Source organism: Mycoplasma sp. AC1221 (genome assembly GCF_054353815.1).
This window is the reverse complement of record NZ_JBTHHH010000002.1, coordinates 57672-103784: the sequence shown is the minus strand read 5'-3', so window position 1 is coordinate 103784 and position 46113 is coordinate 57672. Positions and strand designations below refer to the sequence as shown.

The 46113-nt window shown below is 28.0% G+C and carries 27 protein-coding genes (1 of these 27 cut by a window edge); 17 read left to right on the top strand and 10 right to left on the bottom strand.

What is annotated here, in order from left to right:
- Positions 1 to 58: 58 nt before the first annotated feature.
- On the bottom strand, positions 59 to 196 hold the full coding sequence (locus tag ACXYRK_RS00705) for a hypothetical protein (protein ID WP_458617540.1): 138 nt from the start codon (positions 194 to 196) through the stop codon (positions 59 to 61).
- A 31-nt stretch (positions 197 to 227) separates the two neighbouring features.
- Here ACXYRK_RS00705 and ACXYRK_RS00700 point away from each other — a divergent pair, with 31 nt between their 5' ends.
- The 4 genes from ACXYRK_RS00700 (at position 228) to ACXYRK_RS00685 (ending at position 3763) form a co-directional block, all read left to right on the top strand.
- Positions 228 to 1343, top strand: coding sequence for an HAD family acid phosphatase (locus tag ACXYRK_RS00700; protein WP_458617538.1), 1116 nt, complete (start codon positions 228 to 230; stop codon positions 1341 to 1343).
- Positions 1344 to 1564: 221 nt separating this feature from the next.
- Positions 1565 to 2068: a 50S ribosomal protein L10 gene (gene rplJ / locus ACXYRK_RS00695; protein ID WP_458617536.1), complete on the top strand. Its 504-nt coding sequence runs from the start codon at positions 1565 to 1567 to the stop codon at positions 2066 to 2068.
- A 35-nt stretch (positions 2069 to 2103) separates the two neighbouring features.
- Entirely contained in the window at positions 2104 to 2475 is a 372-nt protein-coding gene (rplL, locus tag ACXYRK_RS00690) for a 50S ribosomal protein L7/L12 (protein ID WP_458617534.1), read from the top strand.
- 220 nt (positions 2476 to 2695) lie between these two features.
- On the top strand, positions 2696 to 3763 hold the full coding sequence (locus ACXYRK_RS00685) for a DNA-methyltransferase (protein ID WP_458617532.1): 1068 nt from the start codon (positions 2696 to 2698) through the stop codon (positions 3761 to 3763).
- Here the strand turns inward: ACXYRK_RS00685 and ACXYRK_RS00680 are convergent.
- The 8 genes from ACXYRK_RS00680 to metK all read right to left on the bottom strand — a co-directional run bounded on the left by ACXYRK_RS00680 (position 3760) and on the right by metK (position 27494).
- A complete protein-coding gene (locus tag ACXYRK_RS00680) occupies positions 3760 to 4467 on the bottom strand; it encodes a hypothetical protein (protein WP_458617530.1) in 708 nt (235 codons plus the stop codon). The two genes, ACXYRK_RS00685 and ACXYRK_RS00680, sit on opposite strands and share 4 nt — an antisense overlap.
- 180 nt (positions 4468 to 4647) lie before the next feature.
- Positions 4648 to 6393: a methyltransferase domain-containing protein gene (locus ACXYRK_RS00675; RefSeq protein ID WP_458617528.1), complete on the bottom strand. Its 1746-nt coding sequence runs from the start codon at positions 6391 to 6393 to the stop codon at positions 4648 to 4650.
- Between the two features lie 54 nt (positions 6394 to 6447).
- Positions 6448 to 8562, bottom strand: coding sequence for a DNA cytosine methyltransferase (locus ACXYRK_RS00670; protein ID WP_458617526.1), 2115 nt, complete (start codon positions 8560 to 8562; stop codon positions 6448 to 6450).
- Positions 8563 to 8656: 94 nt separating this feature from the next.
- Positions 8657 to 20959 carry a hypothetical protein gene (locus ACXYRK_RS00665; protein ID WP_458617524.1) on the bottom strand — a complete coding sequence of 4101 codons (12303 nt, stop codon included), beginning with the start codon at positions 20957 to 20959 and terminating at the stop codon, positions 8657 to 8659.
- 363 nt (positions 20960 to 21322) lie between these two features.
- Complete coding sequence (locus tag ACXYRK_RS00660) at positions 21323 to 23248, bottom strand: ABC transporter ATP-binding protein (protein WP_458617522.1); 1926 nt, start codon at positions 23246 to 23248, stop codon at positions 21323 to 21325.
- An 8-nt stretch (positions 23249 to 23256) separates the two neighbouring features.
- The gene (locus tag ACXYRK_RS00655) at positions 23257 to 25038 is read right to left on the bottom strand and encodes an ABC transporter ATP-binding protein (RefSeq protein WP_458617520.1); all 1782 of its coding nucleotides are present in this window, start codon (positions 25036 to 25038) and stop codon (positions 23257 to 23259) included.
- A gap of 17 nt (positions 25039 to 25055) precedes the next feature.
- A complete protein-coding gene (gene obgE / locus ACXYRK_RS00650; protein WP_458617519.1) occupies positions 25056 to 26321 on the bottom strand; it encodes a GTPase ObgE in 1266 nt (421 codons plus the stop codon).
- 48 nt (positions 26322 to 26369) lie between these two features.
- A complete protein-coding gene (gene metK, locus ACXYRK_RS00645) occupies positions 26370 to 27494 on the bottom strand; it encodes a methionine adenosyltransferase (protein WP_458617517.1) in 1125 nt (374 codons plus the stop codon).
- A 383-nt stretch (positions 27495 to 27877) separates the two neighbouring features.
- Here metK and mnmG point away from each other — a divergent pair, with 383 nt between their 5' ends.
- The 12 genes from mnmG (at position 27878) to ACXYRK_RS00585 (ending at position 43478) form a co-directional block, all read left to right on the top strand.
- The gene (mnmG, locus tag ACXYRK_RS00640; RefSeq protein WP_458617515.1) at positions 27878 to 29698 is read left to right on the top strand and encodes a tRNA uridine-5-carboxymethylaminomethyl(34) synthesis enzyme MnmG; all 1821 of its coding nucleotides are present in this window, start codon (positions 27878 to 27880) and stop codon (positions 29696 to 29698) included.
- Positions 29698 to 30132, top strand: a complete 435-nt coding sequence (locus tag ACXYRK_RS00635; protein WP_458607265.1) for a 23S rRNA (pseudouridine(1915)-N(3))-methyltransferase RlmH — start codon at positions 29698 to 29700, stop codon at positions 30130 to 30132. Before mnmG ends, ACXYRK_RS00635 begins: the two co-directional genes overlap by 1 nt.
- A 144-nt stretch (positions 30133 to 30276) precedes the next feature.
- Entirely contained in the window at positions 30277 to 30708 is a 432-nt protein-coding gene (locus tag ACXYRK_RS00630; RefSeq protein WP_435128526.1) for an LSm family protein, read from the top strand.
- A 7-nt stretch (positions 30709 to 30715) separates the two neighbouring features.
- Positions 30716 to 32476 carry a NusA N-terminal domain-containing protein gene (locus ACXYRK_RS00625; RefSeq protein WP_458617513.1) on the top strand — a complete coding sequence of 587 codons (1761 nt, stop codon included), beginning with the start codon at positions 30716 to 30718 and terminating at the stop codon, positions 32474 to 32476.
- A complete protein-coding gene (locus ACXYRK_RS00620) occupies positions 32457 to 32759 on the top strand; it encodes a YlxR family protein (RefSeq protein ID WP_435128521.1) in 303 nt (100 codons plus the stop codon). The genes ACXYRK_RS00625 and ACXYRK_RS00620 overlap by 20 nt, the downstream gene beginning before the upstream one ends.
- The gene (infB, locus tag ACXYRK_RS00615) at positions 32734 to 34539 is read left to right on the top strand and encodes a translation initiation factor IF-2 (protein ID WP_458617511.1); all 1806 of its coding nucleotides are present in this window, start codon (positions 32734 to 32736) and stop codon (positions 34537 to 34539) included. The genes ACXYRK_RS00620 and infB overlap by 26 nt, the downstream gene beginning before the upstream one ends.
- Positions 34540 to 34702: 163 nt before the next feature.
- Positions 34703 to 35677, top strand: a complete 975-nt coding sequence (locus ACXYRK_RS00610; RefSeq protein WP_458607262.1) for a hypothetical protein — start codon at positions 34703 to 34705, stop codon at positions 35675 to 35677.
- 425 nt (positions 35678 to 36102) lie between these two features.
- Positions 36103 to 36372, top strand: coding sequence for a hypothetical protein (locus ACXYRK_RS00605; RefSeq protein ID WP_458614512.1), 270 nt, complete (start codon positions 36103 to 36105; stop codon positions 36370 to 36372).
- A gap of 103 nt (positions 36373 to 36475) precedes the next feature.
- On the top strand, positions 36476 to 38464 hold the full coding sequence (locus ACXYRK_RS00600; RefSeq protein ID WP_458614513.1) for a S8 family serine peptidase: 1989 nt from the start codon (positions 36476 to 36478) through the stop codon (positions 38462 to 38464).
- Positions 38448 to 39758, top strand: a complete 1311-nt coding sequence (locus tag ACXYRK_RS00595) for a hypothetical protein (RefSeq protein WP_458607259.1) — start codon at positions 38448 to 38450, stop codon at positions 39756 to 39758. The genes ACXYRK_RS00600 and ACXYRK_RS00595 overlap by 17 nt, the downstream gene beginning before the upstream one ends.
- Positions 39759 to 40216: 458 nt before the next feature.
- On the top strand, positions 40217 to 42205 hold the full coding sequence (locus ACXYRK_RS00590) for a S8 family serine peptidase (protein ID WP_458597489.1): 1989 nt from the start codon (positions 40217 to 40219) through the stop codon (positions 42203 to 42205).
- The gene (locus tag ACXYRK_RS00585; protein ID WP_458597488.1) at positions 42189 to 43478 is read left to right on the top strand and encodes a hypothetical protein; all 1290 of its coding nucleotides are present in this window, start codon (positions 42189 to 42191) and stop codon (positions 43476 to 43478) included. Before ACXYRK_RS00590 ends, ACXYRK_RS00585 begins: the two co-directional genes overlap by 17 nt.
- Positions 43479 to 43634: 156 nt before the next feature.
- Here the strand turns inward: ACXYRK_RS00585 and ACXYRK_RS00580 are convergent, their stop codons facing one another.
- Complete coding sequence (locus tag ACXYRK_RS00580) at positions 43635 to 45512, bottom strand: ribonuclease J (protein ID WP_458597487.1); 1878 nt, start codon at positions 45510 to 45512, stop codon at positions 43635 to 43637.
- A gap of 189 nt (positions 45513 to 45701) precedes the next feature.
- On the opposite strand from ACXYRK_RS00580, the gene ACXYRK_RS00575 reads away from it, so the two are divergent.
- Positions 45702 to 46113, top strand: the 5' portion of a protein-coding gene (locus ACXYRK_RS00575; protein ID WP_458614514.1) for a hypothetical protein. The gene runs 290 nt beyond the window's last position; only the first 412 of its 702 coding nucleotides appear in the window; it begins with the start codon at positions 45702 to 45704; the stop codon falls past the right edge of the window.

The following is a 46113-nucleotide window of genomic DNA, read 5'->3' as shown; positions in this document are numbered from 1 at the left end:
GTTTTAGATTGAAAATCACCTCAGCAATATGCCGAGATGATACAATGTTAATTTTATGTTAATTTTTATGTCCTTGTTTAAGTTTAGGAGCAGTTTCAGCAACGGTTGCATCAGTAACTGTTGCTGTTGCTTGTCATCCAGAAACTCACGAAAATGCTAAAATTGATTTTAAAAGCATCAGAGTAAATTCAAACATTTGAAATAGCATTTCGGCTGAAAAAGATGCAATGACATTAGGACAATACCGTTCGGCACAAAAACAATTTGATGCTATGGTGCAAGGACAAAAAACATTATTTGATACTGATAAAGTAAAGGTAACAGATAAATCAGTAACTGTTACTAATCCAGAAACAGGTAAAGCAATTCCGGTTGTATTTATGGATATCGATGAAACCATTTTAAATAATTTTGGATATCAAAATTATTTAACTGCTAATGGACTTTCATTTAGTCCTAAAACATGACATCAATTTGTTACTGATGAAGTATCAACAGCAATTGCTGGCGCAATTGATTTTATTAAATATGTATGAAATCACGGTGGAGTTGTAATGTATAATTCTAATCGTGACCAAGCAACTGAATTAGATGCAACTATTTCAAATCTTGAAAAAGCAGGATTAGATGCTAAATACCTACCTAAATGAGCATTCTGAATGCAAGGGGTAGACTTATCTAATGCTAAACCTTGAACAGCAATTGACAAAACTAAAGTTAAAGATTCAAAAGGTAATGTTGTAAAAGAAAAAGTAACTGTTACTGAAAAACAAGCAGTCGGAAGTGAAAAAACAGTTGAAAAAGAAGTTGATAAAGAAAAAGTTGTTAACTCTAATAAAGAAGCAAGAATGAACCTTGTAAATAGTAAAGGATGAGATTTATCAGGTGAAAACTCTGATAATGGTAGTTTCGGAAATAATGTTGCTTTAAAAACTGTAATGCGTATTGGGGATAACTTTGATGATTTTAACGATATTGCTAGTCATGGACTTTTAAACATCAATCAAAATAAAGAAAATGATAAAAAACAAGATCGTAAAGGTGTTTTAGAACAAACAGGTAAATTATTTGGTAACTTTGATGCAAATGTTAAAGGTGTTATGTTTACCAAAGACGACAATGGAAATCCGGTAGCATCAAATGAAGCATGATCAGAGTCATATGTTTTAATCGGTGGTAATTCATCATATGGAGGTTTTGAAAGTGGTATAATGAAAGATTACTATAAAACTGTTGCAACAAAACCAAATGATGCTCAAAAAGCTATTTATGAAGCTTTAAAACCATTTACTTGAGAACCTAATAAGAAAGCAAATGAAACAACTCAAAATAAAGCAAAATAAGTCAATTTTAAAAATCATCAATTGGGTGATTTTTAAAATATTAATTTTTTTATACTATATATAAGCAAAAAAAGAAAATAAAAAAATTTACATAATTTTACTATTTTAATATAATTATTTTGCAATACATCAAGACAGTAACGGCAAAATTGCTTAATTATGTTACCGAGTGTATCCTTAAGATTGCTCTTGTATTGCTTAATTATGCGAAAGGGGGCATTATGTCAGAATCAAAATTTAAGTTAGCTAAAAGAGAAGTTGTTTTAGAAATCTCACAAAAGATTCAAGAATCACAAGCACTATCTTTTGCTGAATACCGTGGTTTATCAGTTTCTGAATTAGAAAATTTAAGAAATGAAGCTACTAAATTAGATGTTGAAGTTAAAGTATATAAAAATCGCTTATTTAAACTTGCAGCAAAAGCAGCCGGTTTAGGTGATTTAGAACAATTTCTAGTAGGTCCAAACATCTTTGTTTTTTCAAAAAACGATGAAATGTCAGCAGCGAAATTACTTACAGCATTTGCTAAAAAACATAAATTAATGGTAATTAAAGCCGGAACCTTCGATGGTAAAGTTGTTGATGCTAAAGGTGTTAAAGATGTAGCGACATTACCTACATACGATGAAGCACTTGCTATTCTTGCAAGATCATTGATGTCACCATTACAACAACTAGGTATGGCACTTAAAATGTATGCAGAAAATTTACCTGCTACAGAATAATAAATAAAATATCAAATAAACGAAAGGAATATATTATGGCAAAATTAACTAAAGAAACATTTGTAGAATCATTAAAAGAAATGTCTATTAAAGAAGTAATGGAACTTGTAGAAGCAATGAAAGAAGCATTTGGAATTGATCCGATGGCCTCTATGGCAGTAGCTGCTGCCCCAGCAGAAGCTGCAGTTGAAGAAAAAACAAGTTTCAAAGTTGTATTAAAATCAGATGGTGGAAAGAAAGTTCAAGTTATTAAAGCTGTTCAATCAGTTTTAGGTGTTGGACTTATGGATGCTAAAAAAGTTGTTGATGCACTTCCTGCTGTAGTTAAAGAAAATGTTAACTCAGATGAAGCTGAATCAATTAAAGCAACATTAGTTGCTGCTGGTGCAGAAGTTTCAGTAGAATAATGAAATAACATTAATACCGTTTTAAAGTAGGAATAAAAGATTAACAACTAATTATGTTAATCTTTTTTTCTGCTTTATAATTTCTTATCACTATATTTTTATCATAACAATATCAAATCAAAAACAAGAAAATAATAATTTTTCATATAAATTTTTAATTTTTTCATACATTTAATAAGTTAATTATTTATTCATTATTTATAGTTTATAATATATAAATATGAATTCATTAGAAAAAATTATAAATAAAATTCATCTAGGAAATAACCTTGACTTGTTTAAACAAATACCAGATAAAAGTATTGACTTAATCTTTGCTGATCCTCCTTATAATATGAATTTGCAAAAACAATTATATCGATATGATGGAAGTGTTTTTGATGGAGTTAATGATGCTTGAGATAAATATGAGTCATTAGAACATTATGATACTGAAACTAAAAAATGACTAATAGAAAGTTTAAGAGTTTTAAAAGATAGTGGTTCTCTATGAGTTATTGGTTCATATCAAAATATTCATCGTTTAGGATACTTATTACAAGATTTAGGGGCATGAATAATTAATGAAATTGTTTGAGAAAAAAGTAATCCTGTACCAAACTTTTCTGGAACAAGATTTGTTAATGCACAAGAAACTTTATTATGAGTTACTAAAACTAAAAATGCTAAGTATACCTTTAATTATAAAACAATGAAACATCTAAATGGTAATTTACAGATGAAATCCATATGACGTTTTCCAATATGTAATGGTAATGAACGCTTAAAAGATGTAAATGGTAAAAAAATTCATTCGACTCAAAAACCACTTGTGTTATTAGAACGAATTATTTTAGCCACTTCTAATGTGGGTGATGTTATTTTAGATCCTTTTTCGGGAACCGGGACCACAGCACATGCTGCCAAAAAACTTGGTAGAAATTATATTGCTTTTGAGCAAGATCCAAAATATTATCAAGCAAGTGTCGATAGACTTGCATCTGTAACAGAAGATAATGATCACAATGATTTAAAATTTGCAATATATGATCATAAACCTAACAAAGTTACTTTTAAAGAGTTAATTTCAAATGGTTATCTTGATATAAAAATTCCGATAAGAATTTATAATTTCCAACAGGATTTATATTTTAATAACCAAGGACAAATTTTATATAATAATGTTTGATATACCCCAAATGCGCTTTGTAAAAAGTTGTTTAATAAACCAACAAATGCATGAGAGAATATAAGTTATCAAGGAGAAAAATTATCTTCGCTTCGCGAAAAATATAGACAAGAAAATTAATCTTGTCTATATTTTAAAATTTTTAAAATTCTTTGATCGATTTTTTTAACTAAATCACCTGTATTGATAATGTGTTCAAAGATAAGAGTGTTTATATAGTTATTGCTCACTATTTCATGATTAAATTCAACAATTTGTTGCTTTAAAGTATTTCAATGTTTTGATAAGTTTAAATATTCAAATAATTGATCACCGTATAAAACCTTTGCATCTTTAAGATTTAAATGATCTTGGAGTTTATTTAGTTCATTTTTATAAAAATTATAATTTTTGTTTTGACTTGGATCTATAAAATAAAGCAAAACAACAATGTTTGAATAAGAACTTGAATAATTAGTTACTTTTGACATTAAATTTTGAATTTGTCCATGTTTTTTGGTGCTATCATGATTATCTCTGATTTTGATTTCACCGATATAAATAGTATTATTCATCTCAAAGACTAAATCAATATTTGATGTTTGATCATTTTTGTTTAAAGTTGCTCCATTTTCAAATAAGAAAAAATTGATAACATCTTCAAGAAAATACCCATATCTGATGTTTTTAGTATTACTTATACATCCATAAACATATTCATAAATATCATTTGGACAATGATAAATATCTTGTTTTATCTGATTAGTAGTTATTTTTGATGTAAAATAACTACCAATTGATTTAAAATGCTTATCAAATAAGGATTGGATTTGTTGTTTGTTCATAAGATAATGAGCAGATATAGAATGTACAATTTGTTGATATATTTAAAACCCATCTCGGTTCCAATGTATCATCTCTGTTAAATAATTCGTTAATTATAAATCCATTTTGATTCATTAAGGTTTTAATATCATCGGGAGTATAAAAACGATTTTTAATTTTAGTGTCATAATGAATGTTAGTTAATATTTTCTCTTTTGAAAATAAGGGTAATTTATATATATGTTTTCTCATTCAAAATTGTGTATATTCTTTTGTAGAAAACATATTATGTAGAGTGAAGATGAATTTTGAATTATGATGCATCATTGATTTGATATTTTAATGGTATTCAACACTTTTCTTCTGTATATAATGTTAGAAAAACCGTTGAAAGAAAAGAGAATTAAGTCAAACTTTTGTGCTTTTAAAAAACTAGTTCGGTTTATGGGCTTACTAATATCAGTAAAAAATCACTTAATATTATTATAAGTTTTCAACATTGAGATGAATTTCTTATTTATATCAATACCGTAAATTTTTGCATTTGGATATCTTTTAGATAATTCAAATGTAGTTCTACCTAATCCACACCCGATGTCTAAAATTCTTAAATTAGCAGAAGTTTTTGGAAAATATTTATATAAAACCATTTGTTCTGATATTCATAAACCTTGTTGAGCAGTTATTGAGTAAACACGAAGCGATTCGTCGGTATTATAATAATTTACCAGATTATATTTATAAATTTTGATATTTGTTAGCAATATAAAAAGCGATAATCCTAAAACAAAAATTGAATAAATTAAGTATGCATAAAAATAATTTGTAGATTTAAGAGTTAATGTAATAAAAATAGTTATGATAGATGGGATTAATAATCTTGCTAACATTGAATAACTATTTTGTTTTTGATAATATTTCTTTGAAAACAGTTTGTATGTTTCATCATAATAATTCGGAAGCATAATACTAAAAAGAAATTGTTGAACTACATTTATGATAATATAGTAAATAGTAGATGTAAATTTCGAAGATAATAAATCTACAAAAAATCAACTTAGATTAATTAAAGTCATTATAATAATTAGCCAACCGGTATTGATATTTATTTTGACATTTTTATTATGAAGAATTATTAGAATTAATCCTGTTACAAAAGCAATTCCAGACATTAGTATTGTTAAATAAAACATCCATTGTGAATAATCAAAATTAGTATACTTAAAGAAAGGGATTAAGCCTGAATTCTTTGGATATAAAAATATTCCAATAAAAATTGATATTGATATGATATAAGTCCATTTATATCATATCGGTTTTGAATTTACATCGGTGCTTGTTTTTACAAATTCATAAGCTTTTTCGCTAGGTTTACTTGAAAGATAAAGAAATCCAGAAATTAAATAAGTAGATATGTTGATTATGATTAATAGATAAAATTTCAGATGCACAAAAAATAAAGAAAGTATTGGTGATATGAAGATTCCAAGTGAAATAGCTACCGAAAATCCAGCATTAATGTTTCTCAACTCTTTTTGTGAACTCGCATAATGATATACAATATTTTTTAGATGAATAAATCGATATGAGTGAATTAAGGAAATTAATATATTAATAGAAAGTAATAAGTAAGAAAATCACGGTGTATGTGCATTTTTGAATATAAAAAAGAAAGCAACAAGTGGAATGATAAGTGTTATAACACTTAATATATCTGCCAAAAATAAAGCATTTTTATCTTTTAAAAATTTTATAATTTTATTAGCAAATAAATAAGTAATTAAGGTAGGAAGTTGCATTAGAATATAAAGCAGAGACACAACCCAAAAATCACCAGTAAATTTAAAGATATATAATGAACTACTAAGTTTAAATGCTTCAGAACCGATAGAAGAAAGAGAGATAGCTAATATATATTTTAATAAGTTTGACTTAAAATATTTCATATCATCCTTTCTCGAAGTATTATAATATTATACTCCTTTTGTTGTTAAACATATTTATGTATTTTTAAAATCATTAATTATATGATTTCAAGCAATTTTATGCTCAGAATTTATCTCGTTGTTTTCTTTCATATTGTTAATATAATTTTCGATGAAATTTTCAGTATTATGCAAAAGTCTTAGATAATACTTTATCGATTCTAATACACCATTTACAACTACTTGACAGCCGTGTTCAAGTTTGATTTTATTGATAAGTTGATTAATTCTTTCTGTTTCATCTTGCTTTACCGTAGAAAGCAAATAAAATCTTTGGATACTAGTGTTTTTAAACTTTATGTATGAATCGGCAAGTAATATATCATTAGCTTTTATATTAAATTTAACTTCAATTGCTTCAAATAGTGAACCATCCTTATTTTTGATGATTATATCAGCAACATTCTTGGAACTTTTATCACTACTGTAGTGCGAACTAAGTGGATTTAAAATTTTGTCTTTATATCTATGATTTTCTTTTAGGATACATTGATAGATGCTATATAAAGCAATAACAGGCAGAATTGATGCACCACGTGATTTATAATTGTAATAAAAATGTTGATTTAAAAGATTAATAATATCATCAATTGTTATTTGTGTCTTATTAGTAAAGGGATTTAAAATATTCACAGATTTTATCTCTTTTTGTTTAATACTTAATGCAAACAGAGATTTTAAATATAACCGTGGATCAATATTTAATTCTTGCACATCATATAAAATACTTAAAAATGCATTCTTGATATCTATGTTACTTATTTTACCTGGATAATCTAAATTATAAGCGAAATTTTGTTCTAAGGTTCTAGTTGTTCATCCTGATTCCTTCATTGCACCTAAAAACTGTTTTTGTTTTAAAAAAGGTGTAATATATTTTGCATCAAAACTTCTTCCACTATATCCATTTTTCATATTTGCTTGATGTAATCTAATGTGTTGGTGTGGATGTAGAATTTTATAGACTAAGGAAGTAACTAAAACTGTAAAAACCCCTTTATAACCTTCTTCGTGATCAACAATTATTTGAATATTATGTTTTTGTTTATTATTTAAATTTGTTTTGTCAACTGATGTTAAAGTCAAAGACTCTTTATAAATATTTTCTAAAAATGTTGTTATATCCATATTCTCCCTATTATTTCAAAACTGATGTATCATTTCATTAGCAATTTGCCTTATCATCGGTACACAAACACTATTGCCGATTCTTTCATATAATTTTGAAGTTGACCCGATTTTCTTAAAGTAATCAGGAAAACCCATCAGCTTATAACACTCATTTAATGTTAATTTTCTGACTTTATTGTTATTATGAATAAAGTATCTTCCACTTTTTTCTTGCGATGTGATTGTTGGAACTAGTCCTCTTGAAGAATAAATCCGATTCACTTGTTTATGCACTCTTGATAGATGCAAGGTTTCTTTATCGATACCTTTATTACGAATCTTTTTATTTCGATACCCGATAAAAATTAATCCAGATTTTTGTATTTTTATTTGTGATTGATCTAATAATGTGTATTCATTTTGATTTAGATATTCGTTAGCATCTTTATCCAAAAATTCTTTCATTGAACTAACTGGATTGATTTTGATTTTATCAAAATCAAACACTTTCCCTTGGTTGTTTCCTACAATTACGATTCTTGCTCGATTTTGAGCGACACCAAAATCTTTTGCATTTAGAACTTTGTATGAAACAGTATATCCTAATTCAGTTAATGTTTTTTGCATAATAAAGAAGGTATTTCCCTTATCGTGTTTTAATAAATTAGCAACATTTTCTAAGATGAATGCTTTTGGTTTCTTTTCCCTTAAGATTCTAATGATATCAAAAAATAAGGTTCCACGAATTGCATCGTTGAATCCTTTTTGCTTTCCTGATATCGAAAATGCTTGACAAGGAAACCCAGCACATAGGATATCAAAATCTGGAATATTCTTAGCATCCAGATTGCTAATATCGCAACTAGGATCATCACCAAAATTTGCTTGATACATTGTTGCTGCATGTGCATCAATTTCGCAAGCAAAAACACACTTGGTTATATTACTTTCTAAACCAAGTCGAAATCCACCTATACCAGCAAATAAATCAATAAATTTTATTTCTTGCTTTTTATCCATTATTTTTATTATATCATACCAAAACAAACAAAACAAAAATTTTTCTAAATCAGATTTAAATAAAACTAACGCAAATTGCATTAGTTTTATAATCCTAGTTAATTTTATCAAAGTTCATATATACTCCACCATAACTTGTGTCAATACTATAAAGTTGTGGTCAAGCTGGATCAAGTCTTGAACCAGGGATATTGTTTCTAATTCAGTCGGTATCATCATATTTTCAATAATGTGAAGCAGAATAGTTTGGCGAAATTGATGTTGGTAAGGTTGGATCATCTGCATTTACTTTTTTCAATACTGTTAAGATGTCATTTCTAGAAACGGATTTAGCCAATAAGTCTAAATATTTAACTTTTTGATTAAAGGTAAGTCGTTTTGATTCTACAATAACATTACGAGCAAACTTCTTAGCACGTGGGTTCATAACTTCTCCAATCATGAAGTTTGCTTGTTCTTTGGTAAATAAAGTAACTTGTGGTTGATTTGTAGTTTCCTTACCAGGTTGCGGGCTAGTTACATAGCGATATCATTTTAAAGCAAGTTCTTTGTAGTAACTTCCGATATGTGAATCACCTGTTTCTAAACCAGATATTTGGGTAGGTGCTCACTCTTTGATTTTTTTACTTACATCAAAAGTAATATCTGCAGTAAGTGGTTGTGGATTTACCTTAAAGAAGTTGTTTAATAGATATTCCTTAAAGACTTGGAATGAACGGTAGTCAAATAAAGAATTTAAGAATTTCTTTTGTGCATCAATTTTTGCACTACCAGTTGAGTTTGCGATTGCATTTGAAAGTAGTTCTTGTACATTATCTGGTAATCTAAATTGTTGTCATCCGAATAACGGATTTGATTTGGTATCAAAGAAATTACCATTAGCAACATTAGCGTCGTGATCACCTTGTTCACCGACATATGCATCAGTTTGTGAATTTGGTGAATATTTATCAATTTCATCCATAATTGCTTTAAATGCTTTATAAGTATTAGTAGAACTGTTATTGATACGGTTGTTTCAATCAGCACGTTTATTATTATTATTATTATTATTAGCTGCTGTAGCATCACCGAGTTTTGCAATAACTACAGCAAGAGCTTCTTGTCGTAATTTTTCAAGTCTGTCTTTAACTATGTTTTGGAATTTATTTACTAATGAATTATCTGTAGTAGAATCTGCTTGTGTAAGTAGTTGTGAATACATTGCATCACCATCTAAAGGAGCAATGATGTTTTTAAGTTGATTTCTTAGATTTTGAATTTGTTGTTTTTGATCATTAAATTGTGATTCATTGTATTTATTGATGATCGCTTGATATCTAAATGTTGAATAATCGATATCGCGAATACTATTAAAATTATCGATATATTCTTTGTAGATACTATAAAATGATGGATCTTTTGTTTTAATTACCTCTAAGTCGTGAGATAAACGATCTTTTATACCCATGAATATAGCATTAGCTTGTTTTTCAATGTCTGTTAATTTAGTGATTTTTTCATCTTGCGATAAAGTATTATCTTTTATTATTGATTCTCGCTTTATATTTAAATTTTTGGCAAGATTTTTTAGTTCATCTGTATAAATATTAGAATATCCACTATTAGAACCTAATAATCCATGATCATTAAATGCTTTTTGTGATTTGCTTACAGCATCATTATATCTTTTTTGTTCTTCTGCTTTGGCTTTATCAGCGATTTCTTTTTTCTTAGCATCAATTTCTTTTTTTATCTCTGCTAACTTAGCACTATCTCCATCAGATATTGCTTTTTCAATTTCTTTTTTCTTAGCATCATCAATTTGTAGGATATTTTTATATGTTTGATCTTTAGTTTCACCACTACCTTGTTGATTAATCTCAGATATTCCCAAAGCATCTTTAATATCATTAATGGTATTAGTATATGATGCTTGTGCTTTATCAATGATATCTTGCTTTTCTGTATCAGTTTTAGCTTTTGATAATTCATCTGCTAATTTGCTTTTACTTTGCTCATCGATTCCATCGAGACGTTTAATAATCGTATTAGCAATATTTTCCTTATTTTTTTGTTGAGCTATTGCTAAAGCCTTTTTATTTTCGATTGTTTGTTGTGTTACATTAGTAGCATCTAATCCATCCATTAAATTATTTGATTGAATAATTTCTTTTGGTAGTTTATTAATTTCTTTTAAAGCATCATCTTTAAGTTTATTAATTTCTGAATTTACATCAGCAACTACTTTTTGGTATTGGCTTTCGGTGGTATTATCTGAATTAACTAAATTCTTCAATGAATCATAGTTAGATACTTTGGTAGCACCAGTTGAACTAAGACGGTTAAGTTGATTTTGTGCTTCAGTTTTCTTTTGATTTAAATAATTTGAAACTTCTGCTTTTAAATTATTTAAAGTAGATGTATCACTATTATAAGTTGATTCATTAGCATAATCGTGATTATTTACTGCATTGTTTTTATTGGTAAAATCATTTTTCTTACTTTGATCACTTAGGCGATTTATCAATCCAGATATTTGATCTTTAAGTTCTTTTATTTCTTCACCACGTTTATACTTTTTAGCTTCATTAACAGCAGAATCTATACTATTTTTATCAGTTGCATTATATAATGAATTGTTAATTAAGTCATTTTTCTTAGATGCATATTTGCTGTCGTTTAAAATAGTATCAATTTGTGATTTAGCAGCATCAACTTGTTGTTTTAAAGTAATTGCATCATTTTTAATTTTTGTTGCAGTTGATGAATCCTTAGCATTTGATAATTTAGTTTTTAAATCAGTTTGGTTACCAGATTGTAATTTATTAATTTCACTTTGAGCTGCATCAATATCTTTTTTAAGTTGTACTGCTTTATTTTTGATTGTATTATATGAATCAATGCTTTGGGTTCTATTATTTGTCAATTCACTCTGTAAGGTTGATTTTTGATTATTATCTAATTTATTAATTTCACTTTGTGCATCATTTTTAGCCTTAGCAACTAAGATTTTGTTTTTTAAAGTATCTAATGTACTTTCATCATGTGCATTACCTAGTTCAGTAGTAAATTGTGATACTTCATTATGTGGCAATCCAGCTGAATTTAATGTATTTTGTACATCAGTAACCTTAGCAGCAACCTTAGTAATTTTTGCTTTTAATGAATCTAGTTTTGTTTCGTTATCTCCGTTTGTTGAATTTACTTGACCTTTAAAGTAAGTTTTTTGAGCATTATTATTTGCAAATTGTGAATCGATATAAGAGCTAACTTCATCTGATTTGGTTTTAATTCGTTTTGCTTCTTCTTTTAGATCTAATAATTTTTGTCCGTCGTTGTTTTCTTGATTCTTTTTGCTTTCTAAATAAGATTTTTGTGAACTACCAAGTTTATTAATTTCAGTTTGTACATCATTACGAATAGTATTTAAAGCAGACTCTGCTTGTGTTTTTTTAGCATTAACATCATCTATTTTTGTAAGCGTATCAACTTGATAATTAGTTCTTTGTGAGACAGGAAGTTTATTTATTTCTACTTTTGCAGCATCCTTAGCAGCTTTTAAAGAATTTTTAATTTCATTAAATTTATTATCAACTTCTTGCTTTATTTGCTCAAGATTTGCGTTTGGTTGCTTTGCTCGATTAATAAAGTTATTTTTATCAGTATCAGGGATAATACTTTGGTTATTAACCCCATCAGAATTTAATTTTTTATTATTAATATATGCAATAGTATCATCAACTTGTTTTTGTCTTTTGGCTTTATTTTCAATATCTACTAAGGTATCTTTAGTTAAATCATTTTGTTTAAGTTGATTTTCTAAATTGGTTTTTTCTTGCGATTGTGTTAGTGCATCAACTTGGGTTTTTACAGCTGATTTTTTATTATTAAGTTTTTGATTTACTTGATTAATGATGTTATTTAAAGCACTTTCGGTTGCTTGATCATTAATTTGATTATTGGTAATATATTTATTAAGTGCTTCTTTTAATTGATTATAATCGTTATTTTCAGAAGAATCATTTGTTGCGCTTGTATTAACTTTTAACTTCTCAACAGCAGCAGATGCGTTATCCTTAATTTTTGCTAATTCGTTTTTTAAAGCAGTAGTTGCATCAGTAATTGCTTTTTCATTGTCAGCAGGATGTTGGTTTGCTACAAACACTGAATCTGTTGAATTAGCATCAAAACGGTTTTTAGTTTTGGTGAATTCATTATTTAGATTATTTAAAATATTTTGTGCTTCTTGACCTTTTGCTTGTGCAACGGTAGGATCAGTTGCTGCATTTATCGCATTTTTTAATTCATTCTTTTTGTTATTTGTATCTGCTAATTTATTAACAATTTGTAATGCATTATTTTTGGCACTAGCAAGTGCTTGGTCATGATTTTGTTGAGCAACAGCTTGCTTTTTGATTTCATTAGCTTGTTCAACTGATGCAACTTTATTAAGTTGTGATTCTAACTTAGTTTTTTCTGAATTATTTGCAGCAATTTTATCTACTTCAGTTTTTGCTTGTTTTTTAGCTTCTTCAATAACTTGCTTCTTTAAATTATTTAAATCATTAATGGTGTCTTTACCAGTTGTAGAAAGACTTGAAGGATTTGAACTAAGTTGATTGATTTCATTTTGCACTTCGTTTTTCTTATTTGCAAGAGTTGTTGCAATAGTGTTTTCAACTGCTTTAATTTGATCTTCGGTGGTAGCATTTTGTAAGTTTTGTTGCGCTTGCACATGTGCTACGTCACCAGTAATTTTATTTAAATCATTAGTTGCTTTATCTTTAATAGTTTTTAAAGCATTTGTTGCAGCAGTTTTTTGATTATTTACATCAGCAGATGTAGTAGCATTATTTATAGCATTAATAATAGTTTGTTTTTGAACATTAGAATCTGAAAGTTTATTTGCTTCGTTTAGTGCAGATTCTTTGTCTTTTTGCAGTTGTATCTGAGTTTTGATTTCTTCGATTTTTGCTTTAGTAGGTGCTGAATCAATTTGTTGTTGTAATTTTGCTTTTTCAGAAGTATTAGTGATACCATCCAAAGAAGCTTTGGTTTGGTTCTTAAGGTTGTTAAATTCTTGGTTTATTTTGTTAGTAAAATCTGTATATGCTTTTTCGGTATCGGTTGTTTTAGCAGTATTAAATTCTGAATCTTTTTCATTACCAAAGATTTTGTTTGCAACTTCAGCTTTTGCTTTAATATCGTTAAATTTAGCTTCAATTTTTTCTTTTAAAGCATTATATTCAGATTCTTTGTGAGCACCTTTTAAATCATTTTCAAATTGTTTACGGTTGTTTCCGTTTTCATTCACTGGAATAAATTTATTCAGTAAATTATTAATTTCTTGTTGCTTAGAATTTAAATATTCAGTAACTTTATTTTCGGTAGTTTTAATAGTTTGTGGATCACTGCTTCCTGCTTGGTTTTTAAATTCATTCTTTTTATCAGTCGATACATCAATTTTATCTACTTGTTGGTTAAATGCTTGTAAAGCAGACTGGATTGCAACGGTTTGTTCACGCTTTTTTGTAGTTACATCAGCAGATAATTGATTAAGTTCATTAAGTTTCTGATTCATATCTGCTTCAGATGTAGGATGAGTAGAAGTGATGTTATTTAATCGAGTAGTATATGGACTTCGGTCTCTTGATAAAATGCTTGAAATACTTGTTTTAATTGGATCGGCTTTTTCTTGAACCTTAGCAGTATATTCAAGTGATTTAATTTTTGCATATGTATCTGTTTTAGATTCATCCTTTAATTCTTTAATTAATTTTGCTTTATTAGATGCAGATGTAGCATTAATAGCATTTTCAGCATCAGTGCGAGCTTGTGATATTTTTTGTTCAACATTAGTTTTAAGTTGATTTAAAGCACTTTCTGTTTTAGATGTATCGTTGATAAGTTGATTATAGGTATTATAATCTGGAGAACCTTGTAGTTTATTTAGTTCAGCTAATGCAGCATTCTTAGCGGTTTCAACATCTTTAATCGCTTTATCTTTAACAGTTTTAACAGCATCTAAGGTAGTAGCATTTTGTAGGTTGTTATTATATTGATTTGCTTTGCTTGCTTTATCAATATATTGTTTAGCCTCGGTTTTAGCTTGAGCTAATTGAGTATCTTGATTGCGTTTAGCGGCTTGAACTTGCGATTCGATGTTGTTTAATTTATCTAAGGTAACATCGGTGGCGTTAACTTGATTTTGGTAATTATCTTTGTTTCATAATTGATTAATTTCTTTAGTAATTTGTTCTTGTTTGTATTTGATTTGTGCTTTGTTTTTGATGTTAGATAATTCAGTATATGTTTGTTTGCTGGTATCATTTGCTTCACTTGTTAATCTGGTTTTAGTAGAATTATCTTCAACTTGATTAATCGCAGCAGTAACTTCATTTTTATAGTCATTTAAAACTTTGTTTGCTTCAGCTTGGATGGTATTGATGTTATTTAAATCATTACTTTGGTCAAGTCTTTGTTTTAAATTATCGTATCTGTTATTACCTTTTAATTTTTCAATTACAGCAGTTGCTGTAGTTTTAGCATCGGTAATTTCTTTTTCTACTTTTGTTTTAACATCATTTGCTTTAGTAGATGTATCTGCAGATTTTAATTCATTTTCTAATTCAGTCTTTTTAGCAGATTTAGCAGAATCATTAAGTGATGCATTAATTTGGTTAGTAATTTGTGCTTTCAGATTTTTTAAGTTAGTTTCTTCAAGTTGTCTTTGTGTTTGAATCTTGTCATAAACTTCTTTAATCTTTTCAAGTTTATTAACAAATACTGAACCGGTATTAGTTTGATTATATGCATCATTTAATTCTTTGGTAAATTCTGCTTTTTTGCTAGCATCTTCAACTTTATTGTTAAGGGTTTCTGCATTTTGTTTTAATTTATCTTGAGCTTGTTTTAGAACATCATCAATTTGGTTGACAGTAGATAAATCTTTGGTAGCAGGGGTAGTTGAACTGGTAGACCCACTTCCAGGTATTGTTGAACCACCTTGTGAACCCCCAGAACCTTGAGTTGCTGCAGTAGGAACAAATTTTTCAGCTGTTTGCAGTTTTGTATCAAATTCTTTTGCATCGGTTGCATCTAAACTGCTATCGATTTTACTTTTATATTGTGCAACAACTGATTTAAGGTAATCTGGGATAATAGTATTTTTAATTCTTAATAAATCTTCATCAGTTCGAGCGTTTTTAACTTGTTCTTGAAGTTCGTTATACTTATTAAGATGACCAGGATTTTCGTTATTTCGATTAGTAGGTTGAATCTTTTGGGTAATTTCTTTTTGTACTTCATCGCGTATGCGTTTTAGTTCAGTATCAATTTTTTGTGAATCCTCTTTTAGTTTAGAGATTTGAGTTTGGTTATCAATAGTACTTTCAATTTTGCTTCTTACACTATTAGAACTATTTAAAACATTTAATTTTTCTTTAACTTGCGCTTTTAAAGCAGTAACTTGATTACTTTGATCTGTAAGTTTACTATTAACTTCAGTTTCGACTTTTTGTAAACTTTCTGCATTTTGAGCTTGATTTAAATCATTTTGCAGTTTTGCTTTATCAGTACTTTCTTGAATTGTATTAATTAATTTTTGAATACCTTCACGAGTCTTTTGATTATTGATTTTAATGCGTTCTGCATCTAACTCTCCCATATTAGCAGCATTATCAATTGCTTTTAATGCAGCATCTTTAAAACTTCGATCACTTACCCCTGTTACACTTTGAACTTTTTGATTATTATCAGTATATGTATATCCATTTAATAGTTTTTTTAAATCAGCTTGTTCATCTGAGAAGATTTTAGCAGCTGCATCTTTAATTTGTTTATATCCACTTTCACTTTGGGTGCTATCAAGATTACCTTGCTCGGTTTCTCTAGATTGTCTACCAGTAAGTTTATCAACTTGAGTTTTTGCTTCAGCCTTTTTAGCATCTAAGAATGCTTTGATTTTAGCCATAACAGCAGCAACATCCTCGTTGCTTCGAGCATCATTGATTAATTGTGCATATTCATCTTTGGTTGCTTTTGATTCATCCAAGTCGATATTATTATTAGCAGCAGTTGCAGCATTAATTTTTGGTTGTAAAGCACGGTTATATGCATCCTTGGCTTCCAAGTTCTTGATTACTTGATTCAATGCATCTTCGCTTTGTGCTCCATTGATAGATACATTAAATGAAGTCTTTTGTTCAGGGAAAAGTTTTTTAGAATCTAAGGTTGCTAAAACTGCTTCTTTATGAATTTGTAATTGGATTGCAACTTTAGCATCGTTTAAATCTTGAATGGTTGCTGCAGTATTAACCATTTGATTCAAGACACTTTTTTGTTCGTTGTTTGTAACGGAAGAAAGTAATCCTAAATCATTTTGTTTTTGTCCTTCAAAAGCAGCATTCATTTCAGAAATATAGTCAAGAATTTGTTGTTCTTTAACTTTTGATGTATCCATAGCAGTTTTAATATCGGCATATTTTTTATGCATTGTATTATCACCGACTAATTTAGCGAGGGTAGCATCATATTCTGAAAGTCTAGAATTTATTTTATCTGAAACACGATCACGTTGTTGTTTTGAAATGGATTGGGTAGTTCAGTGTCCGGAAGTTATGATGTGATCAGCATCGGGGTTGTTCAAACGGGCTACATCGGCTTTAGTATCGGCATTATAAGCAGCTAACTTAGCATCAATGTCATTATTTACTTGATTAATTTGTGTTTGATTATCAGCAGCAACTAATGCGTCTTTTAATGCTTTATTATCGGCAGCAACAACATTAATTACTTCATCGATTCGATTCGATACTTGTGCCTTAGCATCGTTTAAACGAGTAATTGCGGTTTGTTTAGCTGCAGCAATAGCTGCTTGTGTTATTGCAGCATCAATATCACGGATAAGACCTTCGTTGTCGTTAAGTTTTAATGCTTGTGCTTTTGCATCATCTTTTAAAGATTGTAAATATGCATCAACTTCTTTAATAACACCATCAACAGCTACTTGAGATTGTGCAGCTTGGATTTTTTCTTTAAATTCATCAAGTTTTGGGCCTGCTAATAAACGAGCTTGTGTATCTTTACGAGCTTGTGTTTTTTTGTTAGCTAATTCATCTTGTTCTAGAGCAATGGTATTTTTGATGGTTTTAAGCATATCACGAGCATCTAATAAACCTAAGTCAGGTTTATTTGCACGTTTATTGAATAAGTCGATATTTTCTGGTTTATATAATTTCTTGATTTGTTCTTTAGTTTGTGCTACTAAATTAGCAATTTCATTGTGTTCAGATTCTATTTGTTGGTTAATTTTATCTAAAATTGCATTTGCACCCGGAGTATCTTCGTTGGCTTTGGTTGCTTCTAGTCCCTTGGTTAATTCAGCCGATTTTTGTGGATCTTGCACATTTTGTAGTTGTGCATCAGCAGCATCATGAGCGTGCTCATATGCAATAGATTTATTAATTTTATCTAAAACATTATTTAAGTCTTTAATGGTATTTGAATTAATGATATCTTGTGCATATTTAGCTTTTTTGTCAGTATCTTTAAGACCAGGATTTGCTGTGCTTCCATCTCCATCTAATGTATCAATAACTTTATCATGAACATCTGAGAATGCTTTGTTAGCTTGATCGATAACATTTTGGATAGCGGCTTCAACTTGTGATGCACCAAAAGAAGATTCTAAATTTTGCTTTAAATCTCCGTTATATTCAGTTAATCCACCTTCGGTGCGAGCAATAGCCTTTTTAGCTTGATCTTTAAGTTCGTTAATATATGAATCAACTTGATCAGAAATAGTTTTAATTTCTTGTGGTGTTTTAGCATTAGAAAGTTGGTTATATAAATCTAGTTTTTTTGGATTAGCATTCGATAATAAACCTAATTTATCTTTAGCAGCAGTTTTGGCAGTCGCTAATGCTGCATCTTGTTCTGCTAAGGATTTATTAATTTGCTCTGCTAAAGCAGCACCAGCAGCAGCATCAGGTAGTGAATTTATTTTGTTTAAAAACTCTTGTTTTGTTTTTGGATCAATGATATTATCAGCTAGGTTGCTTAAATGTGATTGTTCGTTTTGTAATTTAATTTGATTATCAATCGAACCTAATAAATCGTTTGCAGCATTTGGATCGTTAACATCAACTAATTTATCACGAAAAGCAAGTTTTTTAGCAGGATCGCTAATTCGGTCGATTAAAGCACCAATTTGTTCTTTTTGTGAATCAAGTTGGTTTTGTGCATCAATACTATTAGTAATTTCATTACGGATTTTAGAAAGATTATCAAAAATGGTATTTTGATTATCAATTGTCTTTCCGTTTGAATCACTTGTAGCATTTTTAAGGTTATTTAATAATTCTGCTTTCTTCTTAGGATCTTTGATGTATTTATTAATAATATATTCAAGTTGTCCGTTGGTAAGTTTATTATCTGATTCAAGTTTGTGGTAGTTTTTAATATCTGAAATTAATCCTGCTAATTCAGCATTGTTAGTTACTTTTAATAAACGATCTTTAAATTCTGCTTTTTTAGTAGCATTTTCAATTTTATCGATTCCGTCTTGTGCTATTTTTTTGTTTTCTTGGAAGTTATAAATATCTTCGATTTTTTCCTTAGCATCTAAAACTGCTTTAAAGGCTTGATTAGTGGTTTTATCATTAGGATCAAAAAGTTTTTCAGGATCGAATTGTGCTGAATTTATAGTGTTATATTCTTTAGTAATTTTGGCTTTGTTTTCATCATCTAATTTATTGTAGTATTCATTAGCACGCTTTTTAGCTTCTTCATAGTTATCAACGGTGTTTGCTTTTTTAGATAAGTCTAAATAGTCTTTTGCTATAGCGTTTGGATTATTATTTAAATCAGTAAGTTTGCTTTGTAGTTCTTTTTTAAATTGACTAAATTCACCATTAGGATCGATTTTATTAATATCATCTTGGGTATTATCTTTAATTTTTTGGAAAATACGTTCTGCTTCTAATTCTAAATCAACTACATCTTTTTGGGTTTTAGCATCAACAAGTGCAACATCTAAACGGTTTTTATTATCATAATCACCATCTAGTAAACGAATTTTGGTTCTGGCTTCTTTTTTAGCAACATTTAACAAATCAAGTGCTTTTTGTCCTACCTTATTAATATCTTCTAAGGTATTAGCATTATTAAGTTCGTTTAAAAGTTCATTTCTAGGTGGATTATTCAGTGCTTCAATTTGAGCACGTGCAGCATTTCTAGCATCTTCAATTGCTAAAACACCTTTTAATTCAGTTTCGATGTTATCTAAATCTGATAAAAGGTTAGCATTATCAATATCATCGAGATATCTTTGTTTAATAATTTCAGGTAAATTTGATTTGTTAACTCTGTCTTTTAAAATTTTCTTTTTAGAATTTAACAATCCTTCAACCCCAGAAATTGCTCTAAGTTTATCTTCAATTTGTTTTTGAATCTCAACAAGTTCAGGGATGTTTCCAGCTTTATCAATTTTATCTGAAAAATCTTTTTTAGCAGCTTCATCATCAAGAGCATTATTTAACTCATGTACTTGCTTTCTTAAGTCTTCTAAATCGCGATTTTCTTCTGAATTTAAGATTTCATCTACTTTTTTGTTAATGGTATCAAGTTGTCCACCAGGTAGTTCATCACCTGGAGCTAATGTAGTCATATCTTGATATACATCATCTCTTTGATAGATATTTTGAATTTCTTTTGCTTTATCAGCAACTAACTGAGTTTTATCTAATAAAGTAGATAACTCACGTAATTTTTCTTTATCATCCCCTGCTCTAGCACGTAAATCTAAAAAGTTATCTTGAATTACTGCTGGAAGTTTAGCAATCTTAGCATCAACACTTTCTTTTAGTTTTGCTAACTCTTTTGCTTGTTTATCAATTAATTCTTTAAGACGATCAATTAAAGGTTGTACTTGCTCTGGTTTGGTTGCTTGTGCAGCCTGAGCAATAAGTTCATCCTTTTCCTTAGAATCATTAAGTTTTGGAAGTAATTTATCAAATTCAAGTAATTTATCAAGAGCATCGTTGAAAGTAATCAAATCATCAAGATTGGTAAAAGTAGTAACCTTAGAATCAAAATTCACAAGTTCATTTAACTTGTTATTTACTGAATTAACTGCTGCATCGGTGATTTTCTTATTTATTTCTGCAAGATATTCAAATTGTCTTGGGGTCTTATATGTAGTTGGTAATTTAGATAAATCTGCAAAAAGCAGTCTCTTAGTTTCATCAGAGATGTTTACCCTTTTTATATCATTTAAAGTTTTATTATATAAGGTTTTATATTGATCACTTGCTTGTTTGCGATCATATAAAATTCCTATTGTTAGTCCTGTGACAGTTGTAGCAGCAACTGCAGCAGATGAAACAAAAATTATTCCTTTTCTTTTGTTAGTCATAATTTCTTCCTTTATATTTTACTTATTTAATTTTGTAGTTTTTGTTATTTTTATATATATTGACTGTATAAAAATTGTATAACAAAAAAACACACAATAAATTCATAGAATAAAATTATACTCTCTTATATATATATATATATATATATGGTAAAAAAATTTTTAGTGCTATAAATTCAAGTAAAAAGTTAATTTTTCAAGAATGTCAAAATCTAAAAATGCTTATATTGTGTATTTTAAAAACAAGCAAAGATATTGATTTTACTTGTTAATAAAGTTGTTAATAAACAAAAATTAACTCAGATAAATGATATCAAATTTTAGTATAAACAAACATTATTAAAAACACAACCATAGGTTGTATTAGTTACTAAATTGTGACCGATATAGATTATTATAAAAGCCTTTTGCATTTAGAAGTTCTTCATGTGTTCCACTTTCGATAATCTCTCCGTCATTTACTACTAATATCAAATCAGCATGTTTAATGGTGCTAAGTCGATGAGCAATAATAAATGAAGTTTTATATTGCATCAGATGCAGCATTGCTTTTTGAACAATCTGCTCAGTACTTGAATCAATATTCGAAGTAGCTTCATCCAAAATTAAAATATTACGATTTGATAAAATTGCTCGCGACAAAGAAAGCAGTTGTCTTTGACCTTGTGAAATATTCATTCCATTATGTTCAATTTGTGTTTGATATCCTTTTTCCATATTTTGGATAAAGTGGTGTGCTTGTGTCATTTGGGTTGCTTGTTCAATTTGTTCCATACTTGCATTTGGATTGGTCATTTTAAGATTTGCTAAAATAGTTTCATTGAATAAAAATGAATCTTGTAGCACAATAGTTAAGATGTCTTTCAAGTCTTTTGAATTGATTTCCTTTAGTTCATTTCCATCGATTTTAATGCTTCCTTGTTGGTAATCATAGTATTTTGAAATTAAGTTAATAATTGTGGTTTTACCAGCACCAGTTGGTCCTACAATCGCAATCACTTTTCCTTGCTCAGCCTTAAAGGAAGCTCCTTTAAGTTGGTAATTAGAAGAATTTGGATTATATTTAAAGAAAACATTATCAAAAACAACTTCTCCTTTCACTGATGCATAACTAATGGTATTGTTTTGATTATATTTATATGCTGCAAAGGCATATGGATCATTTGTGTTAGTTTCAATGAATTTTTGCTCATTTTGATCAAATCTGATTTTAACAATGCGGATTTTTTCATTTTGATGTGATTCAATTGGTGCATCTAAAATCCGGATAACTCTGGTAGTTGCTGCAATTCCGACTTGTGCTTGAAATACAGTTCCTAATACCGCTTGAAAAGGTCCCATAAAGTTTCAATTCAATGATGTATAAGTAAAAATTAATGCAGCAGTTGCTTTTCCATCCACCCCTGCACCTAACCCAGGTACACCTAAAACAGGGACTGAAAATAAATAAAATACTGCTGAAATGGCTGTAATAATTAAGATAATTAAGTTTGAAATCACATAATAAATAGTTTCAAGACTCTTGGTAATTAAATCACCTCGAAAAGCAATTTGACGAATTTTTTTGGTTATCTTTTTTAACTCACTATTAATTAATTCTTGACGGTTAAATGCATTTGTAACCTTAGTATTTGCTAACATTTCTTCGACAAAAGAGTTAAGTTCTCCAAATGCTTCTTGAACTTTGATAAAGTATGGTTGTGAACGTCTAATTACAATTGCAACCGATGCAAACATCAAAAGTGAAAACGGAACAACAATTAATGTTAAATAAACAGATACCATTGACATAACAATTATAGCAATCGAGATGTTAAATATTGCATTAATAACTTGGGTTAGCCCTTGATAAAGCGATAAAGCGATGTTATTGCAATCAACAATTAAGCTTGAAATAAGGTCCCCAGTTTTATTATTATCATAATAACCAATGGGCATTTCTAACAGCGAATGCATTAATTTGTTTCTCACCCTTGCCGCTGCATAAAAGGCAACCTTAGCATAAATGCTATTTTCTAAATAACGAAAAATGGCATATATTAAATAACATCCACCTAATCCAGCAAGAGTCAAAGCAAACTGTGTGATAGAAATACTTTCAAAAGTGATATTACCTTTTGCTAGAGGTTCAAAAAAGTGGTTAATAACAAATCCTATTAAAAAACTTCCACCAATATAAGCTAATGCATTTAAAACAGAAAACAATAATGCTCAATAAATAATGGTTTTATCTTCTTTAATAAAAGAAACTCAAACCTTAAAAGCATGTCAATTTGAATGTTTAGTCATTATGCTCCTTATTGTTGTAATTGGTTAAAGTTAACATCAGCATATCATTGGCATGTTTGTAGGAGTTCATCGTGACTGCCTTGTCCAATGATTCTACCTTTGTCTAAAACGATAATTTTATCAGCATGCTTGATAGAATTAATTTTTTGTGAAATGATAATATTGGTGGTTTGATAATTTGTTGACAAATTATGAATAAGGTTTTTAGTAGTAATGTTATCTAATGCACTGGTAGAATCATCTAAAATTAATATTTTTGGTTCAATTAATAAGGTTCGAGCAATCGAAAGACGTTGTTTTTGTCCACCGGATAAGTTTTTGCCACGTTGTCCTACAACATGATCAAGTTTATCTGCAAACGAATTAACAAATTCGTTTGCACATGAAGAATCGAGTGCTTTTTGAATTTGTAGTTCATTAGCATCTTCTTTAGCAAAAAGTAGATTAGATTTAATGCTGCCTGAATAAAGTAAAGCATCTTGGTATACAATCCCGACATCTTTACGGATTTGGTTGGTATCAAGGTTATTAACTTCTTGGTTATCAATTAAAATATTTCCGTCAGTATATTGCATATTTTTAATCAATAAGCTTGCTAAGGTAGATTTTCCAGCACCAGTTGGTCCGATGATTCCTAAGGTTTGACCTGCATCAATTTTAAAATTAATATCTTTTAATACATAATCTTCAGATGTTTGAAAATATTTAAAATTCAAGTTTTTAAATTCAATGCTGTAGCTGTTTTTATCGTTATTTGTATTAAGATGTGTTGGAAATACTTTATCCGAACTTTTAAAGTTAAAGACATATGAAATTCTTTTAGCAGAAACACGAGCGCGGAAAAAAGTTCCTAAAAATTGACTAAAACTACTGATACCAAGTGCGATAATAAATTCATATTCAATAAATGTATTAATCTTAGCAATTAATTGTGGGATATTAGTATTTGAATTTTTTTGAATTGTCACAAATGCAACAGCATAAATAATAATAATTATTAAGTTAGTAATAAAGAAAAAAGCTGGCATTGCTAATGAAAAGAGTGAAAAAATTCCGCGTTCATTAACTTTTCATTTATTGGTTGCTCTTTGATATTTGCTATATTGTTGCTCTTGCAGGTTATATGCTTTAATAAATCTGATTCCTAGGATGTTTTCATCAGATTCTTTGGTAATTGCATCCAAGTTTTTACGGTTTTGCGCAATTAATGGTCGAACAAATTTAAAGATAAAATACATTACAAAAACTAGCAAAGGAATTACGGCAATAATCGCTCATGTTAAAGGAACATCAGTTAAAAATGCAAAAACTAAACCAGCAATGATATAAAAAGGAGCTTTAACTAAGGTAGTGCTTGCTCCAACTAAAAACTCTCAAAAGACTGCAACATCGTCGTTGATTCGAGTGATAAGACTTTCTGGTGTAATTTGTGCAATTTCTTTTAATGATAACTTTTGGTATTTAGCAAACAGTTTATCGCGATAAAAATTTGATGCTCTTTCTCCTGATCAGACAATGATTAAAAGACCCATCATTGATACAAAAGAAGAAAAAGCGATTAATCCTAAGGTAACACCTAAAAGTAGACCTAATGTATTAGAAAAATTTGTAGATTGATAAATTATATGATTGAAAAGTACTATGTGATATGTTCCACTTTTATTAATCAACAGAGGTAAAAATTGAGCAATAAAAATTGGAATAAACATTGTTATAATTACATTTAATAAGATTAAAGATATTCCAAATCAAATCCGATTCTTCAGATTTTTCGGGAGAATCTTAAACATAGATATCATATTACCCCCTATTCTTGGTCATCTCATTCGAACTCAAAACCATAAATTGCAACGATATCACCTTTTTGGATGTTGCGACGAATTAGTTCATCTCATACACCGATTTTTTTAAGGATGTTATTAAAGCGAACTAAGTTATCATAAGTGTTAATAGGAATTTTATAATAAAGTTCTTCAACTTTCTTTCCACTAACATCAAAGTATCCTTTATAAGGATTTTTTACAATAAAATCTGGTTCATAAGTTATAACCTTTACTGAATCATTTTCTTCAGTAATTGTCTGAAATTGAGTAGTTGAAATAAGTTCTCATAAAGCAGCTTTAACAACTTCTAAGTTCTGATGAAAAATTGCAGATATCGAAATAACTTTAACATCAGGATATTTATCCTTAAAAGATTTTAAATGCACATTAAAAGCATCTAAATCAGATTTATTTGCTATAACTAATTGTGGTTTTGATTCAAGTTTTAAATTATATGATTTTAGTTCGTTATTAATAGTTTCATAGTCTAAAATCGGGTTTTTATCTTCTGAACCAAAATCAATAATATGTGCGATGACTTTACATCTTTCGATGTGTTTTAAAAATTGAATTCCAAGTCCTTTACCTAATGCGGCACCTTGAATTAAACCAGGTAAATCAGCAACGGTAAAAGAGTTTTGATGAAATTGCACCATTCCTAATTGTGGTACTAAGGTTGTAAATTCATATTCTGCAACTTTTGCATGTGCATTTGAAATAGAATTTAAAAATGTCGATTTTCCTGCTGAAGGCTTACCTACCACACCGACATCAGAAAGAATTTTTAAGACTATATGTGCTTGGTATTTTTCTCCAGGCATACCGTTTTCAGCAATTCTAGGTGCTGTGTTTTTAGCGGTTTTAAACTTGTTATTACCACGACCACCTTTTCCACCTTTTGCTACCAAATATGCTTGATCAGCTTTGATAACATCAGCAATTAATTTCGTCCCATTATATACCAAGGTTCCTATTGGAACTTTGACATAAGTATCTTTAGCATTAGCACCGTAAAGATTTTTTGGGCCACCCTTGACACCATCTTCTGCTGTAATATGCTTGTTTTTGTAAAAACTAAGCAAGGTGTTTTTACCTAAATCACCAACAAAATAGATGTTTCCTCCACGACCTCCATCGCCTCCATCTGGGCCACCTTTATCAACATGCGCCTCGCGACGAAAAGAGATCATCCCATCTCCACCTTTACCAGCTTGCAATAATATGCTAACTTCATCGATAAACTTTGCCATAAAATCCTTTCTTAATATTATAGTCTTTTAAAGTGTCAACTTAGGTAATTATTTTAAATATTGTTTTAATTCTTCAACTTTATTAAGTCGCTCTCATGGTAGATCGATATCATTTCTACCAAAGTGTCCAAAATATGCTGTTTTTGCATAAATTGGTTTTCTTAATCCAAGCGCTTCGATAATTGCTTTTGGTGTGAGATTAAAGGTATTAATAATTGCATTTTCAATTTTTTCTTTAGCGATTTTTTCGCTCCCGAATGTCTCAACCATAACCGAAATAGGTTTTGCTATTCCAATAGAATAAGCAATTTGGATTTCAACTTTATCTGCTAAACCTGCTGCAACAACATTTTTTGCCACTCATCGAGCAGCATATGCAGCAGATCTGTCAACTTTGGTAGCATCCTTACCACTAAAAGCTCCACCGCCATGTCGCGATGCTCCACCGTAGGTATCAACAATGATTTTACGTCCTGTTAAGCCAGTATCCCCAATAGGTCCACCGATAATAAATTGTCCGGTTGGGTTAATTAGGATGTGTTTTGGAGCATCTAAATTAAATTTTTGTAATGTTGGCAAAATGATTTTTTGCACTATATAATCTTTAAATTCGGATTCAACATACTTACTTGAATGTTGAATGCTTAATAAAACTGTATCAACACTTGTATGTTTGGGATCGCTGTAATCTAAGGTAACTTGCGATTTCATATCAGCTTTTGCTCATACAAAATCTCCACTAACTCTAAGTTTTTCAGCCACCCTGACAAGTTCATGTGCAACTGTAATCGCAAGTGGCATATAAACATCGGTTTCGTTAGTTGCATAACCAAACATTATCCCTTGATCACCTGCTCCGATTTCATCACCTAATTCAACTCCTTGAGCGATGTCGGGACTTTGATGTCGGATGTCTGTGATAAAACTTGTTTCGTTAGTGTAATATCCTAAGGATTTTAAGATATTTTTAGCAATTTCAATAACATCAATATCAGCAGTTGTTTTAACTTCCCCTGCTATAAAGATGTTGTGTCCACTCGCCATTGTTTCGACTGCAACTTTAGCATATGGATCTAAGGTTAAATAAGCATCCAAAATCGCATCTGAAATTTGATCACAGACTTTATCTGGATGTCCTCTTCCAACTGATTCGCTGGTAAATAATTTTCTCATATAAAAAAAAACTCCTTATTAGTTAAATAGGAGCATAAAGATGGTCATTTGCATGTTGGGATACATCCCCTGACTCTCCACCGTGTATTAAACCGGTTGGCAATGGTTTTCGTTGTCAACTACCATACTCTTTATGCTAACCATATAAAAATATATGGGTTATGCTATTATAGCAGAATTTTTAAATATTAAAATAATTTAACGATTTTTGTTTTGGAGCTATATAAAAGAAATTTATTTTCTTTTTTATGTTATATATAGCAAAAAAAAATAAAGGGATTTATACACAAAGATATTAAGATTTAATTCACAAGCAAAACAAATTAAAAATTTTGCTAAAAAAATATAACATTTTTAATATAATAAAAATTAAAGAGGTAAATATGAAAAAAAGTTATCAAGCAATCGTTATTGGTGGTGGTCATGCAGGTGTGGAGGCTGCTTTTGCTCTAGGAAATAAAGGTCATCAAACTGCATTAATTTCATTTGATTTAAAGCGTTTAGCGATGATGCCTTGTAATCCGTCGATTGGAGGTCCTGCAAAAGGGATTATAACTCGTGAAATTGATGCATTAGGTGGAATTCAGGGATATTTTTCAGATTTAGCGATGATTCAAATTAAGATGTTAAATGAATCAAAGGGTCCTGCTGTTAGGGCATTAAGGGCTCAAATAGACAAAGATAAATATTCTAATATTATTGCGAAAGCACTAAATGAGCATCTAAATATTGATTTAATTGAAGCGGTTGTTGAAGAAGTTTTAACAGATTCAGAAAAAAAAGTAGTTGGTGTTGTTTTATCAGATGGAAGTGTTATAAAAACAACTGTGTTAGTGATCACAACTGGAACATATATGAATTCAAGAATTTTACGTGGAGATGAAATTACTATATCCGGACCTGATAATCAAAAAACTACACCAAAACTTAGTTTATCACTACAAAAATTGGGTTTGCATCTTCAACGCCTTAAAACTGGTACACCTGCTCGAATTTATGCCGATTCAATAGATTTTTCACAAGTAGAAAAAGAAGACTTAGAAGATACTATATTGACTTTTTCAAACCGTTCTAAGATCAAACTTGATAAACAAATTTCATGTTATCTTACCTATACAAATGATGCAACACACAAAATAATTGAAGAAAATATTGGTAAATCTGCTATGTATTCAGGTTTAATCGAAGGGGTGGGACCTAGATATTGTCCTAGCATAGAAGATAAAGTAATGCGTTTTCGAGATAAACATCGTCATCAAATCTTTTTTGAACCTGAAACAGCTGATGGAAGTATTATATATGTAAACGGGATGTCAACATCAATGCCAATAGATGTGCAAGATAGGATGTTAAGAACTATACCAGGATTACAAAATTGTCGCATCCAAAAATGAGGGTATGCAATTGAATATGATGCTTTAAATCCCTTACAAATCCAACCATCCTTAGAATCAAAAGTGATTAAAAATCTCTATACAGCAGGACAAATCAATGGAACAAGTGGATATGAAGAGGCAGCCGCACAAGGATTAATTGCAGGAATAAATGCTGCATTAAATCTAGAAAATAAAGAGCCATTAATTTTAAAGCGTGATGATGCATATATCGGAGTATTAATAGATGATTTGGTAACAAAAGGAACAAAAGAACCATATCGAATGTTAACATCTAGAGCTGAATATCGATTGTTATTGCGTAATGATAACCCTGACTTACGTTTATCTAAATATGGTTATCAAATCGGATTGGTTTCTAAACAAACATATGATTATGTACTAAAAAAATATCAAACCATAGATGCAAAAATAAAGCAACTGAGTGAAGAATTTTTATCTTCAAAGTCACAATTAGCACAAAAATATGGAATAGAAAATGGAGTTTCAATGTTAAAAGTTTTAGCCCGACCAGATGTTAAAGCAGAAGAAGTACTAGGTGATTTCGAATTCAAAAATGAACTTACTACCATTATCCGTTTAGATGGTTATATTAAAAAACAACAAATCCAAGCACAAAAAATGTCGCGCTTAGATTCACTAAAAATACCAAAAGATATAGATTATCAGAAAGTGATGAATTTAGCAACAGAAGCTCGACAAAAACTTGAAGCAATTCGACCACAAACCATAGGTCAGGCATCTCGGATTTCCGGGATAAATCCTACTGATATACAAATGTTGATGTTTTATTTAGGTAGCAAAAAGTAATGAAATTGAATATTATCGCTGTTGGAAGTTTATCAAAAGAATACCAAGATATCTATAAACAATATATCAAGAAAATTATTTTTTTTGCAAAAATTAATTTAATAGAAATCAAAGAACAAAAAAATGATAATATTGACTTGAAAATAAAAAAAGAAACCCAATTAATCCTTGATAAGATACCTAAAAACTCAAAAGTATTTTATTTATCTACCAATGCAAAACAATATGATTCAATAGAATTCGGTAATTTGTTTTTAGATATTGATAATGTTACTTTTGTAATTGGAGGTTCAAACGGAGTTGATGAATCATATTTTGAAAATAAGATAAATTTTTCCAAAATGACTTTTCCACACGAATTATTTCGCATAATGCTTATTGAACAAATATATCGAAGTTTTACAATTAAAAATAATATAACTTATCATAAATAATTTTTTAATCTTATTAATATAAAATAAAAAATCTAAATTAATAATAAATTTTTATCATAAACTGCTATAATATAACAACTTCTCTTTTTTATGAATTATAAGGAGTTGTACGTCAGTGCAACTTTTCTTATTTTAAGGAGTCAAATGAACTATAAACAAATTTTAATTGAACAATTTGGTGATAATATTTTGGATGCAAAAATGGTTTCAAATGATTTTGGACAAACTTTAGAAATTACAAGTAAGTTTACTGACTTAAAGCAAGTTGAAGAATTATCCAAACAAGTTTCAATGTTTTTAAACACTCAAAATTGGTTTAAAGATGAATATAATTTAGAAGTTTTATCAAAGGGTTTAAAAACGGATTTAGATATCAATGATTTAACAAGTTATATAAATAAAGAAATAAAAATAAAAACAATTAAAAGTTATGAATCACATAATATCTTTGTAGTCACATTATTGGAAGTTTTTGATGATAAAATACTTGTTAGATGAAATAAAAAAGGGCAGATGCGAAAAGTATCATTTGAAAAAAATAATATTTCTTCAGTAGAGTTATATATTAAATTTTAAGGAACATATGGCAGAAAATAAAAATATTGTTATTGACAAAAGAATAAATGAAAAAAATCAGTTATATCAAATGATTAACTCATATGCAGAATCTAAAAATTTTGACTTTGATACCATTTTAAATATCTTTAAAGAAGAAACATTAAAAGTTATAACAAAAGATATAGATCCTGATGCAGAAATTGATTTTATAGTTAATCACGAAGATAAGACTATCACATTAATCAAGCATAATATTATAGTAGTAGATGATTCAGATGAAATTGTTTTTGAAGAAATAAATGAGAAAAATAGTGAACCAGATTTACAGAGATTATTATTTATTCATATTAAAGAAGCGAAAATTTTAAATCCGAATATTCATTCAGGTGATACAGTTGATATAATTTGAGATTTTGGTTGAATCAGTAAAAAACATCGTGCTGCTATAGAAAACGGGTTTCGCAGTGAGTTAAAATTTGTTGATAAAGAACGTATAAGCAATATTTTTGCTAATAAAATTGGTCAAAAATTTCATGCTAAGGTTTTATCAACTATGGTTCGTGGTGGATTTTTAGTGGAAATCTTAGAAGATAATCGCTTATATAAAGCTTACTTATCGAAACATAAATTAAATCGTTCTGAACCGATACATCCTGGTTCAGATATACAGGTTACATTAGAAGGTATTAATTTAGAAAATAATCTCAATGTTTTAGAAGTTTCGATGATTGATCCAAACCAAGTCCAAGAAACTTTAAAAACTCAGATATCTGAAATAGGTAGCGGAGATATCGAAATTGTTAAGGTGCAAAGAATACCAGGAATTCGTTCTAAGGTTGCTGTAAGAGTTAATCCAAATCGTAACTTTAACTACGATATTGTTGGTTCAATTTTTGGTGAGGGAGCCAAACGCATCATTGCTGTATCTGATATTATTAAAGAAAAAATAGATATTATAAGGTGATCTGCAAATAAATTAGAATATGTTAAAAATGCATTATCGCCTGCTAAAGTAATTGATGTTGTTTTGCACAAGAAAACTCAAAAAGCCTATGCTGTAGTTGAAAAAGAAGAATTTAAAACAGCAATTGGTCGCAGTGCATTAAATATTGACTTAGCATCAAAATTAACTGAAACCAAAATAGAAGTTGTTGATGTTGAAAAAGCGATGCAACTAAAAATACCATTTAAATTAAAAGAAGTTAAAAAGACATTTGTTCTAAGAGAAAAATCGTTATTTAACACAAATAAAAAACCAAGAAAATCAAAACCAAATCAATATCTTAAAGATATCAATATTTCAATGGATGATTTTGATAAAGATGTAGCAGACTTTTATAGTTCAATGCGTATGCAGACTAGCGATTCATTAATTGCTAAACAAAATACATCGGAAACTATTGATTCACAACAAAAAAATAAATTACAAAAAACAAATGATAAAATTAAACAATCTAGTGAAAGTATGTTTGATGATTTATTTGAAAAAGTTGATAACCAAATTCAATCTGATAGCGAGTTAAATAATTATGATTTTGTAGATGATATTAATTCATCATTTGATATTAACTTTGCAGCAGAAGAAGAAATAGAAGAATTTCAAAATAGTATGCAAAGTAGTGATAAACCAAAAGAATTTAATAATAAAAACCAAATTAAAAAAGAGAAAAAAGTTATTACTGAATACAAGAAGATTAAAGACTTTAAAGTTGATAATGATTTAATGAACTATGGTTTAGATACAGATATTAATTTTGATGATTTAGATGATGAATGAGAATCTTAAAAACTTTAATCGTAAATGTATCGCGACTAACCAAATAGTAAATGTTAAGGAAATGTTGCGTTTTGATTTTAATCGCAAAGCAAATACAGTTATTTTAGATAAAAATCAAAATATGAAAGGAAGAGGTGCTTATTTTATTCCATCTTTTGAAAATTGGAATAAAATAAGAAGAACTAAAGCATTAAATCGTACCTTTCGTACCAATGTCACTAAAGAAACTTACGATGACTTGGAATCACAAATTCAGGAGGTGATCAATGTCAAAGAAAACACATCGGATTAGTAATGTTGCTGAAATAAAGCAACAACTACAAACAGCAAAAACTGAAGTAAAAGATGGAGTGTTTATTTTTACAGGTAAAATGACTATCGGAGATTTTGCTAAAATTACTCGTATTAATGCAAACGACATAATCAAAAAATTCTTTTTACAAGGTAAGATGTATAATCTTAATCACATTTTATCCGAAGAAGAAATTGGTGAAATTTGTTTAGAAAATAATTTAGACTTTCAAAAAGAAACAAATGTTGATGGATCAAACTTTTTAGATGAAGTAAATTTTGAAGATAAACCAGAAGATTTAATTCATCGTAGTCCAATTATTACTGTGATGGGTCATGTTGATCATGGAAAAACCACCCTAATAGATAAAATAAGACGATCGAATATTGTCGCAACCGAATCAAGTGGGATTACCCAACATACCGGAGCATATCAAATTGAACATAAGAATGCAAAAATAACTTTCTTAGATACTCCAGGGCATGAAGCATTTACTAAAATGCGTGCTCGTGGAGCGAAAATTACTGATATTATTATTTTAGTTGTTGCAGCAGACGATGGTGTAATGCCTCAAACCAAAGAAGCGATTCAACATGCAAAGGCAGCTAATGTTCCTATTATTGTTTTTGTCAATAAAATGGATAAGCCTAACAAGGATTTAGATCGTTTGAAGGGAGAGTTAGCAGATAATGAAGTTGTAATCAATGAATACGGTGGAGACACTCAAATAGTTTATGGATCAGCAATAAACGGTGATGGTTTAACTCAATTATTTGATGAAATAACCTTACTTGCTGAACTTTTAGATTTAAAAGCTAATCCAAAACGATATCCAATTGGAACAGTTATCGAATCACGTGTTGATAAAGGTGCTGGTGCAGTTTCTACAATAGTAATTGAAAATGGAACATTATATAAAGGTGACTTTATTGTTGCTGGCTCTAAATATGGAAGGATTCGTTCTTTAACTGATACAAACGGACATCCTATTAAAAAAGTTTATCCAGGTATGCCGGCAATTATAACAGGATTAAATTATGCCCCTGATGCTGGTGATAAATTTATTGGATTTAGTGATGAAAAATTTGCAAAGAAATTAGCTAACGAAAAGGCTTTTTCTGATAAAATGAATTTATTGCATGATAAATCATTAGTAAATGCAAATTCAGATGGTAAAAAAATAATAAATATTATAATTAAATCAGATGTTCACGGGACTTCTGAAGCTATCAAAGGACAAATAAATGGACTTGAAAATGATGAAGCAATTATAAAGGTTATTGCTGCATCTGCAGGGTTTGTAAGCGGAAATGATTTATTACTAGCACAAGCATCAAATGCTATAATCTTCGTGTTTAACCTAAAAACACCATCAAATATGAAACAAAATGCTCAGGCACAAAATATTAGTATTATTGAGCATAATGTAATTTATAAGATAATTCAAGATTGTCAAAGTATTTTAGATGAATTAAAAGCACCAATTTATGAAGATTGCAAGATCGGTGAAGCACATATTATCAAGGTTTTCTTTTATTCAAAAGTAGGAAAGATTGCAGGATGTATGATGGATGCTGGTGTGGTTCGCGAAAAATGTAAGGTAAAAGTATATCGTAAAGGAAAAATAATTCACGAAGGACAACTAGAAACTTTACGTCGTGAATTAAATGATGCAAAAGAAGTTGTAAAAGGTAAAGACTTTGGTACACATATAAAAGATTTTAATGATATCCAAGAAGATGATGTTTTAGAATTCTATGAAGAAGTAAGAATTAATTAAAAATTGATTTAAAGTATAAATATGTGAAAAATTAACATATTTATTTTTTCACTAGAAATATTTATATACCAGAAAAATTATAAGAATGTTTGAATTGCTAAAAAAGACTATAATATAGATATATATCAATTATGGAGCAATGTTTAAAAAACATTAAATAATTATGAAAAAAAGTGTTAGAAAAATTTTGGTTTCAGGAGGTTCTTTATTGCCTTTAATAACAACATCGGCTGCTATTTCATGTAGTTATCGGAAAATTAACGATGAAAAAATTAAGGTTGGTGGAACTGATAAACAAACCCCAAGTAAAAATGATAAAATTTCACCTGTTCAATCTGTATTAGATTTACAAAAGAAAATCAGAACTGAAAATAACGAATTCTTTAATAATAATCTTACAAAATATAAAGCATATGATAAAGCAAAAAACGAAGGAAGAGATCAGTCTGATTTAGATAAAATTCTTTCTGCATCTGAAGTGAAAAGATTCGAAAGTTTAGTTCGTAATTTTTCGCAAGCAGTTAGATCACAAAGCAAAAAGAATTTTGATAATTTATCATTCTTTAATGAATATCATCCTGCAATTTATTTTCAAAAGGAAAATGAATATATATCACTTTTAAACAAAAATGAACTTAATAAAAAACACGATTTTTATCGTTTATCTACATCAAAAGATGAAGCAAGTGTTAATGAATACAAAAAATATGAAGCTATAAAAGAAAATTTTCAAAAAATTGGTACTCTTTCAAATATTGATGATATAGTTTTTAATAATTTAAATTCTTATCAAGTAGGTCGAATTAAAGAATATGCTCAATTAGTAGCAAATACAAGCTTAGAAAATTTACTGCATAATAACAATGTATATTATTATTTTACAGATAATTATGCAAGGAATATCGATGCTTATAGTTTTAATTTAGATAGTATTTTAAAGAAAGTATATCTTATTAATTGATTTATGCCTAACAGCGAAAATGTTCGTAATTCACATCGTCCAATTGCTTTGTTTATCAGTGTTCCTAAAAGCGAAAATTATCAATTGTTTGATAAAGATAATGAAATGGTTAGAAATAAAACATTTTTTGTTACCAACTGATCAAGGTATGATGAATTAACATCTGATAATTTATAGTTCATTAGCAAAAAAACCGAGAAGTAAAATTTCTTGGTTTTTTTTAATAACAAATATAAAAAATTTTGTAATTTCACTTTTTTATGTTATTATAATTATAGATAAGGTTAAAAAAGGATGAAATCTTATTAAGGTAAATAATTAAATATAATAAAACCTACCTTATCAATTTAAAATTAAAAAATGGAGTAAAATGGTTATTGAAAATAAACTGACATCAAAATTTATAAACAATTGAGATTATAAACCGAGGATATTAAAGTATCTAAATTTATATGATGTTAATAATAAATTATATTTATCAATATTTAATAAATTAATCAATGATATAGTAAATAAGATTAAAAAAAGACTTAATAGATATAAACAAATCAACTCAATTTAAAAATTTAGTTGATGTTTTAGTATTAAAATATGTATTATAAATGAAAAAAAGCGATATATATCATTGAACCTATCCGTATCAAACCATTAAATATCAAACTAATAACAAAGAAGTTGTATTAGCAGAAATTTCAGATAGAATATTCAGTTTTAATTCAAGCAGGTTATATTTATATGATCTACCTAAACTTGATGATATTAAATCAAATTTAATTTATGAAGTTATTCAAATACCAAAGGATTATAGTGTGGAATTTGAAAGTATATTAAACTTTAAAGAAACCAATGATTTTTTAGTAAAACAAAAATAATATTAAAAGAAAATAATATATTGGTGGAGTGGAATCTTGCCTTTATAAAATATACTAAATAAAATAGTTAAATAATGTTATCAATCAAAATAAAAGGAGTAAAATGAAAAATAGAAGAAAATTTTTATGAGCATTAGGTATGACATCGGCTATTGTCTTACCTATTGCAATCGTATCAACACCAAATACAAATAAAAACATCCAATGATATGAAAAAGCAAATAATCTAAAGTTAGAAGTTAGAGATTCATTTGCTAAAAATTATAATCTTAATTCAAGTGTTGGACAAATAAATAATGATTATGAGTTAAAAGTTTTATTAAATCATAAATATTTAACCAACTTACAAATTAATGATGAAAAATATATAAAAGAACAAAACCAAAATTTTATTAATTATGTTAAAAAAATAGGATTAAAATTTCTGAGTTCTACTTCAAGCAGAATCTCACCGATAGTATGATTTTATTTTCAAAATGAAGATAATCGTAAAGAATTTATACATAAATTAAATAAAGATAATCAGGTTAATAGATTTATTCTTTATAAAAATGATATAACAAATATCAAAATACCTGTAAAAGAAATTTATGAATCTCCTGATAATTATTATTCATACAGAGATGATCTTTTCAGATATGAAATCAAAAATAAATATCAAATTTATAAAACAGTAAATTTTGAAAAACAAAATCAAAAAGATCTAAATAGTCATACCAGTTACAATGAAAATAATGTAGGTGTTATGGAATATAGAGGACAACTTAATTATTCGACTACATATAATTTTTTCAAAAATAATATGTACGTTTTGAATCAATATACAGAGACAAAAGAAGATGTAGATGATCACGGTATTATTGTTTCATCTATTGTAGGTGGCAAGGAAGGTTTTGATAAGAAAGCAAGTATTTATTTTACATCTTTTGATGGCAAAAATAGCGACTGACAAAAAAGACTTGAAGATTTAATTATAGATAAAGGTATTAGAGTTATTAACCATAGTTACGGAAGTGGTCTTAATTTAAGAGAAAAACTTTACGGTGAAGAAAGTTATATAGTTGATTATCTTTCTCGAAAATATGGTGTTGTAAATGTATTTTCTGCTGGAAATGGTAATGATGGCAGAGGAATGAATTGAATAAATAAATATTCATTATCTTACAATTCAATTGTTGTAGGTGCATTAAATAAGAATTTAGAAGCAAATATAAAAGACAACCGAATTGCATCATACTCGAATATATTAATTGACCCAAGTAATGGTGATGTTGCAAAACCATTTATAACTGCACCTGGAACGTTTGAATTATATGAAGAAAAAAATGGAACAAGTTTTTCTGCACCAGTTATAACTGGATTATTATCTACATTATTAAGAGAGAAAAAATTAATATTAGATAAAGATGAAACTAGAATACCTGCTTTAAAAAGTATCCTTAGTGCTTCTGCTATATCAACAAACGATCCGAAACAACTCAATAAATCTAATGGTTTTAGCAATTTATATGGATCAGGTATACCTGACTTTGAAAATATGAAAATAGCCGCAGATAATTTAAGTATATTAAAGATCAATTCATCCGATACTAATGATATTCTTAAAAGATCAAATTCGATTTATTTAAATTCAGGCCAAATATTAAAAGCATCGTTATCATGAATGTTTAATGCAGGTTTATTAAAGAATCTTGAAAATAAACCAAAATACAATTCAAATGTAAATTGATGGTGATTTTTAGGTCCAATCGGTGGTTTAATAGCTAACAAAGTAGAGTCAGATCGTGTAAAAAGAGAGACATCAGAATGAGAAAAAACCCACCACAAATCAGATTGATTAAAAACAGATGAAGTATTAAAAAAACAAAAAATGAAATTTTCAGATTATGATTTTATCTTAGAAAAGTATGAGTATAATAAAGGTTGAGTTGAAGTTGCAAGATCTGAATCTTCAACATCTAATGATGAATTAATTGAATATAAATCAGATGGTTCAGGAGAATATAGATTAGTAGTAAGGAAATATAAATCAGCTTTATTTGATAACTCAGTGGATGATATTTTAGCATATACATATGTTGTTCAAAAATAAACTATTTAAATTTATTTTCGGTACTACACCTATTATTACTATTATTGCATCTGCATGTTCAACTTCAAAACACGATAATAAAAATTCAGAAACTCAACAAACCGAACGTAACCTTGGATATTCAATAAATTTACTAAGATTAAAACAACAATCACAAGATATTAAACTAAATAATTCACAAATTTTTGACCAATTTATTCCTTACAAAAAAGATCAATGAAGTGCTGTTAATTATTTTAATCAACCACTTTTAATTAAAACAAAAGATGAGTTTATTAAGAATGTTGTAGGTAAGGTTAATGAACTTTACCAAAAATATAACTTAAATAAATCTATGAGTGATGAAGAAATAACAAAAACATTTGAAGATGATTTTTTAGATGCTAAAAACATAGATGATATATTAAAAACACAAAATATTTTAATTTATGAGCAAACCCCGTATCAAATCCCATCTTATCTAGATTATCTTGTTTATGATGCGGAAAATGATATGGGGAAAATCAAAATTTTTAAAATTCTACCTGGTTATTATTTAGATGTTAAACACCTTTATATTTATTATACAAGAAAGATATTTACAATCTTTAAGTTACCTAAAAACAAGGATTATGAAATTAAAGAATTTCCTAATGACCAAATAGATCAGTATATTAACAATTTATCTAATGAATTGCATTACAAAAAAGACGATTTTATTCTAGGGGACAAACAAATTGACATAAAGTTACTTATAAATAAAGCGCAAATTAGGCAAGATATAATATATAAACCTGTAGAATTTTTAGGTGAGTTAACAAATGATATACTTGCTCTAATACCATCAACTACTGAGTATCTGAAAATAACTAATGAATCAGAATTTAACAATCAGTTTTTAGACAATATATATAATATTTCACAAAACTTACATCTTAATCTGTCTAAACAAGAAATTAAAAATATTTTTCAATCTCAATATTTAAAAGCAAAAGACCTTTCAGATATACTTACTAATAATAATTTATATATTCGTATTATAAAAGAAAAAGGTAATATATATCATTTTACTTATCCGTATCAAACAATTAAATATGATATTAATAGCAGAAATAAGGAAATGACATTAGCTAAAATATCAGAAAGAGTGTTTGAATTTAATTCAAGAAGAAGTGATGATCAAAATAAGGAAGCAAGTGATGTTAAAGTAAATCTCATTTTAGAAGTTTTTCAAGCACCAAATGATTATAGTATTAAATTTAAAGGTGTGTTAAATTTTAAAGAAACTAATGACTTTTTGGTAAAGCAAAGATAAAATAACAAGAAAACCTTGTTATTTTAAATTTCATCATCTTCGCCATAGTCATCAGCGGAGCAAACATCAACAAAAATTTCTTATCTCAAATAATTAAGCATTTTTTGTGTTTTTTTGTTATTTTTAATGATTCCTGCTTTATTATCTCCTTTGCATTGTCTATTTTCATTTTTAGTGTTTGTGAAACTAATCCTGATTTTCTAAAACAAAACATTTTTTGTCAGCAAATGATCTAGGTATGATGAATTAACATCTGATAATTTATAGTTAAAAAGAATAAAAACAGGAAGCGAAATTTTCTTGGTTTTTTTAACGAATATAAAAAATTTTGTAATTTTACTTTTTATGCTAATATAATTATAGATAAGGTTAAAAAAGGATGAAAATCTTATATGGTATTTAATTGTTTTGTTATAAGAAAAAATGCCTTATCAATTTAAAATTAAAAAAGGAGCATAATGAAACATAAAAGAAAGTTCTTATGTGTACTAGGTATAGCATCTACTGTTGTTTTTCCTATAACCATTGTATCAACACCAAGGAATGTAACTAATGTTCAATGATATGAAAATTCAACAAATCCAAAACTACAAATAAGAGAATCTTTTGCTAGAAATTATAGTATTAATTCTTCAACACCACAACCTGATAATCATTTTGAATTAAAGGTTCTATTAAATCATAATTACAAAAATCAAAATCAAATCAATGATGAAGATTTTATAAAAACAGAAAATCAAAAATTTCTTGAGCATATGAAAATGTTGAAAATAGATTTTTTAAATTCTGTTATTAGCAGAATATCACCTATTGTATGATTTTATTTCAAAAGCGAAACAGATCGCAAAGAATTTATTTCAAAAATAAAGGATAACAAACAAGTAAATAGATTTATATTGTATAAAAATAATCCAGAATCAAATATGATGCTGATGACAAAATTTAGTGAAATTGATACTAGAATATTAGGTGGTGGATCTTATTATAATCACCATAATTATGATATTAAGAATATAAATGATGTTTATAAAACCGTTAATTTTCTAAAACAAAACGAAAAAGATCTTAATAGTCATGGTGGATATAATTTAAATAAAATAGGTATTTTGGAAGCAAATAGAGCACTACAAAAATGAAAAACTAATAATTTCGACAAAAACAAAGTTGAAATACTTAACGAATATAATGTGAACAATGATCATGGTTTAATTTCGACAATAATAGCAGCAGGAAAAGAAGGTTTTGACAAAAAAGCTAGCATATATTTTTCATCATTTTATAATACAAATTCTGATTGACAAACAAGATTAGAAGAAATGGTAATTGACAAAAAAATAAAAATCATAAATCACAGTTACGGAAGTTTTAATGAAGAAAAATATAAGTATTATGATGAAGAAAGTTATATTCTTGATTATTTATCAAGAAAATATGGTGTATTGAATGTAATTTCAGCTGGAAATGGAAATGATAATCAGAAAATGATGAAGTGAATAAATCAATTTGGTTTATCATATAATTCAATAGTTGTTGGTGCACTAGATAAAAATTTAAACGATAACATAAAAGATAATAAAATAGCATCATATTCTAATGTTTTAATTGATTCGAGTCACGGTGATATAGCTAAGCCTTTTATAGCTGCACCAGGCTCATATACATTAGCTAACGGACAAACCTGACAAGGAACAAGTTTTTCATCTCCTGTTGTTGCGGGTATGCTATCAACATTATTACGAGAAAAACCTTTATTAGACAATGATTTATATAGAATACCAGCATTAAAAAGCATCCTTAGTGCATCTGCTGTTTCAACAAATGATAGTGATCAAAAAATAAAGACTAGCGGTTTTTCAAATAAATATGGAGCCGGAATTCCTGATTATGAAAATATGATAAAAGCATCAAATCATATTAATTATGCAACAGTTAAATATAATAATTCAGCTGGTGTAATAAAATCTACTAATTCTTTTTTTACTTCAAAAGGAAAAACAATAAAAGCATCTTTATCATGGATGTTTAATGCAGGTTTATTAAAAAACAAAGAAAATCAACCAGCATATAATCCTAATGTTAATTGATGATGATTTTTAGGACCTATTGGTGGAATAGTTGCTAATTCTATTGAAGTTGACAGATTAAATAAGGAAAGTGAAAAATGAAGCATTGAGCATCGTTCTAATGATTGATTAAAACATAAAGTGGTATTGAATAGACAATCAGAAAAGTTTTCTGATTATGATTTGTATTTAGAAAAATATGATAAAATTCAAGGTTGAATAACAGTAGCATCTTCTAAGTCTATTTCATCAAATGATGAATTAATAGAATATCATACAACAGAAGATGGTGAATATAGATTAGTAGTGAAGAAATGAAAATCAGCTTTGTTTGAAAATTCTGTTGATGATGTTTTAGCGTTTACATATGTCATTCAAGAGTAAATTATTAAAATCACTACTTATCTCTACACCAATATTCACTGCTATTGCAGTTTCATGTTCAAATAAAAAAGATTATTCAGAAACTGTTTCTACTGATACACCATATTTAATGGATTTGCTACGACTTAAGCAAGTTCAACAAGGAATTGTTATGAATAATTCTGAGCTTTTTGATCAATTTATAGATAAAAATAAGATTTCAACTACTCCGATTTATTTTAGCAAGCCTACATTAATTAAATCTAAATCCGAATTTAATGATACTGTTATAAATGTTATCAATCAAACATACCAAAAATTTCATATGCAAAAATTATTGTCGGACAATGATATTTTGCAAATTTTTGAAAAAGATTTTTTAAATAACCAAAGCTTAGAAAATGTATTAAATGATAATAATATCCTTATATATCAAGATGGTGATTTATTTGGCACTGAATATTTAGAATATCTAATTTTTGATCATATCAGCAGCAACAAAGTAAGTATACTAAAAACAACTACAGGTATGGATTTACCTGTTTGAACTGCTCTTTCACCTTACTTACCTATATTTACTGTGTTAAAAATACCAAAAAACAAAGATTACACAATAACTGAACTTGATAAAACACAACAAAAAGTGTTAAAAAAAAGATTGTATTATGAACTTAATTATAAATTTACAGATTTTATAGTTCGTGAATCGTTTGAAAGTTTAACAAATCTGATAAATAATATTCAGATAAAACAAAGTATAAATTCTAAAAAAATATTATTTTTAGGAGATTTAACAAATCGATCATTATCTAATATCGAGCAAACAAAGCAGCCATTGATAATTAACACAACAGAAGAATTTAATCAAAAAATTCTTCTACCACTATTAAATACAGCAAAAGAACAGTCATCTAATTTAACTCCATTAAATATAAAAAATAATTTTGAAGAATTATTTTTATCTGGGAAGAAAATAGAGAATGTTTTGAGAAAAAATAAACTCATAGTTCATATAAGTAAATCACTTGGTCAAATATTAAACTGAAATTTTCCTAATCATCTAGTGATAAATAAGGAGAAGAATAATAAAGTCCATATTTCATATGTAAGTCAACGAACCTTTAATTTCAATTTTTCAAAATATGATTTTTTTAGTATACCAAATGCTTCTGAACAAAAGGCAAGTCTAGTTTATGAAGTATTTTTTGTTCCAAAAGATAATGAAGTGCTATTTGATGGAGAAATGAATTATAAACAAGCAAATGATTTCCTAGTTTTACAAAAAAAATATTAATGTTAGAATAAATTAATCAAATATTTGATTTAAAAATTCTAAAAAATATAAAAATAAATATTGATAAACATAAAGAATTGCGAAAAAGATTAATATAATTGGTTATTAATCTTTTAGTCCAACTCCAAGATAAAATAACAAGAAAACCTTGTTATTTTAAATTTCATCATCTTCGTCATGATCATCATCTGCACAAACATCACCAAAAATTTCTTGCTTTAAATCATCAAGCATTTGTTTTTGTTTTTTGTTGTTTTTTATTATCTGTGTTTTGTTTTCGATATGGCAAAGTTGTGTATCTGATTTAGAATTAGTAAAATTAATTTTACATTCTTTTATCCTTTCATCAGCTGTTTCTTCGGTAAATATAATTGTAGGAATAATAATTGGTTTACGACGTTTTTCTTTATAAAACAAATTAGATAATCTATCGATAATAACTTTTTCTAAATCCTTGGTGGTTCAATTATTCGAGTTTTTGATTTGATGTAAGATTGCTCCGTGACTAATACGTCGAGCTTCATCTACTAATTCTTTGGATGTTTTAACAAAGAAACTTCCACGAGTGATAATATTAGGTCTACCAATAATCATATTTTTTTCTTTATCTATTAAAAATACTATATTTACAAAACCAGATTCTTTCAGCATCTCCCTTTGTTTAATAATATTTGCATTAATTGTTAATACTTTATTACCATCAATATAAACTGGTCCAAAATCAACTTTCTCATTGGTTTTATAGATATTTTGATTCAACATATGATATACATCGCCTTTTTCTAAAATCAAAACATTCTTTGGATTTATACCATTTGATATGGCTGTTTTTCCATGTGCAACACACATTCGGTATTCACCGTGATAAGGAAGAAAGTATTTGGGTTTAGTTAGTCTAAAAATTTTGTCATGCTCTCATTGATATGCATGACCTGATGTATGTAAATAACCATCAATACCATTTTCTTTGATTATTGCTCCTAGTTTATAAAGTCGGTTAATAAGTAATTCTACAACCATACGATTTCCAGGAATTGGACTTGAGGAAAATATAATTACATCACCTTTGGTTATTTTTATAGTAGCATGTTTACCATAACTCATCCTTGATAAAGCTGCTAATTGTTCTCCTTGTGATCCGGTGGTTAAAATTAGTAAATCCTTATTAGGTGTGCTTGCAAGTTGTTTTTTATCGATTAAAACATCATCGCTAACATTTATATAACCTAACTTGCGGCCAATTTTCACTCCTTGTATCATTGATCTTCCAAATGTAATGACCTTTCTACCTAACTTTTGAGCTAGTTCGATAATAACTTTAACTCTTGTAAGGTTTGATGCAAAAGTTGTAACAACAATTTTGTGTTTTGCATCAGTAATAATACGTTCAATGTCAGTCAAAATATCACTTTCACTTGGTGAGTGATTAGGACGCATTGCATTAGTAGAATCGGATAAAAGTGCTGTAAGTCCTTGTTTTCCGATTTCATCGAGGCGGGCAAAATCTGTGTAATTACCAATTGGAGTATAATCAAAACGAAAATCTCCAGTACACATTATTGAACCATTTGGAGTTGTAATTCTGATACCAAAAGCATCTGGAATTGAGTGTTGTGCAGTTCAAAAATCAACTTTACAATTATTATCAAAGTAATGTACATCTGATTTATTTATCTCGATAAATTCGATATTTTTATTAATTTTATGTTCATCAAATTTTAATTTTAAATATTGAATTGCAATTCTTGGGGCAAAGATTTTTTTAATATTAACTTGTTTTGCTAAATATACAACTCCACCAATATGATCTTCATGCCCATGAGTGATAAAAACACCTTCAATTATTTTATTAGATTGCTTTAAATATTCATATCTAGGTACAATCCCTTTGATACCAGTATTATAAGTATCAGCGAATTTAATTCCTGAATCAATGATAAAAATATGATTTAAATGTTCTATTATAAGGGTAGATTTACCTATTTCAAGTAAACCACCTAAACCTAAAATTTTAGTAGGAATAGTATTGTTCATTTATGCTCCTGCATTAATTTGATAAGTTATTTTTAAGGAAATATTATAATTTTGTAAATAAGAATAATAATTATTAATATTTATATCAAAAGATTTATAAAATAAAAGTAATTAGACTAAAAATATCAAAAATTTAGTGAATTTATATCAAATGATATAATTATAAAAACAAAAAGATTAAGGAAGAATATGATAGGTATAATTTATTCGATGATTTGATTTCTGATACCTTATAACAAATTTGTATCAGATTATATTAGTTTTAGTTTATATCGACTTAAGAATGCTAAAGCAAAGATTGATAACAAAGTTTTTGATTTCTTGTATCAAAGAATTAAATTATATATTAAAATTCTAATTTTTATAACAATAATCAGTGTAATTTCGTTTATTTCTATTTTGCTCTTATTTATACTGTTAAAACAAAAGATTAACACAAATTCATACGATACTTTTAATGCAGTTATGATAACTTTATTGGTGCTTTTTGGAATTGATTTGTTTTTATACACGAATTCATTTTTTACCTTTAAAAGAATGCGAAAAGACTTAAAAAAATATCGTGATTATAATAATAAATTAGGAAAGAGCAATCTTTTAT